Raw genomic sequence first — 57,671 nt, 5'->3', positions numbered from 1 at the left:
CCGCGGGGGAGCGGCTTCCGACCTTGCCGGTCGTCCTCGCCTACGTCCGTGCATGCGGCGGCGACCTGGGGGAGTGGGAGGAGCGGTGGCGTGAGGCGGCCTCGGAGGCGGCGGCCGAGCCGCGCACCGAGGACGCGAACGCCGAGCCTCCGTACCGGGGACTGGCCCGCTTCGAGCCCGGCGACGCCGACCTGTTCTTCGGCCGTGAGGAGCTCACCGACCGGCTGCTCGAACTGACCCGGTCCCGCCGTCTCATCGCGGTGTTCGGACCTTCCGGCAGCGGCAAGTCCTCCCTTTTGCGCGCCGGCCTCATCCCCCGCCTCAGCACCCCGGACCCGACCGGCCCGCAGCCGGCCGCGCTGCGGGTCCTCACCCCCGGCGAACACCCGCTGCACACACACCACATGCTCCTGACACCGAAGGACGGTGACGGGGACACATGGCTGATCGTGGATCAGTTCGAAGAGCTCTACACCCTGGGCACCGATGCGGGCGAACGTGACGAGTTCATCGACCGTCTCCTGGCCGCCACCGACCCGGCCCGCCGACTGCGCGTCGTGGTCGCGGTACGCGCTGACTTCCTCGGCCGCTGCGCCGAACACCCCCGGCTGACCGCCGCTCTGCAGGACGGCACCGTGCTCGCCGGGCCGATGAGCCGCGACGAACTACGCCAGGCTGTCGTCAGACCAGCACAGGCCGCCGGGCTGATCGTGGAACGCGATCTGACCACCCGTATCCTCGACGAGGTCGAGGGTGAACCCGGGGCGCTGCCGCTGATGTCGCATGCCCTGCTGGAAACCTGGCGGCGCCGCAAGGGCCGAGCCCTCACCCTGGAGGCCTACGAGGCGGTCGGCGGCCTGCACGGTGCCATCGAGCACACCGCCGAAGACATCCACACCCGACTCACGCCGGCTCAGGCCGGCCTCGCCCGTCGGATCCTGTTGCGCCTCGTCACCCCTGGCGAGGGTGCCCCCGACACCCGTAGACCCGCCGGCCGCGAGGAATTCCGCTTCGGCGACCCGACCGACACCGAGACGGTCGTCGAGCAACTGGCCCGGGCCCGGATGCTGACTCTGGACGACGAGCGGGTCGACCTTGCCCACGAGGCACTCATCAGCGCCTGGCCTCGGCTGAGAAGCTGGATCGACACCGATCGTGAGCGGCTGCGTGCCCACCGGCGGCTGACGGAGGCCGCTGCCGCCTGGGACGCGATCGGCCGTGATCCCGGAGCTCTGTACCGGGGCACCCTCCTGGCTGCCGCGGAGGAGGCGTTCCCCGCCCAGGACCGCGAAGAGGACCTGACCGCGCTGGAGCGTGTCTTTCTCTCCGCGGGTCTGGCGGCCCGGCGCCGCGAACGCGCCCGCCCGCGCGTCCTGGCCGCGGTTGTGTCCGTCCTGATCGCGCTGGCCCTGACGGCGGGAGTGATCGCCTGGCAGCAGAACCGGACCAGCAGTGTGCAGCGTACGCAGGCCACGGCCCGTAGGATCGCCGTCCTCGCGGACAGCCTGCGGTACACCGACCCGGTCACGGCCCTGCGCCTCAGCGTCGCCGCCTCGCGGATCGCCGACACGACAGACACCCGTTCCGCCCTCATCGGCGCACTGGCCCAGAAGGAACAAGACACGTTCGCGCCCTCCGGCGACGACGACAGCCAGTACTTCCTCACCGACGACACGCGCACCCTCGTCGCCGCCGGTGGTGACCACGTCGTGCGCTGGGACGTCAGGACGCACCGCAAGACCGGCACCTTCCGCGGCCTGGGGGAGGACCGCATGTACGACGTGCAGGACGTGAGCCCCGACGGGCGCTACCTCCTGCTGCTGGGTACAGATACGCACGTATGGGACATCGTCGCGGGCCGGTACGCCGGGGCCGCCATCCCCCTGCACACCATCAGCTCCGGGGGGTTCGACGCCGGCGGTCACACGCTGGACGTGATCGACAGCTCCGGTGACATCAACCGCGTCCAGGTATGGGACTGGCGACGGCACCGGCTGCTGTTCGAGCGGCGGGGCCGGCAAGTCCGCGGCGTGACCGTCAGCCCCGACGACCGCCTGGCCGCCGTATGTGAGACGGGCCGGCCGATGCAGGTGTGGGACATGGCGCGGCACCACACCCTGCCCACACCCGGCGGACCCAAGGCCACTGAAACCGGCTGCTCCGCCCTCTTCAGCCCCGACAGCCACCAGATCGTCGCCGCCGTGCCCGAGGGAGGGCTCCGGCTGTGGAACCTCCGACAGGACGCCTCCGGCCCGCACAAGGGCTACGACATCCCCACCAGTTTCGGTGACGACGCGGGGGCGGGCTACACCGACATCGCAGACATGGCCTTCAGCCAGGACGGACGTTTCCTGGCGACCGCCAATGACCAGGAGATCCGGCTGTGGCGGCTGTCGGCAGACGCATCCGGCCCCGTCTTCCGCTACTCGCTGCCATCCGGCGGCGACCAACGTCTGGGTCTCATAGGGTCTCTCGGCATGGACCCGGACGGCCCCACGGTCCGCTACCTCACACAGTCCGGAGAAGACTCCGTGACGGGAACCACGGTGCGCACTCTGTCGGTGCGTGACGTGACCGCCCATGGTTGGCGCGACCAACAACGGCAACGGACGCAGTTCAGCCCGGACGGCCGGACACTGGCCACCACGTGGCGCAGCGGACATACGAGCCGCTTCCGTCTGACGGACGCCCGAACCGGCCGCACCCAGGCGGACCTGCCGGGCATACCGTGCCCCATGGACCCGGACGATCCGGGAGACGGTTCCGGGGACTGCGGAGAGCTGATGGCGTTCAGCTCCGACGGCAGCACCTTCGCCTACACGGCCAGTACTGGCGAGGACTCCCGCACCGCACAGCGTGCCACCGTGTGGGACGTGCGCGCCCGCCGCGCCCGCGCGACCCTCGACCTCGGCCGCCCCACCCACGCCCGGGGCGTCGTCAGCGCCATCGCCCTCGGTCCGGACGGCCGCACGCTGTTGGTCTCCCGACTGACGGACGACTTCCACATCGAGTCCTGGGACATCGAACGCGGTGTCAGAACCGGAAGGTCGTTCACCGGCGGAGGAGAGATACTCGCCGTCCGTCCCGACGGCACGTCGATTGCCACCTCGGACGGACATATCGGCAATCTGTCCTCGCAACGCGTCGTCGCCCGACGCCTCGCACCGGACACGACCACGGCACTCGTCTTCAGCCCGGACAGCCGCTACCTGGCCGCCGGCGACCAGTCCGGCCGGGTGACCCTCTGGGACGGCGAGGCCACGCATCGGCTCGCGGTACTGGCCGGCAGTTTCACGGACGCCCGGCAGGACTCCGGCGCAACCGTTCAGTCCCTGGCCTTCTCTTCCGACAGTCGCACCCTCGCCGTGGGAGGTGCCGACGGCACGCTCCACCTATGGGACGTTCCTTCGGGCCAACGACTGGGCTCAGCGCTGCCCGCCGCCGGTGAACCGGTCCTGTCCGTGGGGTTCGACACCGACGGCACAGTGCTGCGCTCGTCGGGCGGGTATGTGCCGCTGCATGCCTATCCCCTCGCCCCGTCCTCGATCGCTGTACGGACCTGTCGCCGTGCCGGAGGCGGACTCACCCGCGCCGAATGGACGGAGTACATCCCGGAACTGCCCTACCGCGCCGTCTGCTGATCGGCCCCCGGAAGCCGGCCCCCGCGCGAAGATGAACAGGCAGAGCCCGGCACGATCGGAGCCCGGCGGATCGGAGTCCGGCACGACCGGATCGTGACGTCGAAGTCCGGTGCAGGCTCCGCGAGATCGTCGACGACCAGGCACCCGCTTCCGCCCACCGCGAGGCCCAGACTGAGCTGATGCCCGTACCGCCGTTGCGGTGGGGGCGAGCCACTGGGGCCGTCGGTGCGGGATCGGTAGAGCAGCACGTGGTGACCGCCTTCGCGTCGTCCTGCGAGCGTTGTCCGACGGGTGGGGGCATCACCGCGTGCGGAAGTGACGAGTGATCAGGGGCCAGGCAGTCACGTGCCTTACGGCTTCCCAGCCTCCCCGTGTCACTCGGACTGCGTTGCCTCCGCCCCATTGTGCCGTGCCTCACGCCCCCTTACTGTTCGACTTTGCCTGAGTTTGTTTGATGCTGATTGCTCAGTCGGTTGGAGGCCGCAGTGCAGAGTGATCGGATCGGTTCAGAGGGCGCGAGACCCGGCCGCCGTCGATGGTGGCGGGCGGTCCTCGCCATGGCCGCGACCGTCGCCCTGTCCACGGGCATGATCGCGCCCGCCACGGCAGGAGACACGGACGGGCAAGCACCCGTCGCCGCGCCCGCCATCAGCCCGCGGGCGCACACGGTGAGTCTCGACGGCTACTCCTTCCTCGTCGACGGCAAGCGCACCTACCTGTGGTCCGGCGAGTTCCACTACTTCCGGCTCCCGAGTCCGGACCTGTGGCGCGACATCTTCCAGAAGATGAAGGCCGCCGGCTTCAACGCCACCTCGCTGTACTTCGACTGGGGATACCACTCGCCGAAGCCGGGTGTGTACGACTTCAGCGGGGTGCGTGACGTCGACAAGCTGCTCGACATGGCCCAGGAGGCCGGGCTCTACGTGATCGCGCGCCCGGCGCCGTACATCAACGCAGAGGTCGACAGCGGCGGCCTGCCGGGCTGGATGACCACCAAGGCCGGGCACAACCGCAGTGACGACCCGCAGTTCCTGAAGTACGCGGACGAGTGGCTGACACAGATCGACCGGATCATCGCCCGCCACCAGATGACCAACGGCACCGGGTCGGTCATCGCCTACCAGGTCGAGAACGAGTACTACAACGGCTCGGCCGCCGGCCGCTCCTACATGCAGCACCTGGAGGACAAGGCCCGCGCCGACGGCATCACGGTACCGCTGACCGGCAACAACAACGGCACCTTCAACTCCGGTACGGGCGGCGCCCTGGACGTCGACGGCCCGGACTCCTACCCGCAGGGCTTCGACTGCTCGAACCCCTCGAAGTGGAACGGCGTCCCCGATATCAGCTACGACCACCCGGCCGGCAAGCCGCTGTACTCGCCGGAGTTCCAGGGCGGCGCCTTCGACCCCTGGGGCGGGCCGGGCTACGACAAGTGCGCCCAGCTGATCAACGATCAGTTCGCCAACATGTTCTACAAGCAGAACATAGCCGTGGGCGCGACCGCCCAGAGCTTCTACATGACCTACGGCGGCACCAACTGGGGCTGGCTGGGCATGCCGCAGAACTACACGTCCTACGACTACGGCGCCGCGATCCGCGAGAACCGCCAGTTGGACCCGAAGTACTACGAGGACAAGCTGATCGGGTACTTCACGCAGTCGGTCGCCCCGCTGACGAAGACCGAAGCGATCAAGGCCGCGCCGCCTGACGACTCGGCGGCCGTCGACACCGCCCGGATGAACCCGGACAGCAAGACGCAGTTCCACGTTCTGCGGCACGGGAACTCCACGTCCACGGCGGTCGACAAGACCCATATCGCCCTGGACTTCAACGCCCAGCCGTCCGCGGACACCAGCTACACCTGGGACGACCCCGACTCCGCGTTGCAGTACACCGGCTCGTGGTCGCACGTGGCCGACCAGAGCTACACCGGCGGCGACTACAAGCACACCGAGTCGTTCTCCAACAAGGCCGGTGACTCGGTCACCGTCCCCTTCGACGGCACGGCGATACGCTGGATCGGGTCGAAGACCGACAACCACGGCCACGCCGACGTCTACCTCGACGGCACCAAGGCGGCGACGGTCGACGACTCCGGCAGCGAGAGCCAGGCAGTGGTCTTCCAGAAGACCGGTCTGACGCCCGGGGCGCACACACTGAAGATCGTCGTCGACGGGACCCACAGCTCGGGCTCCTCGGACAACTACGTGGCCATCGACGCCATCGACGTGCCGACGGCCGCCACCGCGACGTCGACCTACCCGGTCGTTCCCCAGCAGCCGGGCACCGCGATCACGCTCGACGGGCGCGACTCGCACGTGATCGTGGCGAACTACCGGCTCGGGGACGCGCAGTTGCAGTACTCGACGTCGGAGATCATGACCAACGCGACCATCGGCAGCCGCGACGTCGCCGTGCTCTACGGTGACTCCGGGAGCGACGGGGAGACCGTGCTGCGCTACTCCTCCGAGCCTACCGTGACCACCAGCGACGGCACGGCCACGACCACCTGGGACGCGGCCACCGGTGACCTGCGGCTGAACTACACGCACAAGGGCCTGATCCGCGTCAGCATCAGCGGCGGCGGGAAGCGCCCGCTGTTGCTGCTCATCGGCGACAAGGCCACGGCGGAGACCTTCTGGCGTCAGGACACGGCGACCGGCCCGGTGCTCGTGCGCGGCACCCACTTGCTGCGGACGGCCACCAGCCTGGACGGCGGCCACACCGTGGCGCTCACCGGCGACAACGCCGACGACAAGACCATGGAGGTGTTCACCTCCGCCGACCATGTCACCTGGAACGGCAGCGAGTTGGACAGCCGGGCCTCCGGCACAGGAAGCCTCACCGGGAAGATCCCGGTCGCGGCCCCGATCCGGCTGCCGGCGCTGACGAACTGGAAGCATGCCGAGGAATCCCCCGAGGCGGCCCCCGGTTTCGACGACTCCAGCTGGCAGGTGGCCGACAAGACGACCACCAACAGCGTCTCCGGCGTCAACTCGCTGCCGGTGCTCTACGCGGACGACTACGGCTTCCACACCGGTAACACCTGGTACCGCGGCCGCTTCCGCGCCGCCGGCAAGGAGAGGGGCATCCACCTGGTCTCGGACTCCGGCGGCAAGGCGCAGGCGTTCTCCGCCTGGCTCAACGGCACCTTCCTGGGCAGCTCCACGACCGGCAGCGCCGACTTCACCTTCCCGGCCGGTTCGGTCAAGTCGAAGGGCGACAACGTCATCTCCGTGCTCACCGTGAACATGGGGCACGAGGAGGACTACAACTCGACCAACGGCAACAAGACCGCGCGCGGCCTGACCAGCGCCTCCCTCGTCGGGGCGCCGCTGACTTCCGTCACCTGGCGGCTGCAGGGCGTACGGGGTGGCGAGGGCCTGCAGGACACAGTGCGGGGCCCGCTCTCGACGGGCGGCCTGTACGGCGAGCGGGCGGGCTGGTCCCTGCCGGGCTACCCGGACGGCAACTGGAAGCGGGTGTCCCTGCCGACGACCGACACCCGCCCCGGGGTCTCGTGGTACCGCAGCGACGTCAACCTGGACCTGCCGCGCGGCCAGGACACCTCGCTCGGGCTGACGTTCGCCGACGACCCGTCACGCAAGTACCGTGCCACGATCTTCGTGAACGGCTGGCAGGTCGGCAACTACGTCAACTACCTCGGCCCGCAGAGCACTTTCCCGGTGCCCAACGGGATCCTGAATCCGAACGGCCGGAACAGCATCGCCATCGTCGTGTGGAACCTGGACGGCAGCACCGGCGGGCTCGGTAAGGTCTCGCTCACCAACTACGGCAGCTATGCCTCGTCCCTGGGTGTCGCCCAGAACGACAGCCCCCGCTACGACCAGCGGACGTACGCGATGCCGAAGCGTCCGGGAGCGGATGTCACCTTGGACGTGCCGAACACCGTTCAGTCAGGACAACCCTTCACGGCCGAGGCGACGGTGCGGTTGCCGAAGGACAAACCGTCCGCGTCCCGGCTGACGGCCTCGCTCTCCGCGCCCGACGGCTGGAGCGTGAGTGCCACGAGCCCCCTGTCCGTCAAGCGCCTGCACCCGGGCGGATCCGCCGTCTTCACCTGGAGGGTGCAGCCACCGACCGGGGAGCTGCCCTCCTCCTCGGCCCTCACCGCCACGGTGCACTACCGGCAGCACGGACGACAGGCTGCCGACGGTGACGAGCGCATCGTCGGCGGGATCCCGCCGGCTCCGCCGGCCGGGAAGAACGCGGTGAGCGACCTGCCGTTCCTGTCGTCCACCAACGGGTGGGGTCCGGTGGAGCGTGACAGCAGCGTCGGCGAGCAGGCGGCCGGGGACGGCCGTCCGATCAGTATCGCCGGTGTCGGCTACCCGAAGGGTCTGGGCACCAACTCGGTCAGCGACGTCGAGCTCTACCTCGCCGGAAAGTGCTCGCGGATGACGGCGGACGTCGGTGTCGACGACGAGACCGGTGGCGCGGGAACGGTGACGTTCTCCGTGATCGCCGACGGCAAGACCTTGGTCACCACGCCGACGATCCGGGGCAGACAGGCCGCGGTGCCGATCGATGTCGACGTCAGCGGCGTGCAGGTGGTCGACCTCAAGGTCGGTGATGCCGGCGACGGCAACGGCAACGACCACGGGGACTGGGGCACGCCGACGCTGACGTGCGGCTAGGACGTATCTCTGTGGCGGGATGGCCAGTTGACCGGATGTGTCCGTCCGGTCAGTGATCACTGATGCGATGGGGGACCGGATCGAGCCGCTGATACCGGCCGATCCGGTCCGTGCACGAACGCCTGCGGCACAGTGGCTCTGCGCGAGACGACCAAGGGGAGGCGCGGCTTTGGCGGCGGAGTTGAACGAGCAGTGCGGCGGCGGCTTGAGGAGTCGAACTTCTGGTACGTGGCCACGGTGACGCCGGACGGGGCGCCGCATGTCACGCCGATGTGGGTGGGGCTGGAGGACGGGCTGATCGTCTTCAACACCTCGGTCGGTCGGCCGGATCAAGGAGGAGAACCTCCGCAACGACGTCCGGATCCATCTCTCGCACGCCGACGCCGAGAACCCCTACGACCGGGTGCAGATCTCCGGCCGCGCGGTACGTTTCGTGGAGGGCGAGGAGGCCGAGCGTGGCATGGACCGGCTGGCCCGCAAGTACCTGGGCCTGGACGGCTACCCCTGGCTGATCGAAGGCGAGCAGCGGGTACACGTCCTGGTCGAGCCGGAGCGGGTGCGCCGCATCATCGGCGTCGAACCGTTCCGGCCGGGAGTCATCCCTTCCTGAAGCTGACAGGGCCGTTCCTGCCCGCTCGCAGGTGCCGTCCGTCGCACCCCTCTCTGTTCTCGACGCCCCGGCGCGCGACGAATCGACGAGATGAACACCGGCCCACCCTGACTTGGCGGGAGTGCAGCCGCTGCCGGGGGAAACTCTCCTGGTCGGTCAGCCGCTGTCACGGAGAGCGTGGTGCAACCCGTTCTCCAGCAGCGTGAACGCGTGTTCCGCGTCAGCCACCGCACCCGCGTAGCGCTCGTCCGCCGGTTCCCCGTACGCCAGGCGTCCGGCGTTGTCCTGTGCCAGTGCCCACTGGACCGCGACGATCTGGACGGCGGCGAGCCGCGCCGTGAGTTCCGGGGTGGCGGCCGTCGCCTGCAGTGCCTCGGCAAGAGCGTGCCCGGCGCCGGCCTTGAACCGTTCCATCCGGGCCACCAGCGAGGGCGTGTCGAGGATCATCCGAGTGAGCCTGCGGATGTGCGGATGGTCGTTCAGCCCGGTGATCGGGTCCCGCTCGCGCAGCCCCTGGAGGAAGTGCTCGCGCAGCGCGGTCAGCGGGGCGGTGCCGGGCGGGCGGGCCCGCACGACGCGTGCGGCTTCGGTCTCGTGGTCGGCGAGGCGCTGCACCACGAGGTCTTCCTTCGCCGGGAAGTAGGCGAAGAGCGTGCGCTTGGACACCTCGGCCGCCTCGGCCACCTGAGCCACCGAGACCTGGTGGAAGCCGTGTTCGAGGAACAGTGCGATCGCCGCGTCGGAGATCGCTGCGCGGGTCCGCTGCTTCTTGCGTTCCCGCAGCCCTGGCTTGTCGTCCACGGCGTCCACCGTAGCAGAGAGCTGCCCTGAGTGAATTTCTGCATCTGGTATACATTTACTCCCGGTCGAGAAATGAGGGAGTGATGGTGTTGACGGAGAGCGCAGCCGAGGTCGTCGTCGCGGGCGCCGGCCCGACCGGACTGATGCTGGCCTGCGAACTGGCCCTGGCCGGGGTCGAGACCCTGGTGCTGGAGAAGCTGCCCCAGCGCATCGAGCAGGTGAAGGGCGGCGGGGTCCAGCCGCGTACCGCCGAGCTGCTGGAGTCGCGCGGGCTGCTGGAGCCGTTGCGGAAGCGGGCCCTGTCGCGTGAACCGGTGGGCGGGCATTTCGCGTTCCTGCCCGTGCCCTTGGACTGCACACCCTGGCGTACCAGGCATCCTTACCCGCTCTCGATCCCTCAGTGGCAGATCGAGGAGGTGCTCGAGGAGCGGGCGATCGCCGCCGGTGTGCGGGTGCTGCGGGGCACCGCTGTCTCGGGGGTCGAGACGGACGATGACGGTGTGGTCGTGACGGCGGGCGGTCTGCGGGTGCGGGCCCACTATCTGGTGGCGTGCGACGGCGGCCACAGTACGGTGCGGAAACTGCTCGGGCTGCCGTTTCCCGGCAGGCCCGGGACGCATGAGGCGGTGCTGGCCGACATCCGCCTGTCCGTCGTATCGCCGCTGGTGCCGCAGCAGATGGGGCACATCAGCACCCTGACCCGTCATGGGGGCGGTTACTGGTCCATGCTCGTCCCCCTCGGTGGCGACCGGTACCGCATCACCTTCGGAAGTGAGGATCAGGCGGAGACCGCCCGCGACACCCCTGTCACCTCTGAGGAGATCACTGCTGCCCTGCATGCCGTGTACGGCCCGGAGACCACCCTCGGCGCCGTGGACAACTCCTCGCGGTTCAGCGACGCCACCCGGCAGCTGGAGCAGTATCGCGTGGGCCGGGTCCTGTTCGGGGGCGATGCCGCGCACATCCACCCGCCGCTGGGCGGCCAGGGGCTCAACCTCGGCATACAGGACGCGTTCAACCTCGGCTGGAAACTGGCCGCGGTCATTCAGGACCGGGCGCCGAGCGGTCTGCTGGACAGCTACCACGCCGAACGGCATCCGGCCGGAGCCCAGGTGTTGCATCACACGTCGGCGCAGAGGGTTCTGGCCAGTCCGAACCCGACCGAGGACGTGGCCAACCTGCGTGACATCGTCACCGACCTGCTGCGGCTGCCCGACACCAACCGCCATCTCGCAGGGCTGATGTCCGGCCTCTCGCTGCGCTACGAGCTGCCCGGGGAGCATCCGCTGACCGGACAGCGCATGCCGGACACGGAGCTGGTCACCGAAGCCGGCCCCACTCGCATGTCGGCGCTCTTCGGCTCGGGGCACGCCGTCCTGCTCGACCTGGCCGAAATCGTCCCGGCCGGGCTCCGGCTCCCGCCGCGTGTGGACGTCGTCCGCGCCGTACGCACCGAGGATGTGGGCGCTGCCGCCGTGCTCATCCGCCCCGACGGCTACGTCTGTTGGGCCGCGGACACCACCGCCGCCTGCGACGACACCCTGCTCGCCGCGATCGCGGACGGCCTTGCGAGGGTGGACTGAGCCGGGCGCCTGTCACGGCCTGACGGACGTAAAAGGGAGGGCGGAGCGTCGGTGACAGGCCCTCAGACGCCGCACCTCACTGTGCCGGTGATCCCAGCCGACGCCGCCCTCCGCAGTAACCGCTCTGCGGTCCGCGTGGACGTGGCGGCGGTTTCTGTCCGGAAATACGCGGGGTCCCGCACCCGTTGGCGCATTACGTTCGGTCCATGAAGCGGCACACCAGGAGGCCTACCAGGCTGGGATCGCGGCGGGACCGGCGGTGGCTGGGGCCGTTGGCCATCGGGCTTGCGGGGCTCGCACTCATCGCCGTGGGTGTGGTGCTGAGCGCCGGCCCCCGTGTCGAACAGCGGGCGTTCGAGCGCGCACCGTACTGCGCGACTCCTCCGCCGGCTGATACGAGTCATTGCAGACTGCGGCTCTCGATGACCGTCGTCGCCCGGTCCACCTACACCACCCAGGACCCGGATCCCCCGGATCCGCCGAACCCCCCGCCGGCGCCGCCCCCGCCGGCAGGCCCCCCGCTGTACGGTGTCGGACCGTATGTCTGTGTGCTTCGTGGCCGAATTACCGCGGCCGGCCTCCCCTTCTTCGCAGCACCGCCGGCACTGACCTGCGGATCGGCCCCGTCCCCGGCGCGCGACGAGGCCCTGTCGTCGGCGGAAGGGGCCCGCCGGGGCGTGCGTGCCGCTGCTGCACAGTCTGACGTCGGGTTTCCTCACCCTGCGTCCCCGGCGGGCCTGCGGATCGCTGCAGCATCGGCGACCACGCACTACGAGATCACCGTGCGCACGGCAGACGGGCGGCGCCGCAAGTTCGAGGTCGAGCAGGATTTCTACCAGGTGGCCAAGCCCGGGGCCGTTGGCACGGTGGAGATATGGCACGGCCGTCTGCTGCGGCTGCGGATCGGCTCGCACGTCGACGAGCAGTACCCCCTGCGGTGGACGATCCCGTACGTGATCATCCTTGTCGGCGTGGGGTTTCTCGTCTACCCGGGGTACCGCCTCATCCGGTCGTTGTTCGACGCCGTCCGATGGCGTCGCACGGTTCGCCGTCTGAGCCGATGACCTTCGAAGAGGAGCCCGGAGCCGTGGCGGCCCAGCCCTGACCGCTGCCGATGCCGGCCGCTCGCTCCGCGGGGCTCATGCTCCTCCGGGGGCCCCCGACGTGCGTCCGGACACCTCCTTCGAAACTTTCGGCATCACCGTCGCAGCATCGATCCCCGTCGCGGGCGCGGCGGTGCTGCTGCGGACGACCAGGCTGGTGGCCAGCTCCACCCGCGTCGCCACCGGCGACGGCTCCTCCCGCCCGAGGTCGAGCACCAGCTTGGCCGCCGCCTCCGCCATCTCCGTCAGCGGCTGGCGCACGGTGGTCAGCGGCGGCCCCACCCAGCGTGCCACCGGCAGATCATCGAAACCGACCACGCTCAGGTCCTCGGGGATGCGCAGCCCCAGCTCGCGGGCCGCCTCGTACAGGCCGAGCGCCTGCAGATCGTTGCCCGCGAAGACCGCGGTGGGCCGGTCGGGCCTGCGCAGCAGATCCAGGCCGAGCCGGTAGCCGGCCTCGTGGTGGAAGTCGCCGGTCAGGACGAGCGAGGGGTCGACCGGCAGGCCCGCCGTCTCCAGCGCGGCCCGGTAGCCGTCCACCCGGGCCCGGCTGCACATCATCCGTGAGGGACCGCTCAGCGCGCCGATACGGGTGTGCCCCAGCTCGACCAGGTGCCGGGTGGCGGCGAGGCCCCCCTGCCAGTTGGTGGCCCCGATCGACGGCACGTCCGCGCCCGGGTCGCCGGCCGGATCCATCACCACGAACGGGATCGACCTGCTGGTCAGCAGCGCGCGCTGCGGCTCGTCGAGGTCGGACAGCACCAGGACGACTCCGTGCGGCCGGCGAGCGGCGACCTGGTCGGCCCAGGTCCGCCCGGGGGTGAGCCGGCCCGCGCTCTCGGAGAGCACCACGCTCAGGCCCGCCTCCCGCGCCACGTTCTCCACTCCCCGGATGACCTCCATCGCCCAGGCGCTCTCCAACTCGTGGAAGACCACGTCGATCAGCGGCGAGCGGGTCGCCTCGGTGCGCCGGCGCCGGTAGCCGTGTGTGCGCAGCAACTCCTCGACGCGGCTGCGGGTCGCCGGGGCGACGTCCGCCCGCCCGTTGAGGACCTTCGAAACAGTCGGAGCCGACACGCCGGCCGCACGGGCGATCTCGGCGAGTGTGGCGGTCTGCGTTTCCACGGGCTTCGCAGGGTTCATGCCCGTGATCGTATCCCTGCGCACCCCCTTGACGAACCCCCTTGCCGGGCCTACGTTCCCGGAACATTCGGAGCTCCATTCGAAATATTCGGGAGAGGTTCCTGTCACATGGAGTCCTACAGCAGGCGCTGGTTCCTCGGCGCCGGCGCCACCACCCTGATCTCGGCCGCCGGTCTCACCGCCTGCGGCTCCGGCGGGGGTTCCGGCAGCGGCGGCACGATCACGGCACTGGTCTACGGCGACGACGCGGTCAAGGTGCAGGTGAAGGCCGTGAACCGGTTCAACGCCTCGGCGGCGGCCAAGAAGGCCAAGGGCGAGGTCAAGCTGCAGAAGGTGCCCGGCTCGGAGTACCCGGCCAAGCTGCGTACGGCGATGGGCTCGCCCCATGCGCCGGACGTGTTCTTCAACTGGGGCGGCGGTTCGATCAAGGCCTACAAGGACGCCGGACAGCTGGTCGACCTCACCGACACGATCGCGTCCGACCCGGTCCTCAAGTCCGGGTTCCTGCCCTCTGTGCTGGCCGCGGGCGCGCTGAACGGCCACAACTACGGCATCCCGATGCGCGGCATGCAGCCCGTGATCCTCTTCTACAACAAGACCCTGTTCGCCGAGCGTGGACTCCAACCGCCCACCGGCTGGGACCAGTTGCTCGACGTGAACGCCAAGCTGAAGAAAGCGGGCATCACCCCGTTCGCGCTCGGCGGCGCGGACATCTGGCCCGAGTTGATGTGGCTGGAGTACCTGGTCGACCGCATCGGCGGCCCCGGGGTCTTCGACGAGATCAAGAACGGCGACTCCGCCGGCTGGGGCGACCCGGCGGTCCTCAAGGCCGCCGAGACCGTCCGGCAGCTCATCGACGACGGGGCCTTCGGCAAAGGGTTCAACTCGGTGTCCTACGTCAACGGCGGCGCCCCCGCGGTCTTTGCCAAGGGCAAGGCTGCGATGCACCTGATGGGGTCGTGGGAGTACTCCACGCAGCTCGGCAAGTTCCCGGACTTCGCCAGGAAGGACCTGGGCTGGTGCGCCTTCCCGAAGGTCGACGGCGGGGCCGGTGACATCCGCAACGTCGTCGGCAACCCGACCAACTACTGGTCCGTGAACGCCCGTACGTCCAACAAGGACGCCGCGCTCGCCTTCCTGCGGGACTGCGCCTCCGAGGCGTACGCCAAGGATCTGGTGGCCAACGGCGACATCCCGACCACGTCGAACGCGGAGAAGCTGCTGGGCTCGTCCCCCAACCCCGAGTTCGCCACGTTCCAGTACCGCATGGTGCAGCAGGCACCCGCGTTCACGCTCAGCTGGGACCAGGCGGTCGACCCGAGTGTCTCGACGCCGATGCTGACCGAGGTCAACAAGCTGTTCGTGGGCAAGTCGACACCCGCCCAGTTCGTCTCCGCCGTCAAGGGGCTGAAGTGAGCGGCGCGTTCACCGCGCGGGCCGCGCGGCCCGGACGGGCCGCCCGGCCCGGGACGCGCGGCCGGGGCACCCGCGGCACGGCGACGGGAACGCGGGCCGGCCGCCCGCACGTCGTCTGGGTCCTGCCGGGCGTGCTGTTCTTCGCCTTCTTCGCCGTCGTCCCGATGGCCCTCGCGTTCTGTCTTTCCTTCACCCGGTGGAACGGCCTGGGCGACCCGCAGCCCGTCGGCCTCGCCAACTGGCGCAAGCTGCTGTCCGACGACCGCCTGACCCAGTCCCTCACCGTCACCGTCCTGCTCACCGTCGTCAGCTGGGCGTTCCAGACGGTGGTCTCCCTGCTGCTCGGCGTGTGGGCGGCGGGCCGCCAGCGCAACCGCGCCGTGCTGTCGGCCGTCTTCTTCGTACCGTTCCTGCTGTCCTCGACGGCGATCTCGCTGCTGTTCTACGCCCTGCTCGACCCGAACTTCGGCATCGTCCACGAAGACACCCTCGGCTCCACCAGCGGCGCCTTTCTCGCCATCGTGTTCGTGGGCGGCTGGCAGTTCACCCCCTTCCACACCCTGATCTACCAGGGCGGGGCACGGCAGATACCGGAGGTCCTCTACCAGGCGGCCGCCATCGACGGCGCCGGCCGCCTGCGCCAGTTCTTCTCGATCACGCTTCCGCAGCTGCGCCACACGGCCACGACGTCCGGTGTCCTCATGGTCGTCGGCTCACTGACGTACTTCGAGACGGTACTGATCCTCACCCAGGGCGGCCCCGGCTCGGACACCGCGATCCTGCCGTACCTGATGTACGAGGCGGGCTTCAAGAGCTACGACTTCGGCTACGCCAGCGCCATCGCGTCCTTCCTGGTCGTGGCCGCCACGGCGCTGTCGCTGCTGCTGGTGCGGCTGACCGGCTTCGGCGCGATGAGCAGCGTCCGGGAAGGGATGTGACCCCGTGTCGCACGACACGCTCCCGCGTCCGGTGAGGACGTCCGCACCGCATGCGTCCGCGCCGTCGCAGCGCCGCCGCCGGCACCGGACGCGGCGCACCAACCCGCTCGCGGGTCTCGGCTCGGTCCTCTGGCTGGTCGTCGTGATCGTCCCGATCTACGCGATGATCTCGGCGTCGCTGACCCGGCAGGACGACGCGCTGGGCAACAACGCGCTGAAGCCGCCGAGCCGGCCGACCCTCGCCAACTACAACACCGTCCTGCACAGCGGCTTCTTCCACTTCCTGGCCAACACCGCGGTCGTGGCGGCCGCCGTCGTGGCCGTAGTGCTGGTCCTGTGCGTGCCCCTCGCCTACGTGGCCGTGCGCACCCGTACCTTCTTCTCGGGCGCCGCCTTCCGGCTGTTCCTGCTGGGTGTGGCGATCCCCGCGCAGGCGGTGGTGGTCCCGCTGTACCTGATGATCGCCAAGCTGAACCTCTACGACAGCCTGCTCGCCATCGTCCTGCCCACGGCGGCCTTCGCGATGCCGGTGTCGGTGCTGATCCTGACCGGCACCCTGAGGGACATCTCCGAGGAGCTGTACGAGGCGATGGCGCTGGACGGCGCCTCGGCCACGCGGATGCTGTTCCAACTGGTGATCCCGCTGGCCAAGGGCGGCATCAGCACCGTCGGCATCTACTCGGCGCTGCAGGCCTGGAACGGCTTCCTCTTCCCGCTGATCTTCACCCAGTCCGACGGCCCCCGGGTGCTCACCCTGGGTCTGTTCAACTACGTCAGCCAGTTCGGCGTCGACATCCCCGCCCTGCTCGCCTCGGTCGTCCTCTCCGGCGTCCCCGTCTTCGCCGTCTATCTGGTGGCCCGCCGCGCTCTCGTGGGCGGACTGCTGGGCGTCGGCGGCAAGTGAGGCGCCGCGCGGGGCGCTCGCCCCGCCTTCCCGACAGGAGTTCCATGACCCCCGCTCCCTGGCGTGATGCCGCCCTGTCCGCGGCCGCACGCGTCGACGACCTGCTGTCCCGGATGACCCTGGAGGAGAAGATCGCCCAGCTGTACGGCGTGTGGGTGGGCGCCGCCACCGACGGCGACGGCGTCGCGCCGAACCAGCAGGCCATGAACACCGACTACGACTGGGACGAGCTGATCACGCGGGGTCTGGGCCAGCTCACCCGCTCCTTCGGCACCGCCCCCGTGGACCCGGCGCTCGGCGCGCAAGCGCTGGCCCGCGCCCAGCAACGGATCGTCGAGGCCGGCCGGTTCGGCATCCCTGCCGTCGCCCACGAGGAGTGCCTGGCGGGCTTCACGGCCTGGGGCGCCACGGCCTACCCGGTACCGCTGGCATGGGGCGCCACCTTCGACCCGGCGCTGGTGGCGGAGATGGCCCGGCACATCGGCCGGGATCTGCGGGCGGTCGGCGTCCACCAGGGCCTGGCCCCCGTCCTGGACGTGGTCCGCGACCCGCGCTGGGGACGCGTCGAGGAGACGATCGGGGAGGACCCCTACCTCGTCGGCACCATCGGGACCGCGTACGTCCGGGGACTGGAGTCGGCCGGGATCGTCGCCACGCTGAAGCACTTCGCCGGCTACTCCTCCTCCGCGGGCGCTCGGAACCTGGCCCCGGTGCGGGCGGGCAGGCGTGAGTTCGCGGACGTCACGCTGCCGCCCTTCGAGATGGCCTTGCGCGAGGGCGGGGCGCGCTCGCTGATGGCGGCCTACACCGAGACGGACGGCGTGCCCGCGTCGGCGGACCCACGCCTGCTGACCGGACTGCTCCGCGAGGAGTGGGGCTTCACCGGCACGGTCGTGGCCGACTACTTCGGCATCGACTTCCTGCGCACCCTGCACCGGGTCGCGGAGACCCCCGCCGAGTCGGCACACCTGGCGCTGGCCGCCGGCGTCGACGTGGAACTGCCGACGCTGAAGTGCTACGGCGACGACCTGGTCGCAGCGGTGCGGGAGGGCCGCGTCGCCGAGTCCCTGGTGGACCGCGCGGCCCGCCGCGTCCTGCTGCAGAAGTGCGAACTGGGCCTTCTGGACGAGGGCTGGCACTCCCCGGCACCCCAGTCGGTCGACCTCGATCCGGCGGAGAACCGCGTTCTGGCCCGCCGCCTGGCCGAGGAGTCGGTGGTTCTGCTCGACAACCCCGACGGCGTGCTGCCGCTGTCCCCCGACGCGCGGATCGCGGTGTTCGGACCGCGGGCGTCGGACGCCCTCGCGATGCTGGGCTGCTATTCGTTCCCCGCACACGTGGGCGCGCAGCATCCGGACGTCCCCACGGGCATCGCCATCCCGACCCTGTTGGAGGCGCTGCGCGACGAACTCCCGCACGCCAAGATCGTGTTCACCGAGGGCTGCGGGGTGTCGGACCCGGACACCTCCGGATTCGCCGAGGCGGTGGCGAGGGCGTCAGAGGCGGACGTGTGCGTCGCGGTCCTCGGCGACCGCTCGGGCCTGTTCGGCCGGGGCACCTCGGGCGAGGGCTGCGACGTGCCGGACCTCGCACTGCCCGGTGTGCAGGGGGAACTGCTCGACGCGCTGCTGGCAACCGGGGTGCCGGTGGTGCTGGTGCTGCTGACCGGACGCCCCTACGCGCCGGTCCGTCCGCACGGCCGGCCGGCCGCGGTGGTGCAGGCGTTCTTCCCGGGTGAGGAGGGCGGTCCCGCCGTGGCGGGGGTCCTGACCGGCCGCGTGAACCCCTCGGGCCGGCTTCCGGTGAGCGTGCCGCGGATGCCCGGCGGCCAGCCGTGGACCTACCTCCAGCCGCCGCTGGGCCTGGCCGGTGAGGTCAGCAGCCTGGACCCGACGCCGCTGTACCCCTTCGGGCACGGGTTGTCGTACACGCGATTCGTCTGGGACGGCTTCACGGGCACGGAGCCCGTCATCGGCACCGACGGCAGCTACGACCTCTCCGTGACGGTCCGCAACACGGGCAGCAGGAGGGGCGCGGAGGTCGTCCAGCTGTACCTGCACGACCCGGTGGCCTCGGTGACCCGCCCGGACGTCCGCCTGATCGGATACCGGCGGCTGGAACTGGACCCGGGGGAGTCCCACCGGGTGACCTTCCGCTTCCATACGGACCTGTCGGCCTTCACCGGTAGTACAGGCGCCCGGATCGTCGAACCGGGCGCCCTGGAACTACGGCTGGCCGCGTCGAGCAGGGACGTCCGCCACACGGCCCGCCTCACGCTCACCGGCCCGGTCCGCGACCTGGGCCCCGACCGCCGGCTGCACTGCGAGACAGAGGTGTCCACGAACGGGTGACCCCTCAACTGGTCCAGAGGCGTTCACACTTGGCCGCCGCCTGGTACCACAGCACGGCGTCAGTGCACGATGGGGGACGGGCCCGTCTCCAGGCCCAGGGCGGCCACGGAGCGGCGCTGGTCGTGCCTGCGTCACTCACTACCGACCCCGATGGAGATGGGTGTCGACGTCGATGACGACGTTCGGCAGCAGGCGCAGCACGTCCTGGCGTCCTTGAGGTCTTAAGCGACCGTGAGCACGATCTTGCCTTGGAGATGTCCTCGGGCGGCGCGTTCGTGCGCCGCTCGGGCATCCTCGAGCGGAAACGTGCTGTCTATCGCGACGCGAACCGTGCCCGCGTCGAGCAGGCGTCCCAGTTCGGCGAGCTGCGCGCTGTTCGAGCGGACCTGGGTGCCCGAGACCGTGACGCCCAGCTTCGCGGTCTCTTCGTCGTCGTAGTCGCCGAAGAACACCGGGTAGAGGGCGCCCCCGCGCTTGAGCGTGCGCAGGAAGCGACCGCTGTCGCGACCACCGACGGTGTCGAGAACGAGGTCGACGTCGTGCAGGACCTCCTCGGGACGACTCTTCGTGTAGTCGATGAACTGGTCGGCGCCGAGCTCGTGCAGGAACGATTCATGCGCGCCCGATGCCACCGCGATGACACGTGCACCCTGCCATTTCGCCAGCTGTAGTGCGAAGTGCCCCACGCCGCCCGCGGCGCCGTTGATGAGCACCGCCGTGTCGGCGTCGAGTGCCATCGGCCGATGCTGCGCCGCTTGGAAGGGCGACGGGTGATCGTGTCCGAGTTCGATGAGGTACTGCCACGCCGTCAGCCCGGCCATGGGCGCCCCGGCGGCGTGCACATGATCGATGCCGGCCGGCTTGCGTGCGAGGTCCGACGCAGGCGCGGTCACGTACTCGGCATATGCGCTGCCGTCGAAGCTGGGAAAGCGAAGGAGGCCGAAGACTTCATCACCGACGGAGAGGCCGTCCACATCTGCGGCGACGGCCTCGACGACGCCCGACACGTCCGTCCCCGGAATCACGGGCAGGCTGAACTTCGGCCTCGTCTCCGGGGGGATGTTGGTCAGCCCGTCGCGCAGGTACCAGTCCGGAGGATTGACGCCGACCGCGTGAACGCGAACGAGCACCTCACCCGGCTTCGGCTCGGGCATCGGCACCTCGTCGTACCGCAGAACCTCAGGGCCGCCGTGCTCATGCACCCGGATCGCCCTCATCGTGTGTGTCGGCATCATTTTCCCTTGCCTGCGCCGCGGGATACGCTTATCGGATCAGTGGTCCATATATCCGGACCACTGATCCGAATATATGGACCACTGATCCGGATAGTCAAGAGGGGCAGATGCGGGCCGACGCCAGGAAGAATCGTGACCACCTGCTCGCCGTTGCGGGCGCCGTCATCACCGAGCAGGGCGTCGACGCATCGCTGCGCGACATCGCACGCAGGGCCGACGTGGGGCTCGCGACGCTGCTCCGTCACTTCCCGACACGCGAGGCGCTGCTCGCCGCCTTGCTCCGCACGGGCTTCGACGAGCTGACGGCAAGGGCAGGCGAGCTCGAAACGTGGAGCTCGTCCGAAGATGCGCTGGTGTCGTGGCTACGCGACTTCGTCGTCTGCGCCCGGGACTATCGCGGCGTTGCGGCGTCGATGATGACTGCCATTGAGGACACGCAGTCCGCACTTCATGCTTCGTGCGTCACGATGCGCGCGGCCGGCACGCGACTCCTTGCCCGCGCCCAGGCTGAGGGCGTGGCGCGAACCGACATCGACGGCACCGACCTGTTTGCGCTGGCCGGGTCGCTCGCGTGGCTCGGTGATCAACCCTCGCTCGCGCCACGCGCGGATCACCTCTTCGATGTTGTCGCGAGCGCGATTCTGATGAGCACAGGGAGTAGCGATGCCGAGAGGGAACGCCGCCCTCGGGGTCGTAGCTGAAATCGTCGCGCATGCGGACCAACGGCAAGGTGCGGCTCGAATCGACGCAGACCGACGCGACAGAACAGGCATGAAGGATCAGTCCCTGCTCGGTCGGTCAATTGCCATGCGCGGCGCGACTGATGATGTCCGCCATGCCGGGTGTCCTGCTCGACTGCCGCGCATGTGCGGCTGTGTGACCGTCACACTTCCGGCGGGCTGATGATGCGGCAGATGTCCGCCTCCGTGCAGGTGCTCGGGTCGGTGCCGGTCGCGCGCTGGGCCAGAGTGCGCAGGGCGGTGCGGGTGGCGCGCAGCTCGGCCATGCGCTGCTCGATGTCCGCGAGATGCGGCTCGATCAGGTCCGTGACGTGCACGCACGGTGCCTCGCCGGAATCGCGGACGGCCAGGACGGAGCGGATCTCCGCAAGGGTGAGCCCGGCCGCCTGTGCTTCGCGGATGAAGGCGAGCCGGTGTGCGGCCTGTGGCGGGTAGTCGCGGTAGCCGCCCGGAGTACGCGACGGCTCGGGCAGCAGCCCGGCCTGCTCGTAGAAGCGGACGGTCTTGGCCGTCAGCCCGCCGACGGCGGCCAGTTCTCCGGTGCGCATACGACCGAGACGACGCCTTGACCTTCCAGCGCACTGGAAGGTCTACCGTCGGTGCAGAGGCTGTGAACTGGGAGGACGACACCATGCGGATCACCGTGCTGACCGTGCCCGACTGCCCCAACGCCCCGGTGATCGAGGAACGGCTCACCCGGGCGCTCGACGGCCGTGCCGCGGACGTGCAACGGGTCGAGGTCGCCGATCGCGAGCAGGCCGTGCGGCTCGGGATGGCCGGATCTCCCACCGTACTGATCGACGGGGTGGACCCCTTCGCCGCGCCGGGCGCGCCCGCCTCCCTGTCCTGCCGCCTGTATCGCGGGCCCGAGGGCCACGTCGAAGGAGCGCCGAGCGTCACCGACCTGCGGCGCGTACTGGCCGATGGGGACGCCGCCTTGGACTGAGACTGTCCGCCGATGGGTGCAGCCGACCGCGGCGGCCGGGGACGCCTCGCCCCGGAAGCCGGCGGGGTGCGTGCTGTTGGGCAAGCCGTGGTCCGCCACTTCGCGGCTACCCGACACGGCCCCGCGGTCGATGAGCTGGAAGCCGCGGCCGCCGCGCATGGCCGCACCGCCGCCGAGGTGGTCGCCGACCTGGCGGCCGACGACCTCCTCGTCCCCGACGGCCATGGCCGCATCCGGGCCGCCTATCCGTTCTCCGCCGTGCCCACCGCTCATCGCGTCCGCCGCGCCGACGGGATCGACGCATGGGCGATGTGCGCGATCGACGCCCTCGGCATCCCGGCAGACCATCCTGGCCGGCGAAGGTGTCATCCTCCTCGGTGAGCTCGCCAACCGCGACTCGCGGGTCTTCGAGGACCCCGACCGCCTGGACATCACCCGCAACGCCCGCCGGCACCAGGCGTTCGGCGCCGGCACCCACCACTGCGTCGGCCAGCCGCTGGCGCGGCTCGAACTGCAGGTGATCTGCCCCGCCCTCTTCCGCCGCATCCCCACCCTGCGCACCACCGTCCCCCTGGAGGACACCCGCTTCAAGTACGACGCCGTGATCTACGGCCTTCACGAACTTCCCGTCATGTGGTGAGATCGAGTCGGCCGGTGCCACGGACACCCTCATCCGGCGGAACCGCACATTGCTGTCCGCCGGCGCCCCGAGGTCGGCCTCCCGCGGTTTGAGGACAGGGCGGTCTTCGTCCCGGATCCGGTTTCGGAGGTCCCGGCGTCAGGCAGCCGCAGAGGGACGTGGTTCGCCGTGGAAAACCTGGCCGACGTGCCAGACGCGGTGAGCGGTCGCCATCGGGCGTGCGCCCGGCTGTGGGCCGATGAGTGGACGGCCCGCGAGGGCTATGACGTGCTCGCGGGCGGCGGGGCTGTGGCCGACGAAGTGTTGTGAGACCAGGATGCGCTGGCCGTCGCCCACACCGAGGACGCCTTTGTCGAACAGCTTGTGGTGCAGCGAGCACAGGCACAGCCCGTTCTCGATGTCGTCGGGGCCTCCGAACGCCCACCAGCGCACGTGGGCGGCCTCCAGCCCGACCGGCACCGCGCCGATCCTGCCGTCGTAGCCGCAGAAGGCGCACCGGTACTCGTAGGCGGTCAGCACCAGCTCGCGCATCCGCCGGTCCCGCTGCCTGCGCGCCGTCAAGGGCGGCTCGGTCTGCGGCGGCTCCAGCTCCAGGCCGACCGCCTCGCACAGCTCACTGTGGAGGGAGGGCGGGAAATGCAGATCGAGCAGCGACCGCGCGATCCTGCCGAGGAGCTGCGGCTCGCGCCGCAGCGCTGCCCTCAAGTCCGGTGCGAGCCGTCCGGTGGCACCCGTTTCCCGGAGATCCCGCACCCCGCTTCCGGGGCTGCCGGGCCCGCGATCGGTGCTCACTTCCCAAACGCCGTCGCTGACCAGGTGGTGGAAGGGGTAGGCGGGTGTCGTCTTGTTCGGCGGGCCGTACTCGGTGAGCAGCCGCTGCAGGTCCTGCTCCACCGTGGTGTATCGCAGGCCGCCCTCCGCATACTCCTGGAATCGGCCGAGGGCGTACAGGAGCAGCAGTGGCTTGTGCGGAGCGCGCGTCCCGCTTCTGGTCCACTGCCTCAGCTTCGCTGTCCGCTCGAGCCAGTCCATAGCGGGTGATCGTAGAGGGCCCTCCCCGGCGCATGACGAGGCGGGACCCGAAAGCCCCGCCCCACAGCGGCGATGGGAAGCGGTGGGGTGCTGACTACGCGGCTGCCGGCAGCACGTGGTCGCCGACCTCGTCCGTGCTCAGGCAGAGGGAACAGACGACTGCGTCATGGGTGGCGCAGCCGGTCAGGTCCGGTCGCTCGTACGGCTGGTGGCAGACGTGGCAGTCGAGGGTGACCGCGCTCGGGTTGCCTTCCGCGTCCAACAGGGGCTCGGTGATGCCGTCGTCGGTGCGGCGGAGGTAGTACCTGCCCTTGGTGACGATCGCCGTCAGCGGGGTCAGCACGAAGGCGATCATGGCTGCGGCGACGGGGGAGTACGGCTGGAGGGTGTCGCCCAGCAGATGGAAGTACATGGCGATCGACAGTCCGGATGCGGCGACGAAGGCCACGACGCCCACCGGGTTGACGGCGTGGAGCATGCCCCGGCGGAACTCCGGCTGCAGCGGGGACAGCTTCAGCAGGTACTTGTTGATTCCGATGTCCGTGGCGACGGTGACCACCCAGGCGATCGCGCAGTTCGAGTAGAAGCCGAGGATGCTGTTGAGGAAGCTGAACATGTCGGCTTCCATCAGGGCGAGCGCGAAGGCCAGGTTGACCAGGACGAAGACCATGCGGCCGGGGTAGTGCTTGGTGACCCGCGTGAAGGAGTTCGTCCACGCCAGCGAGCCGGAGTATGCGTTTGTCACGTTGATCTTGATCTGGCTGATGACCACCAGTGCGACGGCCAGCGGGATGACCATCCAGGAGGGCATCATCGCGTCGAAGGCACCGCGGAACTGCTGGATGGGCTCGGTCGCGGCGGTCGGGCCGACCTTCGCGAGAATGTAGACGGCCAGGAAGACGCCGATGGCCTGCTTCAGCGCGCCGAGAACCACCCAGCCGGGACCGGCCATCACCACGGCGGTCCACCAAGTGCGCTTGTTGGCCTCGGTTTTGGGCGGCATGAAGCGCAGATAGTCGATCTGCTCGCCGATCTGCGCGATCAATGACAGACACACGCCCGCACCCAGCAGCACGGACGCGGTGTCGACGCCGCCGTCGCCATCGGTGCCGGCGTAGGAGAGGAAGCGGTCGACCGTGCCGGGGTCGGTGGCGATCAGATGGACCAGCGGGCCGATCATCAGCAGCAGCCAGATGGGGGTCGTCCACACCTGGAGTTTGCTGAGGGCTTTCATGCCGTAGATCACCAGTGGGATGACCATCAGCGTGGAGAGCAGGTAGCCCAGCCACAGCGGTAGTCCGAGGCCGAGTTTGAGGCCCTGGGCCATGATTGAGCCTTCGAGGGCGAAGAAGATGAAGGTGAAGCTGGCGAAGATGACGCTGGTCAGCACCGAGCCGTAGTAGCCGAAGCCGGAGCCTCGCGTGATCAGGTCGAGGTCGATGTTGTAGCGGGCGCCGTAGTAGGCGAGCGGGAAGCCGGTGACGAAGATGACGACGGCGGCGACCGCGATGGCCACGAGCGCGTTGCCGGTGCCGTGCGCCAGGCCGATGCCGGCGCCGATGGAGAAGTCGGCCATGTAGGCGATGCCGCCGAGTGCGGTGGTGGCCACGACCATTGGGGCCCAGCGGCGGTAACTGCGGGGGGCGAAACGGAGGGTGTAGTCCTCCAGCGTCTCGTTGACCGCCTGGTCGGCGGCGGCCTTCGTCGTGTCTGTCGTTGGCGGCCGTGACTCGGTGGTGCTCATGTCGCGCCTCCCGATGGTGCTGGTGCTGGTGCGGGTGCTTCGGTGAAGGGATGAGCCCCGCTTGGCGTCATCGGCAGGACGGGGGAGCCGACGGACCGTCACGAGTCGCGTGCGGCCGTGCATAAGCCTCTGATCCCACGGCCGGTCACGTTAGGAAGCGGTTGTTACCGTCCGTTCCCACCGTCGTGAACGCGTCGTTTCCGAGTACTCACCTTCCGTCTCGTGGTCTCCCCGCAGCGACAGTGGCTCGCCGACGTCGGCGATGGTGAGCCCGCGCCAGGGCGGCCAGGCCCACCCGGCTCGGCCGGTCCGGAAGAGGTGTCGGCCTCGTCGAGGCATGGCGGATCAGGGCTCGTCCGGATGGAACGCCATGATCAGCCCGGCCGCGCTGACGTGCCGCTCACCCCGGCGCACGAACGACTGTGCGCCCTCGTCGGTGACTCCGAAGGACTACGTGTCGTGGGCGTGCATCGGATACGCGTAGTGCTCGAAGCGGGTGTCCCTGGCCTCCAGCGCAAGCCCGGGAACCCGCCAATAGGCGGCGCGCTCTCCGGAGGACTTCATGTCCCCATGGTGCCGCACGAGCGTTCAAGCCCCCGGACCTCACCCAGGCGCACCCTGGACACCATCGTCTCGATCAGCGAAGGGACCACAGGAATGACCGGGAACGTTTCACCAGCACCGACGAACCTTCACGGGACGGAGCGCGTCCGCCTGGCCGTCTACACCGGATTCGCGAGCAGCGGACATGCTCCGAGCGTGCCGGAACTCGCGGCACTCACCGGACTCGCCCCCGACCAGGTGCGCCAGGAACTGCACACCCTTCACGGAAGTCATGACGTCGTCCTGAACCCGCGGGACACCGACCAGATCGTGATGGCCCACCCCTTCGCGTCCGTGCCGCTCGGCTTCGCCGTCATGGGGGCGCGCACACTGTGGTGGGGCGGTTGCGCCTGGGACTCGTTCGCCATCCCCTGTCTGCTCAAGGACGAGCCCGACGTCCTGGTCGCCACCCGCTGTCCGTCCTGCGACACCCCGCACGCCTGGGTGGTCGGCCGAGACGCGCCCCCGCAGGGTGACCAGGTGGCCCATTTCCTCACCCCCATGCGCCGGGTCTGGGACGACGTCGTGCACACCTGCGGCGACCAGCGCCTGTTCTGCTCCACCGGCTGCGTCGACACCTGGCTGCACAAGACGGGCCAGGAGCGTGGCTACGTCATGGATCTGGGCACTGTGTGGCGCCTCGCCCGCGACTGGTACACCGGACGCCTGGAGCCGGGCTACACCCGCCGCGACCCCGCCTCCGCCACCGCCTACTTCTCGGAGGTCGGCCTGCTCGGATCCTTCTGGGGGCTGCCCGACTGAGGCCCGGAGCCGGCTCCCGGCCCTGAAGGGGACGACGAGTGGCCGTACGGCGGCACGCCGTCCCGACTCGATCCCTGCGACCGCGGCCCCGCCGCCGGCCATGTCTGCGGAAACGGCACGCGCAGTGCCTCGGCCGCCACAGGAGTGTGGTCCGCGGCGGCGTGCAGCCGACCGTCGCGCAGGACGACGGTGCCGCTGTGGAGCATGGTCGTGATGAGCTCGGCGGCGAGCTCCTCGGGGGTCACGTCCAGAAGTCGGGCGGCGTCGGTCAGCCAGGCCCGCGCGTGCAGGTATGACTCGGCCTCCCCGGCCGCGATCCCGCCGCGGATCATCAGGGCGAATGCGAAGATCCGCCGGGCGCCGTACCAGACCGCTCCGTGCGGATCGTCCACGAGGCGCTGGCCGCGGCGCAGGGCCGCGGCGACGGCCGCGCCGGGATCGGCGGGGATCGGACCATGGGAGGGCAGGATCACGCGCGGGTCGAGGTCGGCCATCCGCTTGAGGGAGGCGAGCGCGGTGGTGGCCGCGTCGATCCCGTCGAGGGCGAGGTTCACCCAGCCGACGTCGTAGTCCGACAGCGTGTCCCCGACGACGAGCAGCCGTTCCTCCGGCTGCCACAGCGCGATATGCCCCGGGGTGTGCCCAGGCGTGCGGACGACCTTCCAGTCAGCGTCTCCGAGTTGGACGACCTGGCCGTCGTCGAGCGGCACGTCGACCGTGTACGGGGCGACCGGCTGGTCCAGGTACTCTGCCGCGCAGCAGCCCGGATCCCGGCGGGAGACGGCCTCCGCCTCCGGCGCCCCCGCGGCGACAGCGGCGCCTTGTGCCTGGAGGAGAGCGTTGCCACCGACGTGATCGGAGTGCCAGTGCGTGTTCACGACCAGATCGATCGCATGGGCGTGAGCACGAACCCAGGCGGCGGTCTCCTCGGCGTGGCCGACGAACCCGCTGTCGACCAGGGCCGGCCGACGGCCTTGCAGCAGAAGTGTGTTGGCGTCGGGGAACGGCCGCTGCCACCACGTCATCCAGGACGGCAGCGACGGCGTGTGCTGCGGGCTCACTGCTCGGGCCTGTTGACGCGGAGCAGCGTCTGCTGCCCGTTGGCGACGAGCTTCCGGCCGCCGTCACCCTGGACGCCGTACACCTCCAGCTGACACACGGTCAGGGTGCGTCCGGACTTCAGGACGGTCCCGATCGGCTCGATGTACTCGCCGGCGGCGGGTGCAAGCAGATTGATCTTGTACTCGACGGTGAGCACCTCGGAGTCCTCGGAGAACAACGTGAGCGCCGCGTAGCCACCGGCGCTGTCCGCCACGGCGCTGGTGGCCCCGGCGTGGACGTAGCCGTGCTGCTGGGTCACCTCGGGACGAGCCGGGAGCACGATGTGCACCATGCCGGGGCCGACGTGGGCGAGGCGTGCACCGAGGTGGGCCATCAGCCCCTGGCGGTCGAAGCTGTCCTGGATGCGCTTCTGTATCGCGGGGCTCGCCTGTTCCGACTGCGTCGGGTCTTCCACGTCTCTCTCCTTCGACGGGCAACACGGTGTGTGGACAGGACGGGACGGGGTTCGTCAGCCGGCCAGACGTTCCACCGGCAGGAATCCGCCCTTGACGATCGTCATGGCACCGGAGACGCGGGGGACGGCCGGCGTTGCCGAGAGCCGGGTCTCAGGACCGTGGTCCCCGCCCCCTTGAGCACGGCCCCGGCGACGGTCAGCACGGGGAGCACGGTCGCCGAACCCGCCACGAAGGCTGTCTGCGTCGTCGTGTCCATCGGTTCGGTCCCTCCCGCTTTCCACGCCCTGAGAGGGAAGGCTATGCCGGATGTGCCCGAAGGTGTTTCCGTCTTCACCCGATGATCGCGCCGCGTGAGGGAGAATCTTCTCCATGGAGCTCTCGATCGGAAGATCCTGACCGAGCCATGGCTGGACGACCGTCCGACAGTCACCGAGCTGGCCCACCGCCTGCGACTGACCGCCTCCCCCTGCCACCGTCGGCTGCGGGATCGCGAACGCAAGGGCGCGGTGCGTCTCCGCATGATCCGGCGAAGTAGGAGCCGGACCAGAAGCGTCCGTGCATGGTGGCCTGGTTCACGTGGCCGGTGAACTCGGCGCCCAGGTACCGCGAGCTCCCTCGTCGGCACGGCGGCATTGGGTCTGCTTGTTCGAAGGCCTGTGGACGCGCGCCGGCGATCTCGACGGGCTCGATCTCACCGAGGTCGAGGTACGGGTCCTGCGCGTACTGGCCGAGTACGACAAGGACGAAACCGCCGCCCGTGCGCTGAACATGTCCCTGCGCAGGTACCGCGCCCATGCGGCCGACCTGCTGACCCGGCTCGGCGCCACCACCCGCTTCCAGGCGGGCTTGCGTGCGAGGGAGCGCGGGTGGTTGTGACGGCGGGAGAAGCCGGGCAGCTGGTGAGGCGGGCGGCCCCGGTGCGCAACCAGGGCCGCCCGTGTGGTGTCAGGAGGCGTCAGCCGTGACGTCAGCCATGACGGCTCGCCCTGGCCAGGGCCGGGACGAAGCGAAGGGCGTCCACGGTGCCGACGCCGGTGGCGAGGTCGTAGCCGTTGACCGCCTTGTAGCCGGTCACACCGTGGTAGCTGTTGTCGGTGCCGTCGTTGACGTCGACGATGCCGTTGCTCCTGGAGTGGTGGGCGGAGAGGTCGTACAGGGACTTCTGGATGTTGCCCACCCGGTGGCCGGCCGCCTGGTCGGCGAGGGCGACGATGCCCGCGAAGAGCGGGGTGGCCTCGCTGGTGCCGCCGCTGACATCCCAGCCGACGGCTGTCGGGTCGTAGCTGGAGTAGATCCAGGCGCCGCCGTTGACCGCGGCGGACATCGAGATGTCCGGGGTGCCGCGGCGGTTGCCGACGAGGCCCTTCACGCCGTTCTGGAAGGCCGGGCGCGTGAAGACGTGGGACTGGCCGCCGCCACCGGAGCCGTTGTCGTTGTAGACGCTGTCCGGCTTGACGCGGTCGCCCTTGTCGTTCAGGTGGAGCTGGGTGCCGCCGATCGAGGTGACCAGAGGGTCCGAGGAGGGCCAGGAGTTGACGCGCTTGTTGTAGTACGTCTTTCCGTCCGCCTGGAGGTCGGTCGCACCGCCGTCACCGGAGGCGGCCAGCACGGTCACGTGCTTGCGGTTCGCGTCCTGGAAGGCGTACCGCAGGTTCTTGATGCTGGAGAAGTCGCCCTGGTCGAAACCGGGGAAGGTGTTCTCCGTGGCGCCGAAGCTCTGGCTGATGACGTCGCCGACGCCGTGGTCGATCAGGTACTTCTCGGCGGACATCATCTCCGGCAGACCGGTGGTGCCCTCGGTCTCGGAGACCGCCGTCTCCACCACGACGATCTTGGCGGCGGGTGCCACCGCGTGCGCCATCTCGACGTCCAGGGTGGTCTCACCGGCCCAGCCGGTCATGTCGGAGTTCTTGGGGTCGAAGACGGGGACGTGCCCCCACTTGACCACCTTCACCTTGGTGCTGGGCAGACCGAACTGCTTGCTGTAGACGTCGAGGTCGTGCTGGACGGTCGGGGAACCGTACGAGTCGACGATGACGATGGTGCGCCCCTTGCCCGTGACGCCCTTGCGGTAGAGGGCGTTCAGGTCGTACGCGGTGCGGTACTGGAGCGGGTTGTAGCAGTTGATGTGCCACTTGGCCTGGCACTGCTCACTGGAAAGCGGGCTGCTCACGCCGTGGACCAGGGTGTGCCCGACGACGGCCGGTACCGCCAGGGTGTGCGGTACGGCGGCAGGCGCGGCGGTCGCCAGTGCGGTGACCGCGAGGGCGGCGACGGACGTGGCAGCCGCGACGCCCCGCCCGGTACGGGCTATGCGCATGAATCCCCCTGTGATTCGGAGTCTACGAAGTGGTCTCGGTCTCGAGAAGAGGTTCCGAGGTGGTCTCCGCGCATCTCATCGAACGAGTCATGGACAGAACAAGACCGTTGAACGGACGATGTCGAACCCTTTACCCCCCGATGGACTGTTGCCCTGCGGGAGGCTGCCCACACCGCCGTACTACGCGTGGGCCTGGGTCTTCTCCCACTGCCCGGACGAGCCTCAGTCGGATTGCGGCGGGGTGGTCGTGCGGCACAGCGGCGGGAGCCACACGAGCAGCCCGGCAGCCAGGCCCAGCGCACCGAAGACCCACCAGATGTGGCGGAAGGCTTCGAGGGCGGTGCTGGGGGAGGGCGTGCCGACGACGGCTGCGAAGAGGCTGACGCCTAGGACGGCGCCGAGCTGACGGAAGCTCTGGTTGATCGCCGAGCCGACGCCGAACTGGGCCGGCGGCAGCGACTTCGTGGAGGCGCCGGGACTGGACGGGCAGCGTCATCCCGATGCCGGCTCCGGTGAGCACCTTGGCGGGCAGCCGTGCGACGGCCCAGCGCGGCTGGCCTGAGACGGTCAGTGCGAGGGTGCCTTGGGCGGCTGCGAACAGGACGGCCCCGCCGAGGAGCATGATCCGGTGCCCGTAGGAGCCGGCTGGCGGGACGGGCGACGATCACCGTCAGGAGATCGGGTTGGGCGCGGTGGCCAGCGCGGCGCGCAGCACCGAGTAGTGCCACACCGTGAGTCGGTGACCCGGGTATGACTCTGAGGCCCCCCGCATGCAGCACACCCTCCCGAAGGCCCGGGCACAGGCGCGTACATGCCCAGGCGTGGTCGCTCCGGCCCCGGGCCACGCGAGGGTGGGCCGAGGCCGATCGGGAGCTGTGGGTCAGTGCGGGTGGTCGTGGTGGCCGTGATGGTCACGGTGGTCGTGGCCCGGCGGGCGCTGTGCCAGGGTCTGGGCGCGTGTGGTGATCTCGTCCGTGGAGACGGCGCACACGTCGGCGAGCACCTCCTCCAGGGCGGCCAGCCAGAGCCGGTAGTAGGGGTACGGCTCCTTCGGTGCCGCGGAGGCCTCCCAGGCGGCGATGCGGGCGATCAGTGCCGCCTGGAATTCCGGCCAGGTGAAGGCGCCCGCGTCGTACAGCGTGACGGCCATGCCGAAGGCGCGGCTTTCCCAGGGCTCGGCGAACACCAGCTCACCGTTGGAGCGGGGTGGTGCGGCCGGGCCCTCGATGTCCAGCGGCGCGCTCACGGTGCCGTCACCTTGGCCACGCCGACCATCGCGTCCTGGCTCACCAGGGGTACGAGATCTTCCTCGGTGAGGTGCTCGGTGCCGGCCGGGCGCTCGGGCAGGACCAGCCAGCGCACCTCGCTGGTGGAGTCGTGGACGACGATCCGTACGTCGTCGTCGAGGTCGAGTCCCATCTCGGACAGCACGGTGCGCGGTTCCCTGACCACGCGTGCGCGGTAGGCGGGGTCCTTGTACCAGCTCGGCGGCAGGCCGAGCACTGGCCACGGGTAGCAGGAGCACAGTGTGCACACCACGACGTTGTGGGCGGCCGGGGTGTTCTCCACGACGACGATGTGCTCGCCCTGCTGCCCCGAGAAGCCGAGCTCCTCGATGGCGCCGGTGCCGTCCTCGAGCAGGCGCCGCCGGTAGTCGGGGTCGGTCCAGGCCTTGGCGACGACCTTGGCTCCGTTGAGGGGGCCCACGTTGGTCTCGTAGTGGGTGATGATTCCGTTCATCACCTTCGGGTCGATCAGGCCCCGCTCGGTGAGCAGCTGCTCAAGTGCCTCGGTGCGCAGGGCGACGGGAAGGGTCTTGTCCGGGCCGTCAGCGATGGTCATGCGGTCGTCTCCAGGTAGCTCTCGTACATTTCCATGGTCAGGGCGAAGGGTTCGGCGTCGGCGCCCCACAGTTCGCGTGAGTCGAACCGCACCGAGTAGACGTGCTGCGGGTTCTCGCCCAGGAAGTGCGCGTTGGTGTCCGGCAGCACATGGGCGGGCTGGATCAGCGCTACGACTCCGGTGTGTCCCCGGACGTAGCCCGGCAGCCGGGTGTGCCCGGCGGGCGAGATGTCCTTGGCGCGGACGTGCTCGCCGACACCGAAGGCCGGGGCGGCGTCCACGGAGCGCAGCGAACCCTCGGCCGTGGGCGCGTAGTGGGGCCGGTCGGGCACGGGGACCGGCGGTTCCTCGACATGCTCGCCGCGCAGGTTGCGGGCGCGGGCCTCGATGGCGCCGGGCGCCAGGACGGAGCGTTCGGTGAGCGTCAGCTCACCGGTGTTGAGCCACCGCCCGAAGTAGCCGTCGTCCAGGTAGGCGGCGCGGTCCAGACGCTCCATCGCGTGCCGGAAGGCGTCCGTGTTGACGCCGCCGCTGGCAACACGGCTGGAGAGAATCGCCAGCGCGAACGCCTTGCGTTGCCAGCCTTCTTCGAAGACGGGTTCTTCGCGTCGGGGTGGATGAACGGGGCCCCATCCCTGGGTGCCCCCCATGTCGGCGACACCTTCCATGGCGCAACCTCTCATATGCCTGCAAGAGAAGGCATATTCACTCGAATGGTAGGTGGCTGGTGTCCCGGCGTCACGGCGTGAGCCGTGCTCCGATCCGTTGATCGCGGTGCCTGCAGTGCATGTGTCGCCCCATTGCCGTCAGCGCCTGAGGACGGTTGCTCTAGCACATTATTGACAATGTGAGCAGAGCGAAGGTGCCCAGGCATTGCAGTGTGTCCGGGCCGGTGTGCACGTAGGTGCACACCACGCTGTGGTCGCCGATCTTCTTGCCGCTCTGATACAGGTCTTCGGCGATGACGAGTTCGTCGCCGAGGCTGTGTCCCTCCTTGCCCACGTCGATGGCCTGGAACTGGGTCTGCTTGGCAACCACCTGGATGGTTTCCTGGCGCTGGCGCGCGCCGTGTGTGCTGTCGGTGTCGGCCCATGCCGGCGGAGCGCCGGCGAGGACTGTGGCGGCCGCGCCGACCGGGATGAGGGAGCGGAGATTGATCTTGCGCATGCTATGTCTCCTGGGTCTTCTCGACCGGTTCCGCGGCCCGGTCATTCAGGCCTGTTCAGGGCCCTACTTCACGACATCGAGCTTCGTACCCCAGAGTTGGCTGTCGGGTACGTGGGCCGGGGTGCCTGTCAGCTTGCGCACCTGGATCTGCGTAGACGGGAACTGGTGCGAGTGTGTCGGGGAAACGACGATCACCAGCCTCGCTGAGATGATCGCCATGGACCGGACGACGATGGCTTCGAACCTCAAGCCGCTCGCGCGAGAGGGTCTGGTGACCGTCGAGCCGTCGGCGGTCGACCGCCGCGCACGCATCGTCACGATCACGCCGGAGGGGGGCCTCCCGGATGAAGGCGGCGGTGCCGCTGTGGCGGGAGGCGCAGGAGCAGTTCGAGGAGCGCTTCGGCGTCGACGAGGCGGCTCGGCTGCGCGCAGCACTCGAAGTCGTCCTCGCGACCGGCTTCACACCCTGGGCTGAGTGAGGTACGGCTGCTGCCGCTCTGTCGAGAGGCAGCCCCGTTCCGGCTGTGCTTCCCCTCTTCAAGACCCTGACCATGCCGTTCGGCTCGCTCTCCGCAGGCTCCAGCCGCACCTTCCGATTCCGGTTCGCCGTGGACCCGGGCGAGCTCGACGGCGTACGGCGGCTACGGCTCCGCACGCGCGTCGACGGTAAGGCTTCCGGTGCCGCCGCACGCTCCCTTTCCGTAGCACCCGACCAAAGCAACGCCGCCCAACGACATGAGTGACACCCGGACCTGACCCGGCACGGCGGTCGCCGTCCCATGCCGTCGATCGAAGGGATCCGCTTCGATTCGGGCACACCCATTGACGCGATCAGAGCCCCCACCTACCTTCCTCCGTCGAAGCGCTTCGACATCACGTATCGAAACGATTCGACAAACGCTACGTGATCGCTCCGATACCCATCCGACTCCCCTGGAGGCACTGGATGTTGACGGCACGACGGCGTGTGGCGGCGACGGCTGCGGTGATCCTGTCCGGATCGCTGCTCCTGGCCTCCTGCGGCAGCTCGGACAGTGGTTCTTCTGACGGCAAGACGCTCAAACTGTGGCACTACGAGAGCCCGGACAGCGCGATGGGCGCCGCCTGGAACGAGGCCATCAAGGAGTTCGAGGCCAAGCACCCCGGCGTGAAGGTGAAGTTCGAGGAGAAGGGCTTCGAACAGATCCAGAAAACCGCGCCCATGGTGCTCAACTCCTCCGACGCGCCCGACATCATGGAGTACAACAAGGGCAACGCGACGGCGGGCCTGCTGTCCAAGCAGGGACTTCTCACCGACCTGACTCCCGAGGTCACCCAGCGCGGCTGGGACAAGAAGCTCAGCGCGGGCGTGAAGACCACGAGTCAGTACGACGCCAACGGCGTCATGGGATCCGGCAAGTGGTACGGAATACCCAACTACGCCGAATACACCATGGTGTTCTACAACAAGGACCTCTTCAAGAAGTACGGGATCGCCCAACCACAGACCTTCGACGACCTCACCGCCGCGATGGACAAGTTCGTCGCGAAGGGCGTCACCCCGCTCGCCGACGCCGGCGCCGAGTATCCGGCCCAGCAGTACCTGTACCAGCTCGCGCTGTCGAAGGCCGACCGCTCCTGGGTCGACAAGTACGAGCTGTACAAGGGCAAGACCGACTTCCACGACGCGGCCTGGACCTACGGCGCGACCACCTTCGCCGACTGGGTCAAGAAGGGCTACATCAGCAAGACGTCCAGCGGCACCAAGGCCGAGGACGCGGGTGTCGCCTTCATTCAGGGCAAGAACCCGATCCTGTTCAGCGGAAGCTGGTGGTACGGCCGCTTCAAGGCGGAGAACAAGTTCGACTGGGGCACCATGCTGTGGCCCGGCTCCCACCTCACCCTCGGGTCCGGCGGCAACCTCTGGGTCGTCCCGAAGGGCGCCAAGAACAAGGACCTCGCCTACGACTTCATCGACATCACCATGTCGCCGAAGATCCAGAACCTGCTGGGCAACAGGGGCGGCGTCCCGGTCGCGGCCGACCCGAACGCCACCACCGACCCGCAGGCCAAGACCCTGATCGCCGACTTCAACACGCTCTCCCAACGCGACGGCCTGGCCTTCTACCCCGACTGGCCCGTCCCCGGCTTCTACGACACCCTCGTCTCCGAGACACAGAAGCTGATCACGGGCAGTGAGAAGCCGGACGCGTACCTCAGCGCGCTGCAGAAGGCATACGACCAGGGTGCGCCGAAGCAATGACGATCACCGTCGAACGGGATGTGCGGACCGTCGGCAAGCGCCCGCACACCGGCCCGCGCCGCGCCCGCGCCCAGACGTCGTACGCGCTCTTCCTGCTCCCCGGCGTGCTCGCGTTCCTCGTCGTGATCATCGTCCCGTTCCTGATGAACACAGGGGTCAGCTTCACGGAGTGGAGCGGTATCGGCTCGCCGAAGTGGACCGGGCTCGCCAACTACCGCCAATTGCTGGACGACAGCGAGTTCTGGACGTCGTTCCGGCACAGCCTGTTCATGGTCGTCGCCATGGCGGTCGTACCGACGGCGATCGGACTCGTCCTTGCCGCCGCGCTGTTCGACTATATCGGCAAGCACTTCGGCAGCAAGGTGGCCGCCGTGCTGCGTGCCTGTTTCTACGTGCCGCAGGTACTGCCGATCGCGGTCGCCGGCATCGTCTGGAGCTGGATCCTCGCCCCCGACAACGGCGCCCTCAACGCGCTGCTCAAGGCGGTCGGTCTGGGCTCCTGGCAGCAGGACTGGCTCGGCGACCCGGACATCGCCCTCTACAGCGTCATGGGGGTGATGGTGTGGGTGCAGCTCGGCTTCCCGCTCGTCGTCTTCATGGCCGGGCTCCAGCGCGTCGACCCCCAGCTGTACGAGGCGGCCGAACTGGACGGCGCCGGCTGGTGGCGCCGCTTCTGGCACATCACCCTGCCGCAGATCAGGCCGGAGATCTATGTGGTGCTGACCTGGTGCACGGTCGCGGCGCTGAAGGTGTTCGGGGCGGTCTACGTGCTCACGAAGGGCGGCCCGGGCGGCGCCACCGACGTCCCCTCCTACTTCTCCTTCACCACCTTCTTCGAGAAGACCCAGGTCGGGTACGGCGCCGCGATCTCCACCGTCCTCACCGTGATCATCCTCGTCCTGGCGATGGTGGGCCTGAAGCTCCAGACCCGCGCCGAGGACGCCGAGGAAGGGGCCCGCGCATGACCACCCTACGCACCGAGCTCCGCACCCGGCCCCGTACGGCGGTCGGCCGTCGTCCCGTTCTCGTCGCGCTGTGCATCGCGGCCCTGTTCATGGTGCTGCCGTTCCTGATCGTCGCCGTCAACGCCGTGAAGTCCCCTGCCGAGTATTCCCAGCACGGACCGCTCAGCCTCCCCAAGGGCCTGTATACGGACGGTCTGAAGGACTTCTGGCAGCGTGTCGACTTCGGTCAGAAGCTCCTCAACTCCGTGCTCATCAGCGGCTCGGTGGCCGTCCTGGCGGCTGTGCTGTCCGTGCTGAACGCCTACGCGATCGGCATCGGCCGCATCAGGGGACGCACCTGGGTCCTCGCCTTCTTCGTGCTCGCCAACGTGCTGCCGCAGGAGGCGCTGGTCTACCCGCTGTACTACCTGAGCAAGCAGGCCGGCCTCTATGACACCCGGTTGAGCGTGATCATCGTCTTCACGGTGATCCAGGCCGCCTTCGGCACGTATCTGCTCGCCTCGGTCCTCGGGCAGTTCCCGCGCGAGGTCATCGAGGCCGCCCGGATCGACGGGGCGAACGCATGGCAGGTGCTGTGGCGGATCGTGGTGCCGGTCAGCCGCCCCACCATCGGGGTGCTGCTCGTCTTCTTCTTCATCTGGACGTGGAACGAGTTCCTGCTCCCGCTGGTCATGCTGATCTCCAACGACAACCAGACGGTGTCCGTGGCGCTCGGTGTCCTGCAGGGCCAGCGTCTGATGGACGCCACGATGACCAACGCGGCGGCCCTGCTGGGCGTCCTGCCCGCCCTCGTCTTCTTCCTCGTCTTCCAGCGGACTCTTACCCGCGGCATCGCCGTGGGTGCCGTCAAGTAGGGGGTACGGCTTGAAGTTCACCGACGGCTACTGGTTGCTGCGCGAAGGCGTCACCGCGGCCCACCCGGTGCAGGTCCTGGACGTGACCACACCCCCCGGAGCCCTGGAGATCCATGCGCCGACCCAGCCCATCCGCCACCGCGGCGACCTGCTGAAGGGACCGGTCGTGACGATCAGCGCGCACGCCCCGATGCCGGACGTCATCGGCCTCACCTTCACGCACTTCGAGGGCGAGCAGCCCCGGGGCCCCCTTTTCGAGATCCAACGGGACGACGACTTCTCACCTCACGTGGAGTACGACGAGGAGCACGCCACCCTCACCTCGGGCGCCCTGTCCGTACGCGTCGCCCGTACCGGCCCCTGGCACGTCGACTTCCTCGCCCACGGCCGCACCCTGACCACCAGCGCCCCCAAGAGCATGGGCATCATGCGCGACGCCACCGGCGCCCACTACCTGCGCGAACAGCTGGGCCTCGGGGTCGGCACCTCGGTCTACGGCCTCGGCGAACGCTTCGGGCCGCTGGTGAAGAACGGCCAGGTCGTCGACATCTGGAATGCCGACGGCGGCACCGCCAGCGAACAGGCGTACAAGAACGTCCCGTTCTATCTGACGGACGCGGGCTACGGCGTCTTCGTCGACCACCCGGGCAAGGTGTCCTTCGAGGTCGGCTCGGAGGCCGTGTCGCGGGTCCAGTTCAGTGTGGAGAGCCAGCAGTTGACGTACTACGTCATCTACGGCCCCACCTCCAAGGACATCCTGCGCCGGTACACCGCCCTCACTGGCCGCCCGGCCCTGCCGCCCGCCTGGTCGTTCGGACTGTGGCTCTCGACCTCCTTCACCACCTCCTACGACGAGGCGACCGTCACCTCCTTCATCGACGGCATGAAGGAACGCGAACTGCCCCTCTCCGTCTTCCACTTCGACTGCTTCTGGATGCGCGAGTTCAACTGGTGCGACTTCCAGTGGGACCCGCGGGTCTTCCCCGACCCGGAGGGGATGCTGGCCCGGCTGAAGGACAAGGGCCTGCACATCTGCGTCTGGATCAACCCCTACATCGCGCAGCGCTCGTCGCTGTTCGCCGAGGGCAAGGCGCTGGGCCATCTGCTGAAGAGGCCGGACGGCAGCGTCTGGCAGTGGGACCTGTGGCAGCCGGGCATGGCGCTCGTCGACTTCACCAGCCCAGAGGCCCGCGACTGGTACGCCTCCAAGCTGGAGGCGCTGCTCGCGCAGGGCGTCGACTGCTTCAAGACCGACTTCGGGGAGCGCATCCCGCTCGACGTGGCCTACGCGGACGGCTCGGACCCGGAGCGGATGCACAACCACTACACGTACCTCTACAACCGCACCGTCTTCGACGTGCTCCGCGAACACCGCGGCGAGCAGGAGGCCGTCGTCTTCGCCCGCTCGGCGACCGTGGGCAGTCAGAAGTTCCCGGTGCACTGGGGCGGCGACTGCGAGGCCACCTACGCGTCGATGGCCGAGTCGCTGCGCGGCGGGCTCAGCCTCGGTCTGTCGGGTTTCGGGTACTGGAGCCATGACATCGGCGGCTTCGAAGGAACCCCCACCCCGGCGCTGTTCAAGAGGTGGCTCGCCTTCGGGCTGCTGTCCTCGCACAGCCGGCTGCACGGCAGCTCCTCCTACCGGGTGCCCTGGCTGTTCGACGAGGAGTCCGTGGACGTGCTGCGGCACTTCACCCGGCTGAAGCTGCGCCTGATGCCGTATCTGTACGAGACCGCGCGCACCGCCCACGCCGAGGGCGTGCCGATCATGCGGGCGATGGTGCTGGAGTTCCCGGACGACCCAGCGTGCGCGCATCTGGAACGGCAGTACATGCTCGGCCCGGACCTGCTGGTCGCACCGGTGTTCAGCGACGAGGGCGACGTGTCCTACTACGTGCCCGAGGGCGAGTGGACCCACTTCGTGACCGGGCGCACGGTGACCGGGCCGCGCTGGGTGCGTGAGCGGCACGGATTCTCCAGCGTTCCGCTGCTGGTCCGGCCCGGTGCGGTGATCGCGGTCGGCGCGGTGGACGACCGTCCCGACTATCCGTACGCCGACGGGGTCACCCTGCGCGCGTTCGGGCTGGAGCAGGGCGCTCAGGTGACGGTGCCCGTCGGGGACGTGACGTTCACCGTCGTACAGGAGGGGAAGACGCTGCGGGCCTCGTGCAGTGATCCTCGGGCGTCCTGGGCGCTGGCGAGCGGGGAGCGGACCGCCCGTGCGGCGGCGGGCACCGGATTTCTCTCGTTGGAGCTGGAGTCGGAGTGAGGGTGCCACCCCTGACAGGAGCTGGACTGACATGGTGAAGATCACGGACGTGGCCCGGCACGCGGGTGTCTCGCCGAGCACCGTCTCGTACGCCCTCAGTGGCAAGCGCTCCATCTCCGAGGAGACCCGACAGCGTATCGAGGCGGCCATCCGCGAGCTGGGCTACCGCCCGCACGCCGGCGCCCGCGCCCTGGCCAGCAGCCGGTCCAATGTGCTGGCGCTGGTGATGCCGCTGCGTTCCGGGATCAATGTCCCCGTGGTGATGCAGTTCGCGGTGTCGGTGGTGACGGCCGCGCGCCGGCACGACCACGACGTGCTGCTGCTCACCCAGGAGGAGGGCGAGGAGGGGCTGCGGCGCGTGGCGGACACGGCGCTGGTGGACGCGTTGATCGTGATGGACGTCCAGATGCACGATGCGCGGCTGCCGCTGCTGCGGATCCTGGACCGGCCCTCCGTGCTGATCGGATTCCCGGCCTCCGCGCAGGGCCTGACCTGCATCGATCTCGACTTCAAGGCGGCGGGGGAGCTGTGCGTGGAGCATCTGGCGGGGCTCGGGCACCGGGTGGTGGCCCTGGTCGGGTCGCCGCCGGAGGTGTATGTGCGGGGCACCGGGTTCGCGCAGCGGGTGGCGCAGGGGTTCACGACGGCAGCCGACCGGCACCGGCTCGTGTCGTCGGTGCACCCCTGCGAGGCCGCACCGGCCGCCGCCCGCGGGGTCGCCGAGCGGCTGCTGCGGGAGCAGCCCGCGCTGACCGGGGTGGTCGTGCACAACGAGGCGGTCCTCGAACCGCTGATCGACGCCTTCGAGTCGCTCGGCCTGAACGTACCCGGTGATCTGTCCGTCACCGCGATCTGCCCGGACGAGCAGGCCGCGGGCGCCCGGGTCCCGGTCACCTCCGTCGCCATCCCGTCCGCCGAGGTGGGCGAGCGGGCGGTGGAGCTGCTGATGAAGAAGCTGGGCGGTGCGGCGGTTCCGGAAGCCTCCCTGCTCGTCCCGCACCTCACACCCCGCGCGAGCACCGCACCGCGCACCGCGTCTTGAAGCCCGAAGTTCCGTAGTCCCGAGTCCTGGAAGTCCCGTAGCCCCGAGGCCTGGAAGTTCCGTAGTCCTGACAACCGTCCGTCCTCCTGCAAGGTCCTGACCGAAGGAGCCCTGGCATGAAAGGCACGCAAGGAAGACGCAGAACCACCCTGGCCGTGGCGCTCGCCCTGATCGCGAGTTTCGGCGCCACTGTCCCCGCCCACGCCGACGACCCCGCCTACCCCTTCCGCAACCCGAACCTCTCCGTCGAGAGACGTGTCGACGACCTCCTCTCCCGGCTGACCCTGGACGAGAAGATCTCGCTCCTCCACCAGTACGAGCCCGCCGTCCCCCGCCTCGGCATCCAGTCCTTCCGCACCGGCACCGAGGCCCTGCACGGCGTGGCCTGGCTCGGCAAGGCGACCGTGTTCCCCCAGGCGATCGGGCTCGCGTCCACCTGGGACCCGGCGCTGATCCGGCAGGTCGGCTCGGCGGTCGGCGACGAGGCACGCGGCTTCCAACAGCAACGTCCGGCCGGCTGGGGCCTCAACCTCTGGGCGCCCGTGGCCAACCTGCTGCGCGACCCGCGCTGGGGCCGCAACGAGGAGGGCTACTCCGAGGACCCGTACCTCACCGGATCGATCTCCACCGCCTACGGCACCGGCCTGACCGGCAGCGACCCGAACCACCTGAAGACGGCGCCCACGATCAAGCACTTCCTCGCCGACAACAACGAGGTCCACCGCGACACCACATCCTCCGAACTGCGCCCGCGCGTGTTGAAGGAGTACGACGAGCAGGCATTCAAGCCCGCGATCGAGGCGGACGCGGCAACGGGTGTGATGTCGTCGTACAACCTCGTCAACGGCCGCCCCAACACGGTGAACCCTGCTCTGAACGACACCGTGCGCACCTGGACCTCGCAGAACCTGCTGAACGTCACGGACGCCTTCGCTCCCGGCAACCTGGTCGGCAGCCAGCAGTACTACGGCAGCCAGGCCGAGGCGGACGCGGCGGCGCTCAAGGCGGGCATCGACAGCTTCACCGACAACGACACGGACTCCGGGCCGACGACCGGTGCCGTCAAGTCGGCCTTGTCAACCGGCCTGTTGAAGGAGTCGGACATCGACGCGGCGGCAAGGAACATACTGAGTGTCCGGGTCCGGCTCGGCGAGTTCGACCCAGGCGGCGGGAAGTACGGCTCGATCGACGCGTCCGTGATCGACAGCCCCGCGCACCGGAAGCTGGCGCGGCAGGCGGCCACCGAGGCGGCGGTGCTGCTGAAGAACGACGGCGCGCTGCCGCTGAGGAAGTCCGGGAACGCTGCAGTGGTCGGCCCGCTCGCGGACACCCTCTACACGGACTGGTACTCGGGAAGTCTGCCGTACGCGGTGACGGCGAAGGACGGCATCGAGGCGAAACTCGGCACATCGGTGGCGAGCAGCGAGGGCGTGGACCGGATCGCCCTGAAGGACACGGCGACCGGGAAGTACGTGACAGCGGGAGAGGGGGAAACGGGCGCGCCGCTGAAGGAGACGACGGAGAACGGTGCCGGCTCGCAGTTCGACGTGTTCGACTGGGGTTCGGGCATCGTGACCCTGCGCTCGGCCGCGAACCGCAAATACGTCGGCTACAACTGGTCGGACTTCGTCAACGACCAGACGCAGCCGGGCGGCTGGTACGTGCAGCAGCAGTTCAAGCTGGAGCGTCAGGACGACGGGACGTATCTGCTGCGCTACGCGGGCTACGAGACCGGTGAGTCCTGGTGGTCGAACCCGGTGTACCTGGGCCCGGTCGACGCCGACGGCACACTCGGCCTGGTGACCGAGGGCAAGGCCGCGCACTACACAAAGGACGTGGTCCGCAGCGGAGTCGACGACGCGGTGGCGGCGGTGAGGGGCAAGGACTCGGCTGTGGTGGTGGTCGGTTCGATGCCCGCGATCAACGGGCGGGAGGCCCATGACCGTACGGACATGGGCCTGGCCCCGTCGCAGGAGGCGCTGGTCAGGGCGGTACACAAGGCCAACCCGAAGACGGTGGTCGTGGTCGAGAACAGCTACCCCACCACGCTGGGCGCCCTGCAGAAGGAGGTCCCGGCCCTGCTGTGGACGACACACGCGGGCCAGGAGACGGGCAACGCGCTCGCGGATCTGCTGTACGGCGACGCGAATCCGGCGGGCCGGCTGACGCAGACGTGGTACCGCACGGAGTCGGACCTGCCGTCGATCCTGGACTACGACATCATCAAGTCGGACCGGACGTACCTGTACTACAAGGGCCGGCCGCTGTACCCCTTCGGCTATGGCCTGTCGTACACGACGTTCCGCTACGGCGACCTGAGGCGGACGGCCGACGGCTACCAGGTGGCGGTGACCAACACGGGCAGACGGACCGGTGACGAGGTGGTCCAGTTGTACGCCCACCAGCGGGCATCCCGTGACAAGCAGCCACTCAAGCAGCTGAAGGCGTACGAGCGGGTGTCGTTGAAGCCGGGCGAGACGAGGACGGTGAGGCTTCGTCTGCGGGACGCGGACCTGGCGCACTGGGACGTCACGCGCTCGAAGTGGGTGGTGGAGACGGGGACGTACGACGTGATGGTGGGCGCGTCGTCGTCGGACATCCGGGCGCGGACGTCACTGAGGGTACGGAGCGAGACGATCCCGCCTCGCGACCTGTCTGCCGTGACCCGTGCGGAGAACTTCGACGACTACAGCGCGATCAGCCTGGTGGACGAGTCGAAGGCGAGTGGGACGGCGGTGTCGGCCACGGTGGACGGGGCGTGGCTGAAGTTCACGGACGCGCAGCTGGGCGCGGGCGCGTCGACGGTGACGGCCCGGCTGGCGGGCGCCGCCGGAACGCTGCAGGTACGGCTGGGCTCACCCACGGGCAGGCTGCTGGGCACGGCACACTTCGACGGGACGTCGTCGCCGTACACGTACGGCACGGTCACGGCTCCGCTGCCGGAGGCGGCGAAGGGGGCGCGGAACGTGTATCTGGTGTTGAGCAAGGGGCTGCGGCTGTCGACGTTCAGCCTGGGGCCGGTCAACGGCGGTTGAGCCGGGCGGCGGCGGGACAGGGGGTGGCCGCGGCGATCGGGCCGAGCAGGCCGAGGGCGGCGAGGACGAGGAGCAGAGAGCTCGATCACGGGCCCAGTCCGTCACAGGTACTGGGCCCGGGTCGGGAGCGCGGCCTGTCCGGCGGGGCGGTGCGGCGCTGTCCGTCAACTCGACGCTCATGGCCCTTATTGATGGCCCGTCAATTGCACGTATCCCGTTGCAGTGACCCGTACTGCGAAACAATCATGGCTGTCATGGAGCGACCGAGTCAGACCATCGAGTGCGGAGACTTCGTCCTGCGACGCTGGCGGGGACAGAGCGATTTCGCTCCGGCGTTCAAGTTGATCGAGGAGTCCCTGGACCATCTGCGCCCGTGGATGCCGTGGGTCGCCTGCCACAGCGAGAAGAGCACCCGAGACTTTCTCGCGAAGTCCGAGTCGAAGTGGGCAAGCGGCGAGGCCTACAACTATGCCATCACCAAGGACGGCACAGTCATCGGCATGTGCCAGATCTGCCGCGGGGCCGAACCACAGGGATGGAGGATGGGGTATTGGCTGCATCCTGCCGCCACAGGCCAGGGCATCGCCACGAGAGCGACCGCAGCCATGGTCACCGAGATGTTCGCCCTGCCGGGCGTGGAGTACGTGGAAATCACGCACGACCTGGCCAACACGTCCAGTGGCGCCGTTCCTCGCCGACTGGGGTTCACCGAAGTCCGGCGTGAGCAGGCAACACCATCCGAAGCCCCCTCAGGCAGCGGCATCGAGGTGCTCTGGCGCCTCAACCGCCCGGTCCGCTAGGCGGTGGAATCGGCTACTCGTCGGCGTACGCCGTGAGCAGCGGGAGGTGGGACGCGGTGAGGCTGCCCGCGTCCCTCACGCTGTAGCGTTCACTTCCCATCCATTGCAATGATTCGATCGCAGTCGTTGCGTCAATAGCTGAGCTGTTGCAGGGCCGCCGAGACGCCGGCGGCGAGGACTTCGCCGTACGGGCCGGTGTTCTGCTGGGGGCGCTGGAGCGGCAGCCCTGAAGGGCGGAAGACCGTTCTCGGTCGGCCAGGGAAGACCGCGGTCACGACGCCTTGTCCGCGGCTTTGCGGCTGGCGACACCGTTCGTGGAACGTGTCCTGTGAGGTGCGGCGGATTGGTCGTTCTCGAGTGGTCGTGTCTCTGCGGTCTTGCTCGGCGGACCGGGCATGGGGGGTAGCAGGGCCGCCGGAAGGAAGCCGAGGGCCGTGAACGCGGCCAGGGCCGGCAAGACGGGGCCGATCGCTGGATGTGCCGCGGCGGGTGTCCTGGTCGCGCTCGCGGCGATGGCGATGCCCAGGGTCGGACCGATGTTCATCGCGGTCTGCTTGAGGCCGCCGACCACCCCGGCGTACCCGGGCGGCGCGTCCCCGACGACGGTGCCGGTAGCGGTGACCATCACGGTGGCGAACCCCGCGCCGAGCACAGCGAACACCGCACCCATGGCCATCGACGTGCTGCCCGGACCGAGCCGGGACAGCCCCGCAATACCGGCGACGACAAGGGCAGTGCCGGTGATCGCGCTGCGCCGCGGGCCGTACCGGCGCAGTGCGGTGCCGGCGAAGGGCGCGCCGAGGACCATGAGAGCGGTCAGTGGAAGGACGCGCAGCCCGCTGTCGAAGGGACCGAGTCGGAGGACGTCTTGGAGGTAGAACGTGGCCGTGAACAGTGCCCCGAACAGGCCGGCGGAGGTGACCAGCAGCATCGCCATGGACGCGATCACCGGTGTGGACCGCGCCACCGCGTGCGGCACGATCGGGTGCGCGGTGCGGCGTTCGTGCGAGGCCAACACGGCTGCGAGGGCCACGACGGCAGCGAGTCCGAGCAGCGTCGGCACGGTGGTCCATCCGTCGGCCGTCACGCCGGTCAGGGTGTGGACCATGACCGCGAGGGTGGTCGCGAGCAGGGCTGCGCCGGTGAGGTCGAGCCGCCGGGGGCTGGTGTGTTCGGGCGCCGGCGCCCGGACCGCGAGGGTGAGCGCGGCGATCGCAAGGGCGATGGGGGCGTTGAGCCAGAACACGGCACGCCAGCCCAGAGAGGAGACGAGGACACCGCCGAGGATCGGACCGGCCCCCGCGGCCACCCCGATCGCGCTGGTGCGAAGGGCGACCGGCACCCCGAGCCGGTCCGCAGGATACGTCAGCCGCAGCAACGCGAGGGTCGCCGGCTGAAGCAGCGCGCCGAACACCCCTTGTGCGACACGCAGGCCGATCACCCAGCCGACCCCGGACGCCAGCGCGATGCCGCCCGAGGCGGCCCCGAAGCCGAGTACGCCGATGAGCAGCAGCCGAGGGTGTCCGTACCGGTCCCCGAGACGCCCGGCGATGACGAGAAGCGACGCCACCGCGAGCAGATAGCCGGTGCTCGTCCACTGGACCTGCGTCATGCTCGCGCCGAGATCGCGCTGGAGGCTGGGCTGCGCCACCAGCAGAACGGTGCCGTCCAGCGCAACAAGCATTGCGCCGGCCACGCTGGCCAGGAGGGCGGCACGCCGCCGCACGGGCGCGGTCACGCGCTCACCGGGCCCAGATGAGCGTCCAGCACCGCCGCGACGAGGCGATCGAGCTGGTCGCCATGGGGTGCGCCGCCGGGCGGTTCGGCGTCGAGGGCGAGCTGCAGACTGCCCCACGTCCACAGTTGCGCGATGCCGTGCAGGTTCGACCACAAGGCGGCAGCCGTCACAGGCGGCGGTGGTGCAGGCACGCCCGGCCCGCCGGGGTACGCGGAGTCCCGCTCTGCCCGGCAACGGGCGACGAGGGCGACGAAATGGTCGAACAGGGGGCGAGTCGATTCCCGCAGCCGTGCACCGTCCGACGCGTGCTTCTCGCTGTCGAGCAGGTCGTGACGGAACATCAGCTCGAACATTCCGCGGCACTCCAGCGCGTACCCGACGTACGCCCGCGCGGCTGCCTGCAGTTGAGCCCGCGGCGATGCCATGTCGGTGACCGCGGCCGTGAAGCGGGACCCGAGGTCTTCGAAGCCGCGCCGGGCGATCGCGGAGAGCAGGGCGTGATGCGTGGGGAAGTATCGACGGGGTGCCCCGTGCGACACCCCCGCGCGGCGGGCGATCTCGCGTAGCCCCAGCGACGTGGAGCCCTCGCTCGTCACGAGATCCACTCCGACATCGATCAACCGCTCCCGAAGGGAGCTCTCGCTATCCATAGACATTGTCTACCGGTCTTCGTAGACAATGTCTACTGCGTGGTCGGACGCAGGTGTTCCCTGCTACGTAGGCCCCGGGCAAGGTCCACGCACCGGCCCTGGCCGTGCAGCCGCATGCTCATGGCGAAGTCGCGTGCGGCCGGTCGGGACGTGAACACCATCGCCGCAGACCCGACAGAGGACCCTCAATAGATCGTTGGCGTATGGCAGCATCGGCATCGCACCGACAGTGGAGTCCTCATGACCAACAAGAGCTGGATCAGTGTGAGGCCAATGGTCGGGCCGGGTGTAATTCCAGTATGAAGACACCCGAGTCTCTTGAGGATTCCACCGAGACTGCTCCGCTGACCTACCGACAGGTTCTCGGCAGTCGTAACGTCCCCCCACTCCTGCTGGCCGCCTCCTTATCGCGACTCGCCGGCAGCATCTTGCTTTTCGTCATCGTTCTCTACGTCATCGCGGAGTTCCACTCCGTATCGATGGCAGGCCTCAGCGGATTCTTTCTGACACTGCCGGGCTTCCTGGTGAGCCCGATCGCGGGTGCCGTCCTGGACCGGCTCGGCGCGGTTCGGGCCGTGGCGCTGGACACCCTGTCCAGCGCCGTCTTCATCAGTGGCATCGCACTGCTCTCGCTGGGCGGGACGTTGACCGAGCCCGTGCTCTTCGTTCTGCTCGCCCTGTACTCCCTGACCAGCCCGCTGACCGCGGGCGGGATCCGGACCCTCTTTCCGGGATTCGTGCCGGAGGCCGCCTACGACAAGGCCAACGCCCTGGATCTGAGCACCTTCTCCGTGATCGACGTGGTCGGTCCGCTGCTGGCGGGTGCGATGTTCGCAGCGATCGGTCCGAATCCCGCACTGCTCACCACCGCGGGCATGTACGTTCTGGCCGGGCTCAGCCTGACCCTCCTGCGCGGGGGCCGCGCCGGGGCCCCGTCCGCTCCCCGCCGACACCTGCTGCGCTCGGCCTGGGAAGGCATCACCTACCTTTTCCGCAACTCCACCCTGCGCGGGCTCGCGGTGTCGTACGCGCTGTACCAGGCCGCCGCCGGCATGCTGATCGTGATCGTGCCCGTCGCCGTGGCCGACTGGCTCGACGGGGGCACGTCGGTCGACCGCTATGTCGGTCTGATGTGGGCGATCACCGGTCTGGCCGGCGCGGTCGGGGGGCTGATCGCGGGCAAAGTGCTGCGGGCGGGCGGAGAACGCCGCTACATGGTCGCTGCGACACTGGTGTGCGCTGTGGCGATCTTCCCGGTGAGCGCGCTCGGCTCGCTGGTGACGCTGGGCATCGGTCTCATGTTGGTGGGCCTGGCCGAGGGCGCGGTGAACGTCAGCCTGCTGTCGCTCCGACAGCGCCGGACTGAATCGGACTGGCTCAGGCGCATCATGACCGTCTCGATCAGCGTCAACCTGATCGGCTTCCCGATCGGGACCGCGCTGGGCGGCGCGCTGGCCACCCACTCGGCGACCGTGGCGCTTGCCACTGCGGCGCTGCTGGCGGTCGGTTCGGCCGCCTCCGGCCGGTTCCTGATCCCGCGGGAGGCCTGAATGCGTCGGCTGACGCCCGGCGTCGTGGCTGCTCTCTCGGCCACCATGGCTGCTCACCGGACACTGGGCCACAACGGACTCGGCCCTCAGAGCTCCACGCTGCAGCGTCGCGCGATCGCTACGAGGCGTTCCAGTTCGCGTCGCGCCGCAGTCGGCTGGGCAAGGTCGAGGGCCATCCAAGCGCGTGCGGTGATGTAGAGGACGTCATGAAGGGTGGCCGCGTCGAGGCCGCGGGCGGACTGGAGGCGCCGGCTCGTGACACTCAGGGAGACTACGACGCGGTTGAGACGGTCCCGTAGGCGCAGGGGGAGAACCTGCGGCAGCACGTCTTTGGCGTAGTCGCGCACCTGCCGGTCCGCCTCGCAGGGACGGGGCGGCGAGGGTGCCCAGGGGAGGCCGGCTTCGCGGGCATCGTCGTACATGTCCGCCACCAAGGCGCGTGCGGTGGCGGGATCGCCTTCGGCGACGGCCGCGCGGGCTGACTCCAGCGCGGAACGCAGTCGAGGGTGGTCCAGCCAGACCTAGGTTCAGCAAGGCGCACATGCAGGGTTCGCACACGTGTGAAGAACGCAATGCTGGATGTGAACCAGATACCGCTTGACGGGAACAAACCCCTGCCTGAGGGCGCGGACAGCACGATCCTGGATCGGCCCGCCGCGTCGAGCCCCCTCACATGTTCAGGTGAGGGACAGGCAGCCAACCAGAGATCAAGACGTGAGGTCATGACATCCACCCAGCGCATTCACACCCCGTTCGGAGAAGAGTCGACGGCCGCCGAGGTAGTCGAAGGCGTCGACCTTTCCGGTAAGCACGCAGTCGTCACCGGCGCCTCGTCGGGGCTTGGCGCCGAGACCGCCCGCGCCCTCGCGAGTGCCGGCGCCTCGGTCACGCTCGCGGTCCGCAACTCGGACGCCGGCGAGCGCACCGCGACCGACATCCGTAAGGCGACGGGCAATGACGCCGTCCATGTCAGGCGACTCGACCTCGTCGATCAGGAGTCGATCGCCGCCTTCACGAGCGCCTGGGCCGGGCCACTGCATATCCTCGTCAACAACGCCGGAGTGATGGCGCTGCCCACGCTCGATCGCATACCGGACGGCTGGGAGCTCCAGTTCGCGTCCAACCATCTCGGTCACTTCGCGCTCGCGCTCGGCCTCCACGACGCGCTCGCGGCAGCCGGCAACGCGCGCATCGTGTCGCTGAGCTCCCGCGGCCACCATGCCTCGCCGGTCGAGTTCGACGACATCAACTTCAGCTCCCGTGCCTATGATCCGTGGCTCGCCTACGGACAGTCGAAGACGGCCAACGTGCTCTTCGCGGTCGGGGCGACCAGTCACTGGGCCACCGACGGGATCACCGCCAACGCCGTCCACCCCGGCGTGATCATGGACACGAACCTTTCTCGCCATATGGACCCGGAGCAGGCCGCGCAGCTGCGCGCCGCTGCGGCGGCCGGGGAGGCCGGGTCGATCCTCGACGCACCGTTCCGGTTCAAGACGACCGCCCAGGGCGCCGCGACGAGCGTGCTGGTCGCGACCTCCCCCGAACTGGAGGGCATCGGTGGTCGTTACTTCGAGGACTGCAACGAGGCGGAGATACTGACGCCCGAAGCTGTGGGAACCTCCTCGGGCGGCGTAGCCCCCTATGCGCTCGGCCCCGACGTCGCCGAGCGCCTTTGGGCCCTGTCGCTCGACGCAGTGGGCGCGTAAGCAGCGCCCTCAAAGGTGCACGCTCCGGCCCGTGCGGAGAGCCGGTCAGCTGTGTCGGGGGAGCCAGAGGGGGGCGCTGCTGCCGCGGGGGAGCAGGATGTCACGGAAGCGGCCGGGGGTCTTGGACAGGAGCACCTGGTCGGTGACGCCTTGGTAGTGGCCGCAGGGCGTGTCGGCGGTGAAGGTGTCCGGGTCGAGATACGCGTGCGGGGAGCGGGGGTCGGCGTCGAGGGCGGCCTCGTGTGCGTAGGTGTGGTCGAAGACGCCGAGGCTGAGGATCCAGGTGGCGATGCGGGTGAGGTTGAGGGTGATGCGGTAGCTGCCGCCCTCGGTGGCACGGCGCATCAGGGCCGCGAGCGCTCCCGTGGTGGCCAGCCAGGAGAGGACGTAGTCGTTGACGACGTTGATGTACGGCAAGGCCGGTGTACTGGTCGGCCGGGCGTTGATGCCGTCCTGGCCTTCCATGAGCATGATGCCAGTGAGCGCTCCGGCGGTCTGGTCGAAGCCCACCCGGTGGGCCCATGGGCCGGTCTCGCCCGCGAGGGAGATGCTGATGTGGATGAGGCCGGGGCGGATCGCCGCGGCATCATGGGCGCTCAGGCCGATCGACTCGAGGTAGCCGGGGCGGCGATTGGCGTAGAAGAGATCGGCGTCGCGCAGGAGATCGTGGATCTTCGCGCGTCCCTCGGGGCTGTACGGGTCGATGGTCGTGGAGCGGACGCCGACGTTGGCGGTGTTGTAGAGGGAGTCGTGCTCCAGTTCGTCGGGCCGCCAGATGTTCAGAACGTCAGCGCCGTGCTGGGCCAGGTCCCGGCCGACGCCGGCGCCGGCGATGACGTGGCCCATGCCGAGGGCGCGTACGCCCGAGAGGGGCTGGTCGACGGCGGAGGGCAGGGGCTCGGGTTCGCTGTCGCCGATCTTCTCGATCTTGATGAGCGGTTCCCGGGCGATGTAGTCGTACGCCGGGTGCCGGAGGAACTCCTCGGTGGTGCGCAACATCGGCATGACTATGCCGACCTCGTCGCCTGCCTGCTCCAGATCGGCGGCGTCCCATTGAGCGATGGCGTCCGCGACGGCTTGCTTCTCGGGCCAGGTGCGCAACAGCTTGTAGACGGCGTTCTTGATCTTCGGGTAGGGGTTGAGCGGCATGACCCAGCGGCCGTCGCGCGTCTGGTAGAAGCCGAAGCCCAGGGGGCTGGCCGGATCCGAGGGGTTGCCGCCCGGGTAGCCGTTGAGCAGTTCCCACTTCTTGTCGTAGAAGGGGCACAGCCGGTGCGGGGCCTTGCGCAGGTCCATCGTGATGTCCTGGCCTTCACCGCCGCGGTGTTGCCAGAGTGCGGCCAGGGCGACGGACTTGGCGGTCAGGCCGAGCGCGGGGACCGCGCCCAGACGCATGACGCTCGGGACGATCGGGTCGCTGCCGATGAAGGTGATCATTCCGCCGCTGTCCTCGGGGCGCAGGCCGGCCGGGGCGAGGACTTCGCGCAGAGCCTGCTGGATGTCGAAGCCGTCGTCGCGGGTCAGCGGATTGGCGACGGCCTTTTCGATGCGCTCGGTGAGTTCGTCGGCACTCATGGGTACGGCAGCCTTTGCGTCGAGGTGAGGGGTGAAGGGTGGTGGGGCTTCGCGCCGGGGTGAGGGGTGCGGGTAGCGGTGGTGGGTCGCGTCCCGGGCCGGCGGCTCAGGCGTCGAAGGTCTCGGCGAGGGCGCGCATGAGGGCGATCTGCTTGCGGTCGCGTTCGGCGGCGAGTTCGTCGACGGTGCCGCCGAAGTCCTTGGCCTGTTCGGTCAGCAGTCGCTTGGTCGGTTCGTCGAAGGCGACCTTCTCGCGCTCCATGGCGGCCCAGCGGCTCTCCATGCCGACGCCGAGGTGACTCATGAAATGCGCCAGGCCTCCCTCGCCGCCGCCGACGTGGAAGGAGCGGAACGGGCCGGCGACCGCCCACCGCTGGCCGATGGAGGAGGTAACGATGTCGTCCAGCTCCTGCATGGTGACGACGCCCTCGGTCACGAGATGCACGCACTCGCGGAAGAGCGCCGACTGCAGCCGGTTGGCGACGAAGCCGGGCATCTCCTTGCGCAGCACCTGTGGCCGCTTGCCGAGTGCGCGATAGAAGCTGACCGCGCGTTCGACCGTCTCGGCGGAGGTCCGCTCGCCCGGTACGACCTCCACCAGCGGCACCAGGTGCGGCGGATTGAAGGGGTGGCCGACGACGAGCCGTTCGGGGGCCTTGAGGACGGTGGCGATCTCGGTGGCCGGGATGCCGGAGGTGGACGTGGCGAACAGAGCACCGGCGGGCGCGTCGGCCTCGATGGTGCGCCACATCTCATGCTTGACGTCCAGCCGCTCCGGTCCGTTCTCCTGCACCAGGTCCGCCTCGCGGACCGCGGTGGCGAGATCGGGCTCGAAGGCCAGGCGGGCGGTGAGGTCCGTGGTGTCCAGCCCGAGCGCCGCCATCCCGGACGCGGCCTCGGCGATGTGGGCGCACACGGCTTCCTGGACGCCCGGCTGCGGGTCGCTGACGGTGACGGACAGTCCGCGGGCCAGGAACAGCGCAGCCCAGGAGGCGCCGATGACGCCTGCCCCGGCCACGGTGACGGTGCGGATTCCGGCGATGCTGCCGCTCTCGGTCATGTAAGAAGTCTTTCTGTGCTCGAATGGGTGGTCCGGATCAGGCCAGGTAGTCGTGGACGACCTCGGCCCGGCCCAGCGTGAGGTCGGTCAGGATGTGGGAGACGGAGACCACTTCCAGGACCGGCAGGTCGGCGAGCGGGGCCAGGGCGTGGGCGAAGAGCTGCAGCCGGGCGGGACCGCTCCAGGAGCCCTTCACGGTGACGTCGCTGATCTGCGACCGGACGAGCTCGCAGATGCGTGGCGAGCCGTCGTAGTGCGGCAGCTTCTTGAGCATGAAAGTCGGCTGTGTGAGCTCGTCCCGTGCCTTCTCGGCGGCCAGCGGCGCGTGCTTGTAGCCCATGGTCGCCTGGGCGACCGGCAGCGAGCCGTACTCGAGGATGCCGACGAGGGTGTCGTGATCGACGTAGAGCCGCGGTCGGCCGAGTTTCTTCGGGAAGGCCCCGATCTCGCGCCCGCTGGCGATGGCCGGGAAGTTGTCCACGTACATCGACAGGCTGTACTCACCCGGCTCGCCCTCGTACTCGACGACGGCGAGCTGGCCGGACTCCGTGTAGTCGCCCAGGCCTGTGACGTCCGGCATCCGCATGACCTCGAAGCGGACCAGCGGGTCCACCACCCGCAGGGGCTCCGGGACCACCCTCTCCAGGGCGTCGGGATCGGTCCGGTAGGTGATGTTCAGATACTCGCGGTCCGTGAACCGGTACGGACCCATGGGGAAGGCCGGAGCATCCAGTGGGGTGGTCGGTACGCGGACGACGTCCTGGGCTCGCATGTCTCTCGGCTGCCTTTCCCGCCCCGCTGCCTTCGGGCCGGGGCGATGCGACGCACACCTCGCGGCGGGTCACCTCGAAGGGGTGTCCACGGAGGAGTGGAGTTGCATTCTGCAACACTTCGAATGTAGTTCTCGGCCGCCGCTGATGCAAAATGCAACTCACGATGGGGTGCGACGCGTATGATCACGCACGGGGCGTGGATCTACCGGGGCCAGCCCTGGCCCCGGCTGACGCCGCCGGGCGGCGCCGCGGCGGCCGCAGGGCGCGGGGGCCGAGGGGAAGGACATGCACATGGCCGATGGCGACCCGGAGATCTCGGGACTCCTCCGCGAGATGGTGACCCTCTCCCGGCGCTTCCGTGCCAACGCCGAGCGGCTCCACCCGGACCTGAGCTTCGTCGACTACTCTCTGCTCTCCGAGATGGCCGAACGTAACGGGGCCCGCGCGGCAGACCTCGTCGGCCTCTACGGCATCAACAAGTCCACGATCAGCCGCCAGGTCGCCGCTCTGCACCGCGCCGGCCTGGTGGTACGTGACGCCGCGCCGGACAACCGTCGCGTCCAGCTCCTGCACCCCAGCGATCTCGGTCGGGAACTCCTCGCCCGCGCCGACGCCCTCATGCACCGTGAGGTCGACACGCGCACCGAAGGCTGGTCCCCGGAGGAGGTCCGGACCCTACGCAGCCTGCTCGCCCGCTACAACACCGCCTCCTCCGCCCTCCCGGAGGAATCCTGAGCGCCGGACGAAGGAAGCGATCACGTCGGCGTCCGCAAGACGGTGCAGCACCACTGCCTGACCTCGGTCAGGTACGCACCATGGCTCTCGAGCCGGCCGTGTCGCTACTGGGTCGGCTCCAGGAGCTCCACCGGGCCGGACAACGCCGCACGCACCCGACGGGACAGCTCATCGACCAGCACCTCGGACTCGTCGCGGCTGACCGCGTCCAGAGTCTGTGCCGCCACCTCCGTAGCCGGCAACTTCGGAGCATCGAGCGCGGCGGCGCCCTCGGTGTCCACGGGACCCACGTGCACCCCGACGACGAGTGTCCCCTGCTGACGCAGACCGAACCGCAGGGCGTTGGTCAGTGACCATTCCGCGGCCTTCGACGCCGCGTAACTGGGCCACATCTTGTTCACCCGCCACGACGCGACCGACAGCATGTTCACCAGCGCTCCGCCGCCGTTGACCGCGAGCACCGGCGCGAAGGCACGCGAGACCGCCCACGTACCCAGATAGTTCACCTCCATCTCGCGCCGCGCGCCTTCCAGGGAGCCTTCCAGCAGAGCCGGCCCGGCCTGGATGCCGGCATTGTTGATGACGATGGTCGCGTCGGACGCCGCAGCGGCAGCGTCCGCGATCTGGTCCTCGTCGGTGACGTCGAGACGCAGCGTCTCGACCCCCGGCTGCCGGAAGCTTTCGGGGTTGCGCACGCCCGCATACACCTTGGCCGCGCCCCGGGCCAGCAGGGCGCGGGTGAACGCCAGCCCGATGCCCCTGTTCGCACCGGTCACCAACGCGACCGATCCCTTGATCTCCATGACCGAACACCTCAATTCGTAAGTTGCCACCGAACCTCGAGTGGGACAGCCCGTCCCATGACTTCGGGGCGGAGCGCCCGTTCCGAGAGCGGTGTCCGCGGTACGGGGTGCTTCCAGGACAGGCTCAACCCCAAGTGAAACTCAAGGACTTTACGCAAAGTCACTGACACGCCCGACCGGCGGTCAGTTCTGGTGTGTGGTGGCGTGCTCGGTTGCGGTGGATGCGTGTGTAGCCGTCGGCGTGGTCCAGCTGGCGAGCAGCCGGAGCGCCTCTGTGGAATGGGATCCGGGTTCGGTGGTGTAGAGACAGATGCTCTGGTCGGGGTCCGCGGGAAGGGCCAGCGTTTCGTAGGTGAGGGTGAGTTCGCCGGCCACGGGGTGGTCGAGATGTTGGGTGTTGTGGGCGCACTGGTCCACGCGGTGACTGGCCCACCAGGTGTGGAACTCGGGCACCTTGATGGACAGTTCCCCGACCAGCTCGTTCAGCTGAGGGTCGTCGGGGTGGCGTCCGGCCGCCAGGCGCAGGCCGGCGACGAATGTCGCGGCGACCTGGTCCCAGTCCCTGTACAGATCGCGGGCGGCCGGCTGGAGCAGGACGAAGCGGGCGAGGTTGCGGTCGCGGTGCGGCAGTGCGTCGAAGTCGGTGATCAGCGCCTTGGCGAGGTGGTTGGCGGCGAGGACGTCGGTGCGGTGGTTGATGACGAGGGCGGGTGAGACGTCGTTGAGGACGTCGAGCATGCGGTGGACCGCCGGCCGCAAGCGCGGTACGCGGGCCGGACGGCGCCGATGCGGGCCGGGTGTCCTGGGCCGGGCGAGTTCGAAGAGGTAGCCGCGTTCGGTGTCGTCCAGGCGCAGGGCGCGGGCCACGGCCTCCAGCACCGTCTCCGAGACGTGGGGGTGCCGGCCTTGTTCGAGGCGGGCGTAGTAGTCCGTGCTCACCCCGGCCAGGTGTGCGACCTCCTCGCGGCGCAGCCCCGGCACCCGGCGCGCGCCGCCGCTGAAAGCCGCACCCGCGTCCTCGGGGCGCAGACGGGCCCGCCGCGAGCGCAGGAAGTCACCCAGTTCGCCGTTCTGCTTCATGTCGCCAGTGTGCCGCCCGCAGCGCCGTGACGGGCCGGTGAAGGTGGACCAGCCAGACCTAGGTTCGGCAAGGCGCATGTGCGGGGTCCGCAGCCACGCAAAGCGCGCAATGCTGCGTGGTAGGGCATGTGCCTCTCCGGCGATGAGGCCGGAAAACCTCCCCCTACCGGGGCTGGAGAAAGAAGCGGCCGACCTGCGCTGTCCTGCGATGTCTCGAAGGCTACGGCAGCCACAGGTGAGGCTCGTGCCGGCCGTCCCTCGACCACCTTCCACTCACAACAGCACCGTTCGGCCGTCCGCCGGACGGGTCACACAAAGGAGATCATCATGACTGAGTTCGTGCCTGTGCCTGACTTTGCTCTGGGGCCGGACATTCCGGAGTCCGGGTTTGTCGTCAACGAGCTGGGCGGTGGTGCCTACTTCGTCACCCAGGGGATGATCAACACGATGTTCGTGGTGACGAAGAAGGGTGTCGTGCTGGTGGACGCCTCGCCGTTCCTGGGGGACAAGCTGCTGGCGGCGATCGAGGAGGTCACCCCCAAGCCGCTCACCCACCTCATCTACAGCCACGCGCACGCCGACCACATCGGGGCGGCTCACCTGCTGAACCGGGCCGGCCTGAAGATCATCTCCCACGAGATCACCGGCGAGTTCATCAAGGAGGCCAAGAACGACAACCGGCGCCCCCTGCCCACCGAGACCTTCAGCGGCCGGCGCACGGAGATGGACATCGACGGCGTCAGGTTCGTCCTCGACTACGCAGGGGACTGGCACCAGGCCGGCAACCTGTTCATCCACTTGCCCGAGCAGAAGCTCATGGGAGCGATGGACAGCTTCTCGCCGAAGAACGCGCCGTTCTTCCGCCTGTACTTCTCCGCACACGTGCCCGCGTACTTCGACGCCATGGACCAGATGCTGGAGTACGACTTCGACACCGTCGTGACCGGTCACATGGCTCTGCCCGGCACGCCCGAGGACGTCGCGACGAACCGGGAGTACATCCGGGACCTGCGCACCGCTGCCTCCGAAGCGCTGCGGACGGTCGACCTGAAGGAAGTCGCGGCCGCCGCCAAGGTGCCGGAGAACAACAAG

General features: G+C 69.3%; 47 protein-coding genes and 4 pseudogenes (2 of these 51 only partly in view). 28 read left to right on the top strand and 23 right to left on the bottom strand.

Annotation, left to right across the window (positions count from 1 at the left end; translation table 11 throughout):
* From AB0L95_RS25525 to AB0L95_RS25515, 3 genes and pseudogenes are all read left to right on the top strand, one after another.
* Positions 1-3,641, top strand: partial view of a hypothetical protein gene (locus AB0L95_RS25525; RefSeq protein WP_365164863.1) — the 3' portion only. Its footprint begins 46 nt before the window's first position; 3,641 of the gene's 3,687 nt are visible here — the last part of the coding sequence; the start codon falls outside the window, past its left edge; its stop codon occupies positions 3,639-3,641.
* A 485-nt stretch (positions 3,642-4,126) separates the two neighbouring features.
* A complete protein-coding gene (locus AB0L95_RS25520; protein WP_365164861.1) occupies positions 4,127-8,302 on the top strand; it encodes a beta-galactosidase in 4,176 nt (1,391 codons plus the stop codon).
* A 192-nt stretch (positions 8,303-8,494) separates the two neighbouring features.
* Positions 8,495-8,912: pseudogene (locus tag AB0L95_RS25515) on the top strand (TIGR03618 family F420-dependent PPOX class oxidoreductase).
* 156 nt (positions 8,913-9,068) lie between these two features.
* Here AB0L95_RS25515 and AB0L95_RS25510 read toward each other — a convergent pair.
* Positions 9,069-9,713, bottom strand: coding sequence for a TetR family transcriptional regulator (locus AB0L95_RS25510; protein WP_365164859.1), 645 nt, complete (start codon positions 9,711-9,713; stop codon positions 9,069-9,071).
* Positions 9,714-9,796: 83 nt separating this feature from the next.
* On the opposite strand from AB0L95_RS25510, the gene AB0L95_RS25505 reads away from it, so the two are divergent.
* Complete coding sequence (locus AB0L95_RS25505; RefSeq protein ID WP_365164856.1) at positions 9,797-11,296, top strand: FAD-dependent oxidoreductase; 1,500 nt, start codon at positions 9,797-9,799, stop codon at positions 11,294-11,296.
* A gap of 782 nt (positions 11,297-12,078) precedes the next feature.
* The gene (locus tag AB0L95_RS25500; protein ID WP_365164854.1) at positions 12,079-12,360 is read left to right on the top strand and encodes a hypothetical protein; all 282 of its coding nucleotides are present in this window, start codon (positions 12,079-12,081) and stop codon (positions 12,358-12,360) included.
* 75 nt (positions 12,361-12,435) lie between these two features.
* Here AB0L95_RS25500 and AB0L95_RS25495 read toward each other — a convergent pair whose 3' ends face one another.
* Positions 12,436-13,542: a LacI family DNA-binding transcriptional regulator gene (locus AB0L95_RS25495; protein ID WP_365164851.1), complete on the bottom strand. Its 1,107-nt coding sequence runs from the start codon at positions 13,540-13,542 to the stop codon at positions 12,436-12,438.
* Positions 13,543-13,650: 108 nt separating this feature from the next.
* Here AB0L95_RS25495 and AB0L95_RS25490 point away from each other — a divergent pair, with 108 nt between their 5' ends.
* The 4 genes from AB0L95_RS25490 (at position 13,651) to AB0L95_RS25475 (ending at position 19,151) form a co-directional block, all read left to right on the top strand.
* The gene (locus AB0L95_RS25490; protein WP_365164849.1) at positions 13,651-14,958 is read left to right on the top strand and encodes an extracellular solute-binding protein; all 1,308 of its coding nucleotides are present in this window, start codon (positions 13,651-13,653) and stop codon (positions 14,956-14,958) included.
* A gap of 122 nt (positions 14,959-15,080) precedes the next feature.
* Complete coding sequence (locus AB0L95_RS25485) at positions 15,081-15,896, top strand: sugar ABC transporter permease (RefSeq protein ID WP_365164893.1); 816 nt, start codon at positions 15,081-15,083, stop codon at positions 15,894-15,896.
* A 31-nt stretch (positions 15,897-15,927) separates the two neighbouring features.
* Positions 15,928-16,800: a carbohydrate ABC transporter permease gene (locus AB0L95_RS25480; RefSeq protein WP_365164847.1), complete on the top strand. Its 873-nt coding sequence runs from the start codon at positions 15,928-15,930 to the stop codon at positions 16,798-16,800.
* Between the two features lie 44 nt (positions 16,801-16,844).
* Entirely contained in the window at positions 16,845-19,151 is a 2,307-nt protein-coding gene (locus tag AB0L95_RS25475) for a glycoside hydrolase family 3 N-terminal domain-containing protein (protein WP_365164845.1), read from the top strand.
* A gap of 221 nt (positions 19,152-19,372) precedes the next feature.
* On the opposite strand, the gene AB0L95_RS25470 is transcribed toward AB0L95_RS25475, so the two are convergent.
* A complete protein-coding gene (locus tag AB0L95_RS25470) occupies positions 19,373-20,383 on the bottom strand; it encodes an NADP-dependent oxidoreductase (RefSeq protein ID WP_365164891.1) in 1,011 nt (336 codons plus the stop codon).
* 110 nt (positions 20,384-20,493) lie between these two features.
* Here AB0L95_RS25470 and AB0L95_RS25465 point away from each other — a divergent pair, with 110 nt between their 5' ends.
* Positions 20,494-21,087 (top strand): helix-turn-helix domain-containing protein, encoded by a 594-nt coding sequence (locus AB0L95_RS25465; protein WP_365164843.1) that lies wholly within the window; start codon positions 20,494-20,496, stop codon positions 21,085-21,087.
* A 182-nt stretch (positions 21,088-21,269) separates the two neighbouring features.
* Here AB0L95_RS25465 and AB0L95_RS25460 read toward each other — a convergent pair whose 3' ends face one another.
* A complete protein-coding gene (locus AB0L95_RS25460) occupies positions 21,270-21,674 on the bottom strand; it encodes a heavy metal-responsive transcriptional regulator (protein WP_365164841.1) in 405 nt (134 codons plus the stop codon).
* Between the two features lie 62 nt (positions 21,675-21,736).
* On the opposite strand from AB0L95_RS25460, the gene AB0L95_RS25455 reads away from it, so the two are divergent.
* From AB0L95_RS25455 to AB0L95_RS25445, 3 genes and pseudogenes are all read left to right on the top strand, one after another.
* On the top strand, positions 21,737-22,072 hold the full coding sequence (locus AB0L95_RS25455) for a thioredoxin family protein (RefSeq protein ID WP_365164839.1): 336 nt from the start codon (positions 21,737-21,739) through the stop codon (positions 22,070-22,072).
* 243 nt (positions 22,073-22,315) lie between these two features.
* Positions 22,316-22,405, top strand: a pseudogene (gene merB / locus AB0L95_RS25450) (organomercurial lyase); the annotation flags it as partial.
* A 1-nt stretch (position 22,406) separates the two neighbouring features.
* Positions 22,407-22,712, top strand: a pseudogene (locus AB0L95_RS25445) (cytochrome P450); the annotation flags it as partial.
* A gap of 138 nt (positions 22,713-22,850) precedes the next feature.
* On the opposite strand, the gene AB0L95_RS25440 reads toward AB0L95_RS25445, so the two are convergent.
* Entirely contained in the window at positions 22,851-23,744 is an 894-nt protein-coding gene (locus AB0L95_RS25440; protein WP_365164837.1) for a phosphorothioated DNA-binding restriction endonuclease, read from the bottom strand.
* 94 nt (positions 23,745-23,838) lie between these two features.
* A complete protein-coding gene (locus tag AB0L95_RS25435) occupies positions 23,839-25,488 on the bottom strand; it encodes an allantoin permease (protein ID WP_365164834.1) in 1,650 nt (549 codons plus the stop codon).
* A gap of 657 nt (positions 25,489-26,145) precedes the next feature.
* Between AB0L95_RS25435 and merB (AB0L95_RS25430) the strand changes: the two genes are divergently transcribed.
* Positions 26,146-26,853: an organomercurial lyase gene (merB, locus tag AB0L95_RS25430; protein WP_365164832.1), complete on the top strand. Its 708-nt coding sequence runs from the start codon at positions 26,146-26,148 to the stop codon at positions 26,851-26,853.
* On the opposite strand, the gene AB0L95_RS25425 is transcribed toward merB (AB0L95_RS25430), so the two are convergent.
* Together AB0L95_RS25425 and AB0L95_RS25420 are read right to left on the bottom strand one after the other, a co-directional pair.
* Entirely contained in the window at positions 26,802-27,914 is a 1,113-nt protein-coding gene (locus AB0L95_RS25425; protein ID WP_365164830.1) for an MBL fold metallo-hydrolase, read from the bottom strand. The genes merB (AB0L95_RS25430) and AB0L95_RS25425 overlap by 52 nt on opposite strands.
* Positions 27,911-28,369, bottom strand: coding sequence for a PaaI family thioesterase (locus AB0L95_RS25420; RefSeq protein ID WP_365164828.1), 459 nt, complete (start codon positions 28,367-28,369; stop codon positions 27,911-27,913). Before AB0L95_RS25420 ends, AB0L95_RS25425 begins: the two co-directional genes overlap by 4 nt.
* A gap of 351 nt (positions 28,370-28,720) precedes the next feature.
* Here AB0L95_RS25420 and AB0L95_RS25415 point away from each other — a divergent pair.
* Both AB0L95_RS25415 and AB0L95_RS25410 read left to right on the top strand, forming a co-directional pair.
* Positions 28,721-28,879, top strand: a pseudogene (locus AB0L95_RS25415) (winged helix-turn-helix transcriptional regulator); the annotation flags it as partial.
* Between the two features lie 133 nt (positions 28,880-29,012).
* Positions 29,013-29,246, top strand: a complete 234-nt coding sequence (locus AB0L95_RS25410; protein WP_365164826.1) for a hypothetical protein — start codon at positions 29,013-29,015, stop codon at positions 29,244-29,246.
* 91 nt (positions 29,247-29,337) lie between these two features.
* Here the strand turns inward: AB0L95_RS25410 and AB0L95_RS25405 are convergent, their stop codons facing one another.
* The 6 genes from AB0L95_RS25405 to AB0L95_RS25380 form a co-directional block, all read right to left on the bottom strand.
* Positions 29,338-30,690 carry a S53 family peptidase gene (locus AB0L95_RS25405; RefSeq protein WP_365164824.1) on the bottom strand — a complete coding sequence of 451 codons (1,353 nt, stop codon included), beginning with the start codon at positions 30,688-30,690 and terminating at the stop codon, positions 29,338-29,340.
* A gap of 880 nt (positions 30,691-31,570) precedes the next feature.
* Positions 31,571-31,936: a nitrile hydratase accessory protein gene (locus AB0L95_RS25400; RefSeq protein ID WP_365164822.1), complete on the bottom strand. Its 366-nt coding sequence runs from the start codon at positions 31,934-31,936 to the stop codon at positions 31,571-31,573.
* Complete coding sequence (nthA, locus tag AB0L95_RS25395; protein WP_365164820.1) at positions 31,933-32,532, bottom strand: nitrile hydratase subunit alpha; 600 nt, start codon at positions 32,530-32,532, stop codon at positions 31,933-31,935. The genes AB0L95_RS25400 and nthA overlap by 4 nt, the downstream gene beginning before the upstream one ends.
* Complete coding sequence (nthB, locus tag AB0L95_RS25390) at positions 32,529-33,200, bottom strand: nitrile hydratase subunit beta (protein WP_365164818.1); 672 nt, start codon at positions 33,198-33,200, stop codon at positions 32,529-32,531. Before nthB ends, nthA begins: the two co-directional genes overlap by 4 nt.
* 160 nt (positions 33,201-33,360) lie before the next feature.
* On the bottom strand, positions 33,361-33,699 hold the full coding sequence (locus AB0L95_RS25385) for a hypothetical protein (RefSeq protein WP_365164816.1): 339 nt from the start codon (positions 33,697-33,699) through the stop codon (positions 33,361-33,363).
* Between the two features lie 63 nt (positions 33,700-33,762).
* A complete protein-coding gene (locus AB0L95_RS25380; RefSeq protein ID WP_365164814.1) occupies positions 33,763-34,023 on the bottom strand; it encodes a hypothetical protein in 261 nt (86 codons plus the stop codon).
* Between the two features lie 20 nt (positions 34,024-34,043).
* On the opposite strand from AB0L95_RS25380, the gene AB0L95_RS25375 reads away from it, so the two are divergent.
* The 8 genes from AB0L95_RS25375 (at position 34,044) to AB0L95_RS25340 (ending at position 44,906) form a co-directional block, all read left to right on the top strand.
* Complete coding sequence (locus tag AB0L95_RS25375) at positions 34,044-34,178, top strand: hypothetical protein (protein WP_365164812.1); 135 nt, start codon at positions 34,044-34,046, stop codon at positions 34,176-34,178.
* Between the two features lie 467 nt (positions 34,179-34,645).
* A complete protein-coding gene (locus AB0L95_RS25370; RefSeq protein WP_365164810.1) occupies positions 34,646-35,941 on the top strand; it encodes an extracellular solute-binding protein in 1,296 nt (431 codons plus the stop codon).
* Positions 35,938-36,906, top strand: coding sequence for a sugar ABC transporter permease (locus AB0L95_RS25365; RefSeq protein ID WP_365164808.1), 969 nt, complete (start codon positions 35,938-35,940; stop codon positions 36,904-36,906). The genes AB0L95_RS25370 and AB0L95_RS25365 overlap by 4 nt, the downstream gene beginning before the upstream one ends.
* Positions 36,903-37,760: a carbohydrate ABC transporter permease gene (locus AB0L95_RS25360; RefSeq protein ID WP_365164806.1), complete on the top strand. Its 858-nt coding sequence runs from the start codon at positions 36,903-36,905 to the stop codon at positions 37,758-37,760. Before AB0L95_RS25365 ends, AB0L95_RS25360 begins: the two co-directional genes overlap by 4 nt.
* Before the next feature lie 10 nt (positions 37,761-37,770).
* On the top strand, positions 37,771-40,029 hold the full coding sequence (gene yicI, locus AB0L95_RS25355; RefSeq protein ID WP_365164804.1) for an alpha-xylosidase: 2,259 nt from the start codon (positions 37,771-37,773) through the stop codon (positions 40,027-40,029).
* Positions 40,030-40,060: 31 nt separating this feature from the next.
* The gene (locus AB0L95_RS25350; RefSeq protein WP_365164802.1) at positions 40,061-41,071 is read left to right on the top strand and encodes a LacI family DNA-binding transcriptional regulator; all 1,011 of its coding nucleotides are present in this window, start codon (positions 40,061-40,063) and stop codon (positions 41,069-41,071) included.
* A gap of 116 nt (positions 41,072-41,187) precedes the next feature.
* Positions 41,188-44,106 (top strand): glycoside hydrolase family 3 C-terminal domain-containing protein, encoded by a 2,919-nt coding sequence (locus AB0L95_RS25345; protein ID WP_365164800.1) that lies wholly within the window; start codon positions 41,188-41,190, stop codon positions 44,104-44,106.
* Positions 44,107-44,351: 245 nt separating this feature from the next.
* Positions 44,352-44,906, top strand: coding sequence for a GNAT family N-acetyltransferase (locus AB0L95_RS25340; RefSeq protein ID WP_365164798.1), 555 nt, complete (start codon positions 44,352-44,354; stop codon positions 44,904-44,906).
* 131 nt (positions 44,907-45,037) lie between these two features.
* On the opposite strand, the gene AB0L95_RS25335 is transcribed toward AB0L95_RS25340, so the two are convergent.
* Genes AB0L95_RS25335 through AB0L95_RS25325 form a run of 3 tightly spaced genes read right to left on the bottom strand, consistent with a single transcriptional unit; the run spans position 45,038 to position 47,294 of the window.
* Positions 45,038-45,181: a hypothetical protein gene (locus AB0L95_RS25335; RefSeq protein WP_365164796.1), complete on the bottom strand. Its 144-nt coding sequence runs from the start codon at positions 45,179-45,181 to the stop codon at positions 45,038-45,040.
* Entirely contained in the window at positions 45,178-46,590 is a 1,413-nt protein-coding gene (locus AB0L95_RS25330; protein ID WP_365164794.1) for an MFS transporter, read from the bottom strand. Before AB0L95_RS25330 ends, AB0L95_RS25335 begins: the two co-directional genes overlap by 4 nt.
* A gap of 50 nt (positions 46,591-46,640) precedes the next feature.
* Positions 46,641-47,294, bottom strand: a complete 654-nt coding sequence (locus tag AB0L95_RS25325; protein WP_365164791.1) for a TetR/AcrR family transcriptional regulator — start codon at positions 47,292-47,294, stop codon at positions 46,641-46,643.
* Positions 47,295-47,593: 299 nt separating this feature from the next.
* Here AB0L95_RS25325 and AB0L95_RS25320 point away from each other — a divergent pair, with 299 nt between their 5' ends.
* Positions 47,594-48,844 (top strand): MFS transporter, encoded by a 1,251-nt coding sequence (locus AB0L95_RS25320; protein ID WP_365164789.1) that lies wholly within the window; start codon positions 47,594-47,596, stop codon positions 48,842-48,844.
* Between the two features lie 86 nt (positions 48,845-48,930).
* Here the strand turns inward: AB0L95_RS25320 and AB0L95_RS25315 are convergent, their stop codons facing one another.
* Positions 48,931-49,266: a hypothetical protein gene (locus AB0L95_RS25315; RefSeq protein WP_365164786.1), complete on the bottom strand. Its 336-nt coding sequence runs from the start codon at positions 49,264-49,266 to the stop codon at positions 48,931-48,933.
* A gap of 300 nt (positions 49,267-49,566) precedes the next feature.
* On the opposite strand from AB0L95_RS25315, the gene AB0L95_RS25310 reads away from it, so the two are divergent.
* On the top strand, positions 49,567-50,553 hold the full coding sequence (locus AB0L95_RS25310; RefSeq protein WP_365164889.1) for an SDR family NAD(P)-dependent oxidoreductase: 987 nt from the start codon (positions 49,567-49,569) through the stop codon (positions 50,551-50,553).
* 45 nt (positions 50,554-50,598) lie between these two features.
* On the opposite strand, the gene AB0L95_RS25305 is transcribed toward AB0L95_RS25310, so the two are convergent.
* From AB0L95_RS25305 to AB0L95_RS25295, 3 genes are all read right to left on the bottom strand, one after another.
* Positions 50,599-52,128 carry a CoA transferase gene (locus AB0L95_RS25305; protein ID WP_365164784.1) on the bottom strand — a complete coding sequence of 510 codons (1,530 nt, stop codon included), beginning with the start codon at positions 52,126-52,128 and terminating at the stop codon, positions 50,599-50,601.
* 106 nt (positions 52,129-52,234) lie between these two features.
* Complete coding sequence (locus AB0L95_RS25300; protein ID WP_365164782.1) at positions 52,235-53,188, bottom strand: 3-hydroxyacyl-CoA dehydrogenase NAD-binding domain-containing protein; 954 nt, start codon at positions 53,186-53,188, stop codon at positions 52,235-52,237.
* Between the two features lie 37 nt (positions 53,189-53,225).
* Positions 53,226-53,960, bottom strand: a complete 735-nt coding sequence (locus tag AB0L95_RS25295; RefSeq protein ID WP_365164780.1) for an acetoacetate decarboxylase — start codon at positions 53,958-53,960, stop codon at positions 53,226-53,228.
* 292 nt (positions 53,961-54,252) lie between these two features.
* Here AB0L95_RS25295 and AB0L95_RS25290 point away from each other — a divergent pair, with 292 nt between their 5' ends.
* Entirely contained in the window at positions 54,253-54,696 is a 444-nt protein-coding gene (locus tag AB0L95_RS25290) for a MarR family transcriptional regulator (protein WP_365164778.1), read from the top strand.
* Between the two features lie 104 nt (positions 54,697-54,800).
* Here the strand turns inward: AB0L95_RS25290 and AB0L95_RS25285 are convergent, their stop codons facing one another.
* Entirely contained in the window at positions 54,801-55,499 is a 699-nt protein-coding gene (locus tag AB0L95_RS25285) for an SDR family oxidoreductase (RefSeq protein WP_365164775.1), read from the bottom strand.
* 183 nt (positions 55,500-55,682) lie between these two features.
* Positions 55,683-56,579, bottom strand: coding sequence for a helix-turn-helix transcriptional regulator (locus tag AB0L95_RS25280; RefSeq protein ID WP_365164773.1), 897 nt, complete (start codon positions 56,577-56,579; stop codon positions 55,683-55,685).
* Positions 56,580-56,906: 327 nt separating this feature from the next.
* Between AB0L95_RS25280 and AB0L95_RS25275 the strand changes: the two genes are divergently transcribed.
* A protein-coding gene (locus AB0L95_RS25275; RefSeq protein WP_365164771.1) for an MBL fold metallo-hydrolase crosses the window boundary here: on the top strand, positions 56,907-57,671 show its 5' portion. It continues 144 nt past the right edge of the window; 765 of the gene's 909 nt are visible here — the first part of the coding sequence; its start codon is at positions 56,907-56,909; its stop codon lies off the right edge, out of view.

This window comes from Streptomyces sp. NPDC052036 (genome assembly GCF_040680495.1).
Lineage (GTDB): Bacteria > Actinomycetota > Actinomycetes > Streptomycetales > Streptomycetaceae > Streptomyces.
This window is presented reverse-complemented; position numbering and strand designations above follow the sequence as displayed.

Excerpts from the sequence above, each read along its gene's own strand:
- AB0L95_RS25505 (WP_365164856.1), top strand. The coding sequence starts at position 9,797 with ATGGTGTTGACGGAGAGCGCAGCCGAGGTCGTCGTCGCGGGCGCCGGC.
- AB0L95_RS25495 (WP_365164851.1), bottom strand. The coding sequence starts at position 13,542 with ATGAACCCTGCGAAGCCCGTGGAAACGCAGACCGCCACACTCGCCGAG.
- AB0L95_RS25490 (WP_365164849.1), top strand. The coding sequence starts at position 13,651 with ATGGAGTCCTACAGCAGGCGCTGGTTCCTCGGCGCCGGCGCCACCACC.
- AB0L95_RS25475 (WP_365164845.1), top strand. The coding sequence starts at position 16,845 with ATGACCCCCGCTCCCTGGCGTGATGCCGCCCTGTCCGCGGCCGCACGC.
- AB0L95_RS25470 (WP_365164891.1), bottom strand. The coding sequence starts at position 20,383 with ATGCCGACACACACGATGAGGGCGATCCGGGTGCATGAGCACGGCGGC.
- AB0L95_RS25465 (WP_365164843.1), top strand. The coding sequence starts at position 20,494 with ATGCGGGCCGACGCCAGGAAGAATCGTGACCACCTGCTCGCCGTTGCG.
- AB0L95_RS25460 (WP_365164841.1), bottom strand. The coding sequence starts at position 21,674 with ATGCGCACCGGAGAACTGGCCGCCGTCGGCGGGCTGACGGCCAAGACC.
- AB0L95_RS25440 (WP_365164837.1), bottom strand. The coding sequence starts at position 23,744 with ATGGACTGGCTCGAGCGGACAGCGAAGCTGAGGCAGTGGACCAGAAGC.
- AB0L95_RS25435 (WP_365164834.1), bottom strand. The coding sequence starts at position 25,488 with ATGAGCACCACCGAGTCACGGCCGCCAACGACAGACACGACGAAGGCC.
- merB (WP_365164832.1), top strand. The coding sequence starts at position 26,146 with ATGACCGGGAACGTTTCACCAGCACCGACGAACCTTCACGGGACGGAG.
- AB0L95_RS25405 (WP_365164824.1), bottom strand. The coding sequence starts at position 30,690 with ATGCGCATAGCCCGTACCGGGCGGGGCGTCGCGGCTGCCACGTCCGTC.
- nthA (WP_365164820.1), bottom strand. The coding sequence starts at position 32,532 with ATGACCATCGCTGACGGCCCGGACAAGACCCTTCCCGTCGCCCTGCGC.
- nthB (WP_365164818.1), bottom strand. The coding sequence starts at position 33,200 with ATGGAAGGTGTCGCCGACATGGGGGGCACCCAGGGATGGGGCCCCGTT.
- AB0L95_RS25385 (WP_365164816.1), bottom strand. The coding sequence starts at position 33,699 with ATGCGCAAGATCAATCTCCGCTCCCTCATCCCGGTCGGCGCGGCCGCC.
- AB0L95_RS25375 (WP_365164812.1), top strand. The coding sequence starts at position 34,044 with ATGAAGGCGGCGGTGCCGCTGTGGCGGGAGGCGCAGGAGCAGTTCGAG.
- AB0L95_RS25370 (WP_365164810.1), top strand. The coding sequence starts at position 34,646 with ATGTTGACGGCACGACGGCGTGTGGCGGCGACGGCTGCGGTGATCCTG.
- AB0L95_RS25365 (WP_365164808.1), top strand. The coding sequence starts at position 35,938 with ATGACGATCACCGTCGAACGGGATGTGCGGACCGTCGGCAAGCGCCCG.
- AB0L95_RS25360 (WP_365164806.1), top strand. The coding sequence starts at position 36,903 with ATGACCACCCTACGCACCGAGCTCCGCACCCGGCCCCGTACGGCGGTC.
- AB0L95_RS25350 (WP_365164802.1), top strand. The coding sequence starts at position 40,061 with ATGGTGAAGATCACGGACGTGGCCCGGCACGCGGGTGTCTCGCCGAGC.
- AB0L95_RS25345 (WP_365164800.1), top strand. The coding sequence starts at position 41,188 with ATGAAAGGCACGCAAGGAAGACGCAGAACCACCCTGGCCGTGGCGCTC.
- AB0L95_RS25340 (WP_365164798.1), top strand. The coding sequence starts at position 44,352 with ATGGCTGTCATGGAGCGACCGAGTCAGACCATCGAGTGCGGAGACTTC.
- AB0L95_RS25330 (WP_365164794.1), bottom strand. The coding sequence starts at position 46,590 with ATGCTTGTTGCGCTGGACGGCACCGTTCTGCTGGTGGCGCAGCCCAGC.
- AB0L95_RS25325 (WP_365164791.1), bottom strand. The coding sequence starts at position 47,294 with ATGGATAGCGAGAGCTCCCTTCGGGAGCGGTTGATCGATGTCGGAGTG.
- AB0L95_RS25320 (WP_365164789.1), top strand. The coding sequence starts at position 47,594 with ATGAAGACACCCGAGTCTCTTGAGGATTCCACCGAGACTGCTCCGCTG.
- AB0L95_RS25315 (WP_365164786.1), bottom strand. The coding sequence starts at position 49,266 with ATGTACGACGATGCCCGCGAAGCCGGCCTCCCCTGGGCACCCTCGCCG.
- AB0L95_RS25310 (WP_365164889.1), top strand. The coding sequence starts at position 49,567 with ATGACATCCACCCAGCGCATTCACACCCCGTTCGGAGAAGAGTCGACG.
- AB0L95_RS25305 (WP_365164784.1), bottom strand. The coding sequence starts at position 52,128 with ATGAGTGCCGACGAACTCACCGAGCGCATCGAAAAGGCCGTCGCCAAT.
- AB0L95_RS25300 (WP_365164782.1), bottom strand. The coding sequence starts at position 53,188 with ATGACCGAGAGCGGCAGCATCGCCGGAATCCGCACCGTCACCGTGGCC.
- AB0L95_RS25295 (WP_365164780.1), bottom strand. The coding sequence starts at position 53,960 with ATGCGAGCCCAGGACGTCGTCCGCGTACCGACCACCCCACTGGATGCT.
- AB0L95_RS25290 (WP_365164778.1), top strand. The coding sequence starts at position 54,253 with ATGGCCGATGGCGACCCGGAGATCTCGGGACTCCTCCGCGAGATGGTG.
- AB0L95_RS25285 (WP_365164775.1), bottom strand. The coding sequence starts at position 55,499 with ATGGAGATCAAGGGATCGGTCGCGTTGGTGACCGGTGCGAACAGGGGC.
- AB0L95_RS25280 (WP_365164773.1), bottom strand. The coding sequence starts at position 56,579 with ATGAAGCAGAACGGCGAACTGGGTGACTTCCTGCGCTCGCGGCGGGCC.